Below are 55,929 nucleotides of genomic sequence, written 5' to 3'. Positions count from 1 at the left end.
CGAGCCGGTTCGTAGCCAAGGTGAGAGACCGGCAACGAGCGGTCGACCCGGAGGAAGGGGCCTGAGATGAAGCAGTACCTGCTGGCCGTCCAGCTCGACGAGAGCGCGCCGCCGGAGTCCGAAGCAGCCGTGCAGGCCCAGCTGGCCCGCACCGGCAAGGTCACCGACGAGATGAAGGCCGCCGGGGTGTGGGTGTTCGTCGGCGGCCTGCAGCACTCGGACGCTTCCACGGTCGTCCGCACGCCGGGTGGCACGACCACGCTCACCGACGGCCCGTTCGCCGAGACGAAGGAACAGCTCGGCGGGTTCTGGGTGATCGAGGCCGACGACCTCGACCAGGCGCTGATCTGGGCCGAGAAGTGCTCGCTGGCCTGCGAGCAGCCGATCGAAGTGCGTCCGTTCGACGACGGTTCGCGCCGGCGCTGATGGACCTCGACGGCGTCTACCGGGCGGAGTACGGCCGGTGCGTGGCCACGCTGACGCGCCTCCTCGGGGACATCGGGCTCGCCGAGGAAGCGGTGCAGGACGCGTTCGCGGTGGCCGTCACGAAGTGGGACGAAGCGCTGCCGCCGAACCCCGGCGCGTGGATCGTGACCACCGCCCGCAACCGGGCGATCGACCGCCTGCGCCGGGAGTCCACCCGCGAAGCCCGGCACGCGCAGGCGTTGCTGCTGCACCAATCCGACGAGCTGGAGGAGGTGGGACCTGTGCGCGACGACCAGCTCCGCCTGATCTTCACCTGCTGCCATCCCGCCCTCTCGCCGCTCGCGCGGACCGCGCTGACCCTGCGCCTGCTCGGCGGGCTCGAGGTGCCGGAGATCGCGCGCGCCTACCTCGTGCCGGAAGCGACCATCTCGCAGCGGATCGTCCGCGCGAAGAAGAAGATCCGCGACGCCGGCATCCCCTACCGGGTGCCGGACGCCGCCGAGCTCCCCGGCCGGCTGGCCTCGGTGCTCACCGTGCTGTACCTGATCTTCAACGAGGGCTACGCGTCGACGTCCGGGGAGCTGCTGCGGACGGACCTGTGCGCCGACGCCGTCCGCCTGGCGCGGGCGCTCGCCGAGCTGATGCCGGACGAGCCGGAGGTGCTCGGGCTGCTGGCGCTGCTCCTGCTCACCGAAGCCCGGCGGCCCGCCCGCGTGAGCCCCTCGGGTGAGCTGGTGGTGCTCGCGGAGCAGGACCGGTCGCGGTGGAACCGGGAGCTGATCGCCGAGGGGCACGCGCTGGTGCGGCGGTGCCTGCTCCGCAACCGGCCGGGGCCGTACCAGCTGCAGGCGGCGATCAACGCCGTGCACACCGACGGGCCGTCGACCGACTGGACGCAGGTGCTGGCGCTCTACGACCAGCTGCTGGCGCAGAACCCGTCGCCGGTCGTCGCGCTCAACCGCGCGGTCGCCGTCGCCGAGGTGCACGGCCCGGCGCTGGCGCTGGCCACCATCGAACACCTGGACCTGCCGGGCTACCACCTGCTGCCCGCCACCCGGGCCGACTTCCTCACCCGGCTCGGCCGGACCGCCGAAGCGGTCGCCGCCTACGACGAGGCGATCGCCTTGGCCGGCAACGAAACCGAACGCACCTTCCTGGAGGCTCGGCGAGCACGCCTGGCTTCGGCAAATCACTGAAAAGGAGATTTCACCATGACCGCGATCTACACGTTCGACGTCTTCTGCAGCCTCGACGGCTTCGGCGACCACCACGGCGACTGGGGCGGCTACTGGGGCAAGCAGGGCCCCGAGCTGCTCGCGCACCGCCTCGCCCAGTACGAGCAGGAGCAGCGGATCGTCTTCGGCGCCACCACGTTCCGGATGACCGCCGAGATGCTGAGCGCCGTTCCCGAGGACGACCTCGACCCGTGGGTGGCGCGGCTGCACAACCTGCCGGCCACCGTGGTGTCGAACACCCTCGAAGACCCGCTCGGCTGGCCGGACGCGACCATCCTGAGCGGCGACGCCGTCGACGTCGTGGCCCGGCTCAAGAAGGAATCCGACGTGCCGCTGCGCTCGCACGGCAGCCTGGCGATGAACCGCGCGCTGCTGGCCGCCGGCATGGTCGACCGCGTCCAGGTGACGCTCTACCCGGTCATCACCGGCAAGACCGGCGAGGGGCCCATCTTCGCCGGCGCGGAGGACTTCGACCTCGAGCTCCTCGAGACCCGGACGCTCGACGGCAACATCCAGGAGCTTGTCTACCGCCCGACCCTGCACCCCTGAAAGCCGTGAATGGCACATCGAGGGACTTGAAGTCCCTCGATGTGCCATTCACGGACCTGCGGCTCAGTCCTCGTAGGTGAGGTTCTTGCCGTTGGACGGGTCGAACAGCTTGATCTTGTCCGCGTCGTACCAGATCTCGAGGTCCGAGTTCTCCTTCGCGGACGACTCCGCCGACAGGCGGGCCACGATCTGGGACTCCGAACCCGGGACGTCGGCCGAACCGCTGTCCGCGGCCAGCTCGGCGAGTTCGGCGGAGGTCGCCGTCTCGCCTTCGAGCGTGAAGTGGGCGAACTTCTCCGAACCCATCGACTCGAGGACGTCGATGTGCGCGGTGAACGTGCCGCCGCCCGTCTTCTGCCCGGCCTCGACCAGCGCCGCGTCCTCGAAGTGCTCCGGCCGGATGCCGACCAGCACCTCGCGGGGCGCGCCCGCCTTCTCCACCAGCCGCCGGACCCGGTCGGTGAGCGGCGTGGTGCCCAGCGGGCTGTGCAGCTCGTTGTTCTCCAGCGTGGCCGGCACGAAGTTCATCGACGGCGAGCCGATGAACCCCGCGACGAACAGGTTGGCCGGGTTGTCGTAGAGGAACTGCGGCGAGCCGATCTGCTGCACGAAACCGCCGCGCAGCACCACGACCCGGTCGCCCAGGGTCATGGCTTCGGTCTGGTCGTGCGTGACGTACAGCGTCGTCGTGCCGAGCTGCTTCTGGATCTTCGACACCGACGTCCGCATCTGGCCGCGGAGCTTGGCGTCCAGGTTGGACAGTGGCTCGTCCATCAGGAACGCCTTCGGGTTCCGGACGATCGCCCGGCCCATCGCGACGCGCTGCCGCTGGCCACCGGAGAGGTTGGCCGGCTTGCGGTCCAGGTGCGCGTTGAGGTCGAGGATGGACGCGGCTTCCTCCACCTTCGCCCGCACCGTCTTGTCGTCGACCTTCGCCAGCCGCAGCGGGAACGCCATGTTCTCCCGGACGCTCATGTGCGGGTAGAGCGCGTAGGACTGGAACACCATCGCGATGTCCCGGTCCTTCGGAGCCTTCTCGTTGACGCGCTTGCCGTCGATGCGCAGCTCGCCGGAGGAGATGTCCTCCAGGCCCGCCACCATGTTCAGCGTCGTCGACTTCCCGCAGCCGGACGGGCCGACCAGGATGATGAACTCGCCGTCGGCGATGGTGATGTCCACTTCGGACACCGCGAGCGCGCCGTCGGGGTACTTCTTCGACACCTTGTCGAGGACGATTTCAGCCATGACTACCCCTTCACCGCACCGGAGGTCAGCCCCGCCACGATGCGACGCTGGAAGAACAACACGAACACAATGATCGGGATGGTGATGACGACCGCGGCCGCGCTCACCTGTCCCGTCGGGTCCTCGAACTGCGAGGACCCGGTGAAGAACGACAGCGCCGCCGGCACCGTGCGCGACGCCGTGGTCGACGTCAGCGAGATGGCGAACAGGAAGTCGTTCCAGCAGAAGATGAACACCAGGATCGCGGTGGTGAACACACCCGGCGCGGCCAGCGGCGCGATCACCTTCCGGAACGCCTGGGCCGGCGTCGCGCCATCCATCTTCGCCGCTTTTTCCAGCTCCCACGGGATTTCCCGGAAGAACGCCGAAAGCGTGTAGATCGACAGCGGCAGGGCGAACGTGATGTACGGCAGGATCAGGCCGGGCCAGGTGTCGAACAGCCCGAGGTTCCGCTCGATGTTGAACAGCGGAGTCACCAGCGACACCTGCGGGAACATCGCGATCAGCAGCGAAAGCCCGACCAGCAGCTGCTTGCCGGGGAACTCCAGCCGCGCGATCGCGTACGCGGCCATCGTGCCCAGCACCACCGCGATCACCGTCGAGATGATCGCGATGCCGATCGAGTTGACCAGCGCCAGCAGGAACTCCGACGTCTGGAAGATGTCCGCGTAGTTCTGCCAGGTCCACGACTGCGGGATGAACGACCCGTCGGTCAGCGTGTCCTTGGTCTTGAACGACAGCGAGACGACCCAGAGCACCGGCACCAGCGCGAACACCAGCACGAGGATGTCGACCAGGCCCCACCTGACTTTGCGGCCCGTCGTGACGGTTCCCATCACCATCAGCGCTTACCCCCGTCGTCCGAACCCGGTGCGGCCGTGCCGAACACCTTGATGAAGATGAAGGCGATGATCGCCACGGTGATGAAGATCAGCACCGCCATCGTCGACCCGATCCCGAGGTTGAGCCCCTTGACCAGGTTGTCGTAGGTCTGCATCGACACCGACCCGGTGTCCTGCGCACCACCGGTGAGCACGTAGATGTTGTCGAAGATCCGGAACGCGTCGAGCGTGCGGAACAGCAGCGCCACCAGGATCGCCGGCTTCATCACCGGCAGCATCACCTTCGTGAACCGCTGCCACGCGCTCGCGCCGTCCATCGCCGCGGCCTTGAGCAGGTCGTCCGGCACCAGCGCGAGGCCGGCCATCAGCAGCAGCGCCATGAACGGCGTGGTCTTCCACACCTCGGCGCCGATGATGATGAACATCGACGGCCACTGGTCGGTCAGCGGCGCCGCGTCCGCGGCCAGCCAGTTCGCCAGGTAGCCGGTCTTCGGCGTCCACGCGTAGTACCACGAGAACGCCGCGACGACCGTGACGATGCCGTACGGGATCAAGGCGACCGTGCGGACCAGGCCGCGCCCGACGAGCGTCCGGTGCATGACCAGCGCCAGCGCCATGCCGAGCACGAACTCGATCGCCACCGACACCACGGTCAGGAACATCGTGGTGCCGAACGCCGTCCACCAGTACGAGTTGGACAGCACGGCCCCGTAGTTGTCGAAGCCGACGAACTCCTGCTGCGCGGGGAACCGCAGGTCGTACCGCTGCAGCGACAGCCAGATCGAGTAGACGATCGGGTAGCCGGTGACCGCGATCATCACGAAGAACGCGGGCGCGCACAGCCAGAGCCCGAGCTTCCGCTCGGCCTTCTTCCCTTCGGACAGGGCGGGTTTGCCCTTCTTGCGGGACGTCGCCTCCTCGGCGACCGTGGCCCCGGAAGTGTCCGCCGGGCTCGAGTCCTGGACGGTCACGGGATCACTCCCTTCGACTGGAGCGCGTCGTTGAGCTGCTCGCGCAGCTTGTCCGCGGTGGCCTTCGGATCGATTTCGGCCGGCGGTGACAGGACCTTCGACATCACCGTCGACATGTTCTGGTACGCCGGGGTCAGCGGCCGGACGGCGGCGTCCTTCAGCGCGTCCAGGATGGAGTCGCGCATCGGGTACTTGATCGCCATGTTCGGGTTGTCGTCACCCGCCGGCTTCGACGGGTCGAGCGGCGTGTCGTTGTGGTACACCGATTCGATGGTCGGCGGCACACCGTCGTTGATCGCCGAGAACTTCTGGTTCTCCGCACTCCGCAGGCACAACGCCGCTTCGTACGCCTCCGGCTTGTGCTCCGACAACGAGCTGATCGCGAGGTCGTACCCGCCGATGGTGGTCTTGGCCGGCGTACCGGCCTGCGCCTCGGGGTAGACGGCCCACTTCATGTGCTGGACATCCGACGCCTTGTCCTTCGCGTAGGAGGCGTAGACGAACGGCCAGTTCAGTTCGAACGCGGCGTCACCGCGCTGGAACGTCTGCCGGACGTCGTCCTCCTTCGAGTTGGTCAGCGACGGGTCGGTGATCCCCGACGCGGTGATCTGCTTCAGCAGCGCCAGTGCCTTGACCGCGCCGTCGTCCATCACCACGGACTTGCCGTCGTCGGACAGGATGTGGCCGCCCATCGACTCCACGAGCGTGTTGTAGAAGACGACCAGGCCTTCGTACTGCGCGCCGGTGAAGACGATGCTGTACGGCTTGCCCTGCGCCTTCAGCTCCTTCGACTTCTGGATCATCTCGTCCCACGTCTTGGGTGGGGTCGGGGTGATCCGGTCGTCGTACCAGAGCAGCTGGATGTTCGTGTTCTTCGGGGCCGCGTAGAGCTTCCCGTTGTAGGTCGCCGTTTCCAGCGGCCCGTCCAGGACGCCTTCGGAGGCCGCGGCCTTGTTCTGGTCCTTCCACTCCTCGATCCACCCGGCTTCGGCGAACTCCGAAACCCAGGTCACGTCGAGGCCCAGGACGTCCATCGCGGTGTCACCCGCGGCGAGCCGCCTGGCCATCTGCAGCCGCTGGTCGTCCGACCCGCGCTGCAGCTTGTTGTAGACGATTTCGTAGCGACCGCCGGCCGCCTGGTTGCAGTTGTCGACGACTTTCTGGAAGCTGTCTTCGGGCGCGTAGTAGACGTTGATCTTCAGTCCGCCACCCGAACCGCAACCGGCCAGCATGCCGGTCACCAAAGCCCCTGCCCCCAGCAGGACCGCGGTACGGCCGGGCGATCGCCCCCGTTTGCCCGCGCCGATCCTCTTCCCCATAAGGCCTCCTCACCCGCGTGCACGCCGGATACCGCGGTGCCCGGTGGGCACCACAGCGCGATGAGGCGAACCGCGCCAGCACCCCGACGTGCTAGTGCTCGGGCCGCCACGCTGGCAAGGCGGGGCCGCCCGACTGGTGTCGGACAACTTATGCCGGGCGATCACACCCCGCAAGCAGTATCGGTAACGATTCAGCCCACCGCAGACTGAACCGTGATTTTCCCCTGGTATTGGCCGGGTTTTCCAGGGTTTCCCTCAGATGTTGGCCGACGGCGGCTTGAGCGCCAGCTTGGCCAGCAGCTCCCGGGCCCGCTCGGCCGAGCGTGGCTGGCACAGGACGTCGTAGCGGCCGGCGACGAGCTGGCTCGCCGAGGAGAAGTCCCGCCGCCCGCGCGACATGCTGTACCCGATGGCGGCGAACATCAGCCCGGAGAGCACGCCGAGCACGAGCCCGGTGAGCAGCTGCAACGCGAAGCCCTGGTTGACGAACAGCCCGAGCAGCAGCCCGGCGAACAGGCCGAACCAGGCGCCGGAGACGGCCCCGGTGCCGAGCACGCGTCCCCAGCTCAGCTTCCCGATGACGCGTTCGACGAGCATCAGGTCCACGCCGACGATCGTGACGTCGCTGACGGAGAACTCGCTGTCCGCGAGGAAGTCGACGGCCTGCTGCGCCTCGCCGTAGGTCGCGTACGACCCGATCGGCCAGCCGGTCGGCGGGGTCGGCAAGCGTGGCAGGTTCCCGGGTGCCCGGTTCCCGCCGAAGGGACTACTCACCATCATCACCTGCGCACTCGTGGGTCTCGGGCGTCCATCTTGTCAAGAACGCCCGGACCGTGCGAGCCGCTTACCCCGAAAGGCCGGAGCCAGTGGTCGCGCCCGCTCCCGGCGAGGCCCGGGTTCAGCCGCCGGCTCCCGCCGCCACCGGTCCCCACCCCGCTCACCCCCGGCACCTCGCCCGGGCCGCGGGTCGGGCTTCGCGAACGCAGTGAATGACTCATTCCTGGCGCCAGACGCCAGGAATGAGTCATTCACTGCACCGGCAACCGGTCACCATGTCGACAAGTCGCTTCGCACTTTCCCTGATTAAGTTACGTCTGCGGGGCCTCCAGACGTCACTTTCGCCGGGAAAGATGCGTCCGCAGGCCCTCCGGACGCATCTTTCCCGGCGAAAGTGGCGGCCTCAGGAACGGGACTTGTACTCGCGCAGCAGGCCGCGGCTGATGATGGTCTTCTGGATCTCGCTCGTCCCCTCGCCGATCAGCAGGAACGGCGCCTCCCGCATCAGGCGCTCGATCTCGTACTCCTTCGAGTAGCCGTACCCGCCGTGGATCCGGAACGAGTCCTGCGTGACCTCCGCGCAGTACTCCGACGCGATCAGCTTCGCCATCCCGGCTTCGACGTCGTTGCGCTCGCCCGAGTCCTTCAACCGCGCCGCGTTCACCATCATCAGGTGGGCCGCCTCGACCTTCGTCGCCATCTCGGCCAGCTTGAACGCCACCGCCTGGTGCTCCGCGATCGCCTTGCCGAACGTCTTGCGCTGCTGGGCGTACTCCACCGCCAGCTCGAACGCCCGGATCGCGATGCCGCACGCCCGCGCCGCCACGTTCACGCGGCCGACCTCGACACCGTCCATCATGTACGCGAAGCCCTTGCCCGGCGCCTCGCCGAGCACCATGTCCGCGCCGATCTTGTAGCCGTCGAAGACCGCTTCGGTCGTGTCGACGCCCTTGTAGCCCATCTTGTCGATCTTGCCGGGGATGGTGAGACCGGGCGCCACCTCGCCGAAGCCTTCGGGCTTCTCGACGAGGAACGTCGTCAGGTTCTGATGTGCCTTCTCCGCGCCTTCGTCCGTCTTGACGAGCAGCGCGATCAGGTTCGACGAACCGCCGTTCGTCAGCCACATCTTCGAGCCGTCGATGACGTAGCCGTCATCGGTCTTCTTCGCCTTGGTCTTGATCGCGGCGACGTCCGAACCGAGGTCCGGCTCCGACATCGAGAAGGAGCCGCGCACCTCGCCGGTCGCCATCCGCGGGAGGAAGTGCTGCTTCTGCGCTTCCGTGCCGTGGCGGGAGATCATGTGCGCCACGATGAAGTGGGTGTTGATCACGCCGGACACGCTCATCCAGCCTCGCGCGATCTCCTCGACGACGAGCGCGTAGGTCAGCAGCGACTCGCCGAGCCCGCCGTACTCCTCCGGGATGGTGATCCCGAACAGGCCCATCTCCTTCATGCCCTCGACGATGTCCGCCGGGTACGTGTCGGCGTGCTCGAGCTCCTGCGCGTGCGGGATGACCTCCTTGTCCACGAACGAGCGGACGGTCGCGAGGATCTCCGACTGCACGTCGGTCAGGCCGGCGGTCTGGGCGAGACGGGCCATCACGGCTCCCTTTCCAATTGCGACGCCGGCTCCCGGCGCTGGGTTACCGGTGAGTATGACCCGAAAGCCACCACCCTGCTATGAGGGCGCTCACGCTCACCCCGGTCGCGGTAGCCGGATCTCCCGGGGCCGGGCGCCGCCGAACGGCTAACGTGGGCTTCCAGCACGCATCGAGGGGACCCGCCATGACCGACCCGTCCGGGGACAAGGACCGTCCGGCCGATCCGACGGTGTCGTACGACCCGCCGCCCACCGCGGAGCCGGCGCCGTACACACCGGAGAACTACGACCCGCCGGCGGCCGACAGCACGGTCGCCGACACGACGACCGCGAACACCGCGGCCGCCGACACCACGATCGCCGACGCCCCGGCCGCGCCCGCTCCGGAGCAGCCCGGGCACCTGCCGCCCGGCGCGTTCGAGGCTCCCGCCGCGCACATCCCCGGCACGCCGTACGTCCCGCCGGGCCAGCCGCAACCGACGTACGCCTACCAGTACCAGCAGCCGTACGCGCAGCCCTACGGCCAGCCGTACGGCGGCCCGGCGCCCTACGTCCAGCCGCCGTACGTCCCCGTCGCGCGCCGACCGGACAACGCGCTGGCGATCGGCGCGCTGGTGTGCTCGATCCTCGGGTTGTGCTCCGGCATCACCGCGATCGCCGGGCTGGTCATGGGTCACATCGCGCTGAGCAAGACGGACCGCGGCGAAGCGGGCGGCCGCGGCCTGGCCACGGCCGCCGTGATCGTGGGCTACGTCGTGATCGCGCTGTGGATCGGCTTCTTCACCACCCTGATCATCCTGAGCGCGAACGGCCAGCTGAACTAGCGCGGTGTACGTGGCCCTCGACCGGGTTCCGAGCAGGCGGCGCGGCCCTGGACCGCCGGAGTGGCGGCCCGGACGTCTTGAATGACTCATTCATGTCCTCGGACGAGGTGAATGAGTCATTCACGACACCGCGACCACGCCTCGAACCGGTGAACCCCAACGGCCGGCTGAGCTAGTCGGCGGGCAGCACCGCGTCGCCGGGGCTGCGCGGCGACGGCGTCGCGTGGCCGTTCGCCGCCGGCTTGGCCTCCACGGCTTCGGGTTCCTGGAGTTCCGGCCGGGCCTCGGGCGCGGGAGCGGGAGCCGCGGGCTTCGGCGTCTGCGCGTCGAGGAACCGCAGCAGCTCCACCGGGAACGGCAGCACCAGCGTCGAGTTCTTCTCCGACGACACCTGCACGACGGTCTCGAGCAGCCGCAGCTGCAACGCCGCCGGGGTGTCGGCCATCTGCGCGGCGGCCTGCGAAAGCTTGTACGACGCCTGCAGCTCACCGTCGGCCGAGATGACGCGCGCGCGCCGTTCCCGCTCCGCCTCGGCCTGGCGCGACATCGAGCGCTTCATCGCCTCCGGCAGCGCCACGTCCTTGATCTCGACGCGGTCGATGTGGATGCCCCAGTCCAGCGCCGGGCTGTCGATCATCAGCTCCAGGCCTTCGTTGAGGCGTTCGCGGTTGGAGAGCAGGTCGTCGAGGTCGCTCTTGCCGATGATCGAGCGCAGTGACGTCTGCGCGACCTGGCCGACCGCCGCCCGGTAGTCCTGGACGTTGACCGCCGCGATCACCGGGTCGATGACCTTGAAGTAGACGACCGCGTCGACCCGGACGGTGACGTTGTCGCGGGTGATGCCGTCCTGGGCGGGGACCGGCATGGTCACGATCTGCATGTTGACCTTCTGCATCCGGTCCACGAACGGCACCAGCAGCGTCAGGCCGGGTTCCGAGACCCGGGCCCGCACCCGGCCGAACCGGAAGACCAGCCCTCGCTCGTACTGCCTGACGACGCGCACACCGGCCGCGAGCCAGGCTCCGCCCGCGACGACTACGGCGCTGAGGATCTCCACCACCATGGCTGCTCCCGGGGTTGCGTTTTCCCCTGAAAACCCAGCGTACGCCCGTGCCGACCAGGACGAAACGCGCTGGACGAGGCCACCAGACTGGGGTGGTGACCGATCTCCGCGTCCCGCCGCTGTTCGCCGGCCGGGCACCCCGGGTGCTGGGCCCGGAGGCCGCTGGCTGGGTGGCCGCCCTGCCGGACCTCGCCGCCGCGTACGCCCGCGAGTGGGGCCTGACGTTCGAGGGCGAGGCGATGCACGGCTACGTCGGCGTCGTGCAGCCCGCGCGGCTCGCCGACGGCACGCCGGTGGTGCTGAAACTCGGCTGGCGCGACGAAGAATCCGCCGACGAGCCGCTCGCCCTGGCCGCCTGGGCCGGCCGGGGTGCGGTGCTGCTGCTGGAGTCCGCGCCCGCGGACGGCGTCCTGCTGCTGGAGCGGCTCGACGCCGCGCGCACGCTCGACGACCTCCCGCTGCGCGAAGCCGTCCCGCTCCTGGGCGAGCTGGCTCGGCGCCTCGCCGTGCCCGCTCCGCCGGAGCTGGCCAGGAGCGTGCGCGCCGAAGCCGAACGCCTCGCCGTCGAGCTGCCCCGCCGGTGGGCCGAGCTCGGCGAGCCGTTCGACCGGCGGCTCGTCGACGACGCCGTCGCGGTCTGCCGCGAACTCGGGCCGTCCGCGGGCGGGCTGCTGGTGAACGAGGACCTGCACTTCCAGAACGTCCTGGCCGGCACGCGGGAGCCGTGGCTGGTCATCGACCCGAAGCCGCTGTCCGGCGACCTCGAGTGGGGCGTCATCCCGCTGTTCTGGAACCGCTTCACCGAGTCCACACTGGACGAACGGTTCGCGCTGATCGTCGCCTCCCACGAGCTCGACGCCGGTCGCGCCCGCGCGTGGACGCTCGTGCGAGCGGTGCAGAACTGGATCTGGATGCTCGAAGACCTCGAAGCGTTCGAAGCGGACAGCGACGACCCGGCTTTCATCACTGTGCCGGAAATCGCTACGTGGGCAGCCAGCCGATAGTGTCAGCGGCATGGCCGCGGTCAACAGGGTTTTCGCAGCTCAGCTGTCCGGGTTGCCGGTGTTCGGACCGGACGGCGAGTCCATCGGCCGGGTCCGCGACCTGGTCGCCGGCCTGCGGCTGGACGCGCAGCCACCCCGCATCCTCGGCCTGGTCGTCGAACTGACGACGCGGCGGCGGGTCTTCGTGCCGATGCTGCGCGTCACCTCGATCGAACCGACCGCCGTGACGCTCGCCACCGGCTCGGTCAACATGCGCCAGTTCAACCAGCGCCCCAACGAGGTCCTGGTGCTCGGCCAGCTGCTCGACGCGCACGCGTCGCTGGCCGGGTCCGGCACGCGGATCACCGTCGTCGACGCCGCGATGGAGCCCACCCGCACCCGCGACTGGGTGCTGGCCAAGCTCGCCATCCGCGAGCGGCGCGTCGGGCTGGGGCGCCGCCGGGCGGCCATGCAGGTGCTGCCCTGGTCGGAGGTGGCCGGGCTGGGGCTGGCCGACCTCGGCGCCCAGCCCCAGGGCGCCGGCCAGCTGCTCATGCTCTTCGACACGATGCGCCCGGCCGACATCGCCGCCACCGTGCGCGACCTGCCGCTCAAGCGCCGCCACGAGGTCGCCGACGCGATGGACGACGAACGCCTCGCCGACGTCATCGAAGAGCTGCCGGACGACGACCAGAAGGAGCTGCTGGCCTACCTGGCCGAGGAGCGCGCGGCCGACGTCCTCGAGGCGATGAACCCCGACGACGCGGCCGACCTGCTGGCCGAGCTGGCCCCGGCCGAGCAGAGCCGGCTGCTGGAGCTGATGGAGCCGGAGGAGTCCGCGCCGGTCCGGCGGCTGCTGGAGTACTCGTCCGACACCGCGGGCGGCCTGATGACCCCGGAGCCGGTGGTGCTCACGCCGGACACGACGATCGCCGAAGCGCTCGCGCACATCCGCAACGCCGAGCTGCCGCCGGCGCTGGCCAGCATGGTGTTCGTGTGCCGGCCGCCGACCGCGACGCCGACCGGGCGCTACGTCGGCGTCGTCCACTTCCAGCGGCTGCTGCGGGAGCCGCCCGCCGAGCTGGTGGCCAGCGCGGTGGACACCGGGCTGCCGCCGCTGAAACCGGGCGCGTCGCTGGCCGAGGTCACGCGCTACTTCGCGGCCTACAACCTGACCTGCGGGCCGGTCATCGACGCGGAGGACCACCTGATCGGCGCGGTGACCGTCGACGACGTCCTCGACCACCTGCTGCCCGAAGACTGGCGCGAGACCGGACTGCACGACACCTTGGAGGAAGACCGTGCCTGAGCTGACTTCGGGACGGCGGCTCGACCAGCCCCGCGGCCAGAACCGGTTCAGGCTGAACATCGACCCGGACACCTTCGGCCGGCTGTCCGAACGGCTGGCGCGGTTCCTCGGCACCGGGAAGTACCTGTTCTGGCAGACGCTGCTGGTCATCGTCTGGGTCGTGCTGAACATCACGGCGGTTTCGCTGCAGTGGGACCCCTACCCGTTCATCCTGCTCAACCTGGCGTTTTCGACACAGGCGGCGTATGCGGCGCCGCTGATCCTGCTCGCGCAGAACCGGCAGGACGACCGCGACCGCGTCTCGCTGGAGGAGGACCGGAACCGGGCCCTGCAGACGAAAGCCGACACCGAGTACCTGGCGCGGGAGCTGGCGGCGCTGCGGCTGGCGGTCGGCGAGGTGGCGACGCGCGACTACCTGCGCAGTGAGCTGGACCGGCTCCGGGAGGACCTCGACGTCCAGCCGCGGAAGGCCAAACCGAACCGCACTCCTACCGGCTCGTAACATGGACGGGGTGACCAGCACTCAGCAGCTCCCCAGCGTCGATGACGTCCGCAGCGCGCTGAAGAGCGTGCAAGATCCCGAGATCCACAAACCCATCACGGACCTGGGGATGGTGAAGGACGTCGTCGTCGGCGAAGACGGTGTCGTCACCGTCGGGATCTACCTGACGGTGGCCGGCTGCCCCCTGAAGGCGACGCTGACCAACGACACGAAGGAAGCCGTCGCGAAGCTCCCCGGAGTCGCCGACGTGCGCGTCGAGCTGGACGTCATGAGTGACGAACAGCGCTCCGAGCTGCGGAAGTCGCTGCGTGGGGACGCCGCGGAGCCGGTCATCCCGTTCGCGCAGCCGGGCTCGATGACGCGGGTGTACTGCGTCGCGTCCGGCAAGGGCGGCGTCGGCAAGTCGTCGGTCACGGTGAACCTGGCCGCGGCGATGGCCGAGCGGGGTTTGTCGGTCGGCGTCGTGGACGCGGACATCTACGGCCACTCGATCCCCCGCATGCTGGGCACGCGCGAGAAGCCGACCAAGGTCGACACGATGATCATGCCGCCGCAGGCGCACGGCGTGAAGGTGATCTCGATCGGCATGTTCACCCCGGGCAACACGCCGGTGGTGTGGCGCGGGCCGATGCTGCACCGCGCGCTGCAGCAGTTCCTGGCCGACGTCTTCTGGGGCGACCTGGACATCCTGCTGCTGGACCTGCCGCCGGGCACCGGCGACATCGCGATCTCGGTGGCCCAGCTGATCCCGAACGCGGAGATCCTGGTCGTCACGACGCCGCAGCAGGCCGCGGCGGAGGTGGCCGAGCGGGCCGGCGCGATCGCGCTGCAGACGCGTCAGCGCGTCGCCGGGGTCATCGAGAACATGTCGTGGCTGGAGCAGGAAGACGGCTCCCGCCTGGAGATCTTCGGCTCGGGCGGCGGGCAGACGGTGGCCGAGTCGCTGACGAAGTCGATCGGCTCCGAGGTGCCGCTGCTGGGCCAGGTGCCGCTGGACCCGCGCCTGCGCGAGCAGGGCGACGCGGGGACGCCGCTGGTGCTGACCGCACCGGACGCGCCGGCGGCCGTGGTGTTGAAGGAGATGGCGAAGAAGCTGACGGTCCGGGCGCGCGGCCTGGCCGGGATGATGCTGAACGTCACCCCGGCCGGCCGCTGAGCTTTCTTAGGAGCAGCGCCAGACGTACGCGGTCGAGTGCTGCTTCGCGGCGTCGTAGCGGAAGCCGCCCGCGGTGCCGTCGTCGCCGATGACGACGGGCAGGTCGGCCTTGAGGTCACCGAACTTCGAGACGAAGGTGCCCTGGTTCCAGACGCCGTAGCCGGTGCCCGCCGCGTCGTCGCCGCCGTTCGCCTCGTCGAGCCGGCCGAGGATCAGGCCGGCGGCGTTGATCGTGAAGCCCGGGTTGCCGTTGGAGAGGTTGTAGCTGGACTTCGGCAGGACGTGGGCCGCGTGCTGCTGGTCCCAGTAGACGCCGACCTTCTTGCCGTTGTAGACGCCGTAGCCGACGACGCGGCCGTTCTTGATGGCCTCGGGCCAGGCGAACTCGAGGCCCGGCAGGGTACCCAGACGGGTCAGCGTGCCGTCGCGCCAGATGTCCCCGCTGTTGAGCACGATCGAGCCGTCCGTGTCGACGCCGGCGATGCCCGACGGCAGGCCGGTCAGCAGCGTCACGGTCTCCGGCGAGCCGGCGGGCCAGCGGACCGGGACCTGGCCCGTGCCGTTCTGCTTGCGCACGACGCCGATGACGTCGCCGGAGTCGGTGATGCCGAGAGCGGACGACTTCGTGTAGCCCGCGGGCAGCTGGCTCGAGGTCGGGAAGGGCAGCTGCACCAGAGTGCCGCCGGAGCTCTTGAAGGCCTTCTCGAAGTCGAAGCCGGCTCCGAAGATCGCGTAGCGCGCGGTCCCGGCGACGGCACCCGACCGGTTCTCCGCCGTCACGGCGGCGCCGTAGGTCCCGGCCGTGCCGAGGTCGGTGAAGGCCCCGCCGGTCCAGGAAGCGGCGCGCCGGGTTTCGCCGAACTCGTCGGTCGGGAGCGTCCAGCCGGCGAAGTTCCCCTTGTCATCGGTCGCCGTCACCCTCGCGCTCACGGAGGTACCGGCGCCCAGGGCGGTGGGCTTCCAGGTGCACGCGGCTTCGGTGGCGGCGGAGGCTGTCTGCCCCGATCCCAGCAGGCCCAGCGCGAGCAGCGCGCAGCTCAGCGATCTGAGTTTCATGTTGTCTCCCCTTCGTGTGCGGGCGGCGGACAGCCGCCCCCACTCGAACGTAGGAGTGAAACGATCATGTGGTCGTGGGGCATGAAGGGGACTAGGGAAATCCCCGGAGACGGCGCGCGAACGGGTGTTTCACCCGTTTCTCTCCCCCATCGCCGGCAGCTGTGCGCGGGTATCCGCGGGTCTGCGCGGCTATCTCGCGGGTGCCCGCAGCTGTCCTCGACGCGGCAGAAAGCAGCCCCCGCCCTCTCCGGGGGTCCGGCCCCGCACCCAGTTTATCGGGGGTGGCAGACGGAAACGCGAAAATGACCGAGCAGCGGCCGACTTGTCCACATCACGGCCGGGCTGGGGACAACCGTCGGCGCTACGTGGCGTCCGGGTCGATCGGCGGGCGCTCCCCCGGCTTGAGCGGCTCCGGCTGCTTGGTCTGGCCGGCCAAATAGCCGTTCGAGCCGTTGGTCCCGTTCGTCCCGTTGGAGCCGCTCAGGTTCGGGCTGCCGTTGGTGATGCCCTTCAGGCCGAGCGGGTCCGCGTCGCCGTCGAACAGGTGCTGCGTCACCACGCGTTTCGGGTCGAAGTTGCGCAGCCCGCGCAGGTCTTCGAGCGGCTTGCGGAGCTGGTCGAACTCCGGGCCCATCTCCTCGCGGAGCTGTTCGCGCGCACCGGTCGCGAAGTCGCGGACCTTCTTCACGCTCTTCGCCATCCACGACGCCGCTTCGGGAAGCCGTTCCGGGCCGAGGATGAAAAGACCGGCGATGATGAGGACGAGGATTTCCCCCCATCCGACACTGTCGAACACCGTCTACCTCCGCTCGGAAACTACCCGCTCAGGGTACCCGTCCCGGCCCGCGCTCCGGCAGGCCGAACGCGGGAACTCAGTCGGAAGCCAGGGTTACGTCGACGACGAAGCTCGCGCCGTCGCGGACCAGTTGCACCGGGACGACCTCGCCGACGTCGTGGGCCCGCACCGCGACCGTCATCTCGGCGGAGTCCCGCACCAGGCGGCCGCCGATCTTCGTGATGACGTCGCCCTCCTTGATGCCGGCGTTCGCGGCCGGGCCGCCGGGCGCGACGTTCTTCACCTGGGCGCCCATGGTGGACGAGCCGGCGACGGTCGACGAGGCGTTGATGCCGATGTCGGCGTGCTGGACCTTGCCGTCCTTGATCAGTGCCTTCGCGATCTTGACCGCGTAGTCGCTGGGGATGGCGAAGCCGATGCCGATGCTGCCGCCGTCCGCGCCGGAGGAGCGGATCGAGGAGTTGATGCCGACGAGCGCGCCGGTGGCGTCGACGAGCGCGCCACCGGAGTTGCCGTGGTTGATGGCGGCGTCGGTCTGGATGGCTTCGTACGTGACCGGCGGGGCGCCACTGTCGCCGCCCGCGGTGATCGGCCGGTTGAGGGCGCTGACGATGCCGGCGGTCACGGAGTTCTGCAGCGCGAGCGGCGAGCCGATGGCCATCACGGTGTCGCCGACCTGCAGGTCCGAGGACTTGCCGATCTGCAGCACGGTCGGGTTGGTGACGTTGACCTTGACGACGGCGAGGTCGGTCTTCTGGTCGGAGCCGACGAGCTTGGCTTCGGTGCGGGTGCCGTCGATGAAGATGGCGGTGATCTTGACGCCCGGGTCGGCGCTCGCGGAGGAGATCACGTGCTCGTTGGTGAGGATGTAGCCCTGCGGGTCGATCATGACGCCGGAGCCCTGCTCACCGGAGTCGGCACCGGGCTTGAAGACCTCGAGCGAGACGACGGCGGGCGCGACGCGCTTGGCGATTTCCGCGACCGAGCCGGCCGGGCGTTCCTTGGCGGCCTCGGCTTCCGAGATGGTGGCGGAGCCGGTGAGCTCGCTGCCGGTGTCGGCGACCCACCAGCCGACGAGCCCGCCGACGGCGCCGACGAGCAGCGCGACCACGCCGAGGAAGGCGAGCGCCTTCGGCTGCACGCGCCGTCCGAAGAGCACCTCGGGCAGGCTGAGCAGGGCGCCGGGTGGGCGTTTGGCGGGCTTTTCCTCGTCTTCGGCGGGCACCGCGGGCCCGGCGAGAACGGCCCCGGCGCCCGGGTCACGCCAGGGATCGCTGGTGCTGTTCCACAGGGGCGGCTCTTGTTCTTTCGGTTCACCGGTGGCTTCCCGCGGCCGTTCGAGCAGCACACCTTCGGCCCCGGGCGGCCGCCGGAAGGCCTCGGCGAGCGACTCGGGAGCGGGCGGCGCGAGCCGGACACCGTTGGACTTCTGGGGGGAGTAGAGCTGGTCGAACGCGCCATCGACCCCGCTGGGCCGCCCGAAGACGGCGGCCTGAGCCGGATCGACGGCCGGCCGCGCGAGCGGCCGCGGACCCAGCCGGTCGGCATCACGCGCGCCGGGCTGCTCGGGATTCACGTTCGGCTCGGTCATCATTCCCCGGTGCAGAAGATCAGGTGGCTGGGCGTGACGATACCCAAGCCCAGTGCTCCGAGTCTGCCGGTACGCCAGTGAAATGGCTGTTGCTTGGGTGGGTTGTCCCCAGGGGTCGGGCAATGTGGACAAACGGCGGCTTCAGCGGCTGATCAGGCGTTTCCGTCGGAGGGCGGCGATAGACTGGACTCGGGGTCGCCCCCCTGGGAAGGGTGGGGGCTGCTTTCCGGGCTGGGACTGGGGCTGAGCAGGGGCGGCTGGCCCGAGGCTGTGGAGGCGTCTGCTGGGGGCCGACGCAGGGGCTGGTTGCGGCGCTGAGATGCCGTGAATGACTCATTCACGGCGTCCGATGACATGAATGAGTCATTCAAGACGTTGGGGACCCGGGTTCCGGCAAGGCCGCGGTCAGCCGCCCGACTCCTGCTGCCGCCGCGGAACGGATCCACGCGCACGCAGTCCGAACGTCGCGAATGACTCATTCGCGGCGTCGGAGGTCCCGAATGACTCATTCGCGACACCGGACCCCGGCCCGAGCGCACCAGCCAACCGATCAGTCCGAGGGTCTGGCGGTGCTCAGAATTGCCGCCACACCCTCCGAGAGGGCGTGGTCGCACGGTTGGAGCGTCGTTCACACAGCGCCCCAGCCGCGCCAGCCCGACTCGCCGGACCCAGGCCGGGACCGAGTCCCGACGCGACCACCCGCCCCGGACATGACGAAGGCCGCCACGAGGAATCCCTCAATGGCGGCCTTCGCGGGAAGCAAGTCTCAGCGGATACCCGCCGGCACCGCTGCCGGCGTCGTGCTCACCGGGGTCGACGCGGGCACCACCTGCTGCGGCACCGCCATCTGAGCTGGCAGCAAATTCGCCTGCTGCGGCGCGACCCCTCCGGTCTCCGGGCTGCCGTCGCCACTGTCCGCGGTCGTCCCCACCAGCGCCAGCGCGCTCAGCACCAGCCCAGAAACAACCACACCCGCGCCCTGGGCAGCGCGGCGCTTGAGACGGCCGCCGCCGAGGACGTTCGGGGACTGGCCCAGCGGCGCCGTCGATCCCAACGGCGCGACACCACCCAGGACCCCCGTGTCCCGCAGTCCCGCCACCCGGTCCGGGCGCTGGACCGCGACCAGTTGGCCGTCGGCCGTGATGGCCAGGTTGTCCGGCGCGCTCGGGAGGTCCGTGTGCTCCGGGATCGACTGCAGGCTCGCCAGGAACCCCGCCGACATCGACGGCGCACCCGCGCGGCGGATCGCGTCGACCGCCTGGCGCTGGGCGCGTACTTCGGCGGCGCACGCCGCGCAACGGGTGATGTGCGACGCCGCGCGGTCGCGGGCGCCGTGTGAGAGCTCCCCGTCGACGAACGCGACCACGGCGTCCGGCAGCAGGTGCGATTCGGGGAGTCCCCAGCCTCGGGGTGCGGTCATACCGACACCTTCGCAGACTCCGCAGCGTGAGCGCGCCGACGCTCGAGCGACGCACGCAGCGCCTGCCGACCACGGTGGATGCGGCTGCGGACGGTGCCGAGCTTGACACCGAGCGTCGCGCCGATCTCCTCGTACGACAGCCCTTCGACGTCACACAGCACCACGGCCGCGCGGAACTCCGGGGGCAGCTCGTCGAGCGCCGCCTGCAGGTCCGGGTCCAGGTGGGTGTCGGAGAAGACCTGCTCGGGGCTCGGGTCGTCGCCCACGATGCGGTCGGTGTCCTCCGGCAGGCCTTCCATCCGCACTCGCGAGCGGCGGCGGGCCATGTCGAGGAACAGGTTGGTGGTGATGCGGTGCAGCCAGCCCTCGAACGTGCCGGGCTTGTAGGACGCCAGCGACCGGAAGACCCGGATGAAGGTCTCCTGGGTGAGGTCCTCGGCGTCGTGGGTGTTGCCGGTCAGGCGGTAGGCGAGCCGGTAGACCCGGTCGCTGTGCTCGCGGACGACCTCGTCCCAGGACGGCGGCGTCCAGGCCGCTTCGTCCAGGGACACGGGCTGAGCCGCGTCGGCGTCGTTATCGGCAACGGCGTTCTGCATCGCGGGAGCAGGCACCTCCATCTGTGTTTCTCCTGTCTGCTCCACCCAACGCGGGCTGTCGCCGCGGTGTTCCACCGCGGCCTCGGATTTCAGTCTCTCCGGACTCCTTATGGTTCTAGTGAGACTGGACTGAGAGCAGGCTGAGAACTTCTTCCGGGGTGCTTACCAGGGAGCCTGCGCGGATTTATCGACAACCAACGCTAACCTCCGTGCGTGAACACGCCCACCCCTGCGGCCGCACCGGCCGACTCCGGGTTCGTCGACGGGTACCTGCCCGACGACGAGGTGCTGTCTTCGGCGCGCGCACGGGCCGATGACCTGGGCTGCAGCTCGCTGAGCGCGGGTGCGGGGGCGACCCTGCGCTTCCTGGCCGCGACGCTGCGCGCGAAGGCCGTCGTCGAGGTCGGCACGGGCGCCGGGGTGAGCGGCCTGAGCCTGCTGCGCGGCATGGCACCCGACGGCATCCTGACCTCGATCGACGTCGAGCCGGAGTACCAGCGGGCAGCGCGCCTGACGTTCCGCGAGGCCGGCTTCGCCCCGGGCCGCACGCGGCTGATCGTGGGGCGCGCCCTCGACGTCCTCCAGCGGCTCACGCCGGGCGGTTACGACCTGGTGTTCGTCGACTCCGCGCACATCGAGTACCCCGGCTGCTACGAGCTGGGCGTGTCCTTGCTGCGGCGCGGCGGGATCATCGCGTTCCACAACGTGCTGGTCGGCGGGCGGGTGATCGACCCGTCCCACCGGGACCCGGAGACGCTGGCGCTGCGCGAAGTGGCGCGGGCGTTCCGTGAGGACGAACGCCTGGTCCCGGCGCTGCTTCCGGTGGGTGGCGGACTGCTGGTCGCAGCCGCGATCTGAGCACCTGTCCACAGGCACGCCGGGTTGTGGACAACTCGCCCTTCGCGGTGGGTTGTGTCGGGAGCCGCCGGTAGACTGGAGCGGGGACGCCCCCCAGGGATGGGCGGGGGCTGCTCTCCGGGCTGAGGCCGGCGAAGTCGCGAGTTCAGCCACCTGGCTTCCGCCGCTGCCATACAACGGGTCCCCGCCCACTCGTCCGCGCCCCGCAGTCCGGACGTCGCGAATGACTCATTCGGGACGCCAGAAGCCCCCAATGACTCATTCGCGACACCGAACCCCGGCGAAGCCGGGTTCGGTGTCGCCTCCGTCTCAGCAGGCGCCGCGCCAGTGGCCTGTGCCGGGGCAGCCGGGCTGGGTGACTTTGCCGGAGCCCCGCCAGCGATGGGCGGGGGCTGCTCTCCGAGGCCGGGGCCGGTGAATCAGCCCGACTTGGCTGTGCCGGCGGACGGCCTCTCAACCCGCGTTGACCAGGTCTCGCCGAGCCTCCCGCGCCGGTGCGGTACCCACCCCGACCGCGGCCGCCGCCAGGAGCAGCCACACCGCGACCACTGCGATCAGCCACGGCCAGCCCGCGTGCCCGTAGACCCAGGCGCCCGCCGCGCCGCCGATGCTGCTGCCCAGGTAGTACGTCGCCGTGTACATGCTGCCCACCTGGCCGCGTGCGTTCTCGGGGGCGTCGGCCGCCGCCCAGCCGTTCGCGACTGCGTGCGCCGCGAAGAACGCGCAGGTCAGGACCAGGAAACCGGCGATGACCAGCGGCAGGGAGTCCGGCAGGGTCAGCGCCGCGCCGACCGCCGTCAGCAGGAGCGCGCCGATCAGCGCGCGGCGCCGGCCGACGCGGGCCACCAGCCTTCCGGCAGCCGCGGACGACACCGAGCCGGTCGCGTAGGCGAGGAAGACCAGCGACGCGATCGCCGGCGACAGGTTCAGCGGGTCGCCGGTCAGGCGGAACCCGGCCGCGTTGTAGAGCGCGACGAACGAGCCCATCGCGAGCAGCGCGACGGCGTACTGGGCGAGCAGCACCGGCTTGCTCAACGCCGTGACCAGCCCGCGGCCGACGGACCGAAGGTGGGCGTCGCCGCGCGGGCGCGTCCCCGGCGGCAGCGTCACGACCGTGATCGCCGAGCAGATCGCGCCCACGCCCGCGACGACGAACAGCGCGCCGCGCCAGCCGAGCGGCCCGGCGGTGAACCCGCTGGCCAGCCGGCCGAGCATGCCGCCGAGCGTGTTGCCCGCGATCATCGCGCCGACCGCGGCGGCGACCCCCGCGCGGCCGAGGCGTTCGGCCAGGTAAGCGGCCGCGACACCCGGGAAGCCCGCGATAGCGACGCCCTGGAGGGCGCGAAGGACGAGCAGCGCCGGGTACGTCGGCATCAACGGCAGCAGCAGCCCGAAGACGACGGACGCGATCACCGACGTCAGGATCACCGGACGCCGGCCGATCACCTCGGACAGCGCGGCGATCGGGAGGACGGCGATCGCCAGCGCGCCGGTCGCGACGCTGACCGCGAGGGCCGCGCCGCCGGGGTCGAGGTGGTACTGCGCGGCGAGCTGCGGCAGCACCGGCTGCGGCGCGTAGAGCAGGGCGAAGGAGGAGATCCCGGCCGCGGCGACGGCGGTCTTGACTCGGCGCGTGGAAGTCACCACATGAAAGTAAGCAGAGCTAATCAATACTTCCAATGCGCAGATCGGGCACAATCGATGCGGTGACGTATGACTCGCTGTCGGCGCAGGTGGCGCCGCACCTGCCGTTGCTCGTCGCGCTGCGCGAGACGAGGAACGTCACACGCGCGGCCGAGCTGCTGGGCGTCCCGCAGCCGACGGTGAGCCGCCGGCTCGCGGCTCTGGCCGACGCGCTGGGAGCGCCGCTGACGGTCCCGGACGGCCGCGGCATCCGCCTCACGCGTGCGGCGGAGCTGCTGGCCGAGGCGGCCGAGCGCGGTTTGGCGGCGGTGGACACGGGCGTCCGGCTGGCGCGCGAGGAGGTGGCGCCGGAGTCGGGACACGTCGTGCTGGGGTTCCTGCACCTGCTCGGGCGGTCGCTGGTGCCTTCACTGCTGCGCGGCCACCGGGCGCGGTACCCGGGAGTGCGGTTCACGCTGGTCCAGGGCTCGCGCCAGGAGATGATCGACCGGCTGGTGGACGGCGAGCTGGACCTGGCCTTGCTGGCACCGCTGCCCGCGGCGCCGTCGCTGGTCACGGCGGGGTTGGTGGACGAGGAGATCCTGCTGTCGGTTCCGGCGGGCCATCGTCTGGCGGGCCGGCAGTCGGTGCGGATGACGGAACTGGCCCGCGAGGAGTTCGTGCTGCTGGAGCAGGGATACGGCGTCCGAACGCTGACCGACGAACTGTGCGCGGCGGCGGGGTTCACGCCGCGGATCGCGTTCGAGGGGCAGGAGTCGGACACCGTGCGAGGGCTGGTGGCGGCGGGCCTGGGGGTGGCGCTGCTGCCGCGGTTCGGCCCGGGCAGCCCGGCCGGAGTGGCGGAGGTGCCGTTGGAGCCACGCCCCTACCGGACGATCGGGCTGGCGTGGCGGGCGGACGAGCCGATGACCCCGGCGGTCACCGGCTTCCGCGACCACGTGCTGACGACGGCGGCGAAGCAATGAGACCACCAGACAGCCCCCACCCGTCCCTGGGGGGCGTCCCCGCTCCAGTCTATCGGCCCCCAGCGACAGAACCGGCCGCGAACAGCCGGTTGTCCACAACCCCACCGGCCTGTGGACAAAGGTCAGAGCGAGGCCCCAGCTGCACCAAAGTCAGAGCGAAGCCGCCAGCTCCACCAAAGTCCGGGCCGCGAACCCCGTCGCACCAGGCACCACGTCGTCGTAGTTCTTCTCCGAGCGCGCCGGTCCGGCGATGTCCAGGTGCGCCCACGGCAACCCCTCGGTGAACTCCCGCAAGAACAACGCCGCCGTGATGCCGCCCGGGCCCGCCGGGGTCTGGCGGACGTCGCCGAACTCGCCGCGGACGTTCTCCGCGTAGTCCTCCACCAGCGGCATGCGCCACCACGCCTCGCCCACGCGCTCGCCCGCCGAACGAACCAGCGAAGCCAGCGAGTCCTCCGATGCGAACAGCCCGCCCGTGCGCAGACCGAGCGACACCTTCATCGCGCCGGTCAACGTCGCCGCGTCCACCACGTAGTCCGGGGAGAAACGGCGGATGCCGTACGCCAGCGCGTCGGCCAGCACCATGCGGCCCTCCGCGTCCGTGTTGCCCACCTCGGTCGTCTTGCCGCCGTAGTGGCGGACGATGTCGCCCGGCCGGTACGCCGATCCCGACACGTGGTTCTCCGCCGCCGGCACCAGCGCCGTCACGCGCACCGGCAGCTCCAGCTCCGCGATGCCGCGGATCGCCGCGATCACCGCCGCGCCGCCCGCCATGTCCGTGCGCATCACGTGCATGCCGTCGGCCGGCTTGATCGACAGGCCGCCCGTGTCGAACGTGATGCCCTTGCCCACCAGCAGCAGGTGCTTCGCCGCCCCCGCCGGCTTGTACGTCATTTCGATCAGCCGCGGCGGCCGCGACGATCCGCCGCCGACCGCCAGGACGCCACCGAAGCCCTGCGCCGCCAGCCACTTCTCGTCCCGGATCGCCACCTCGACGCGCGGGCCGGCCACCCGGGCCGCCGTGTCCGCGAGCCAGGCCGGGGTCTTGATGTTGGACGGCGTGTTCGCGAGGTCGCGCGTCAGCGCCGTCGACGCCGCCAGCACCGCGGCCCGCGAGACGTGCGCGGTGAACGACTCGTCGGCCACCAGCCGCACCGTCCGGACAGTCGGCGACGGGTCCTCACCCGTCACCTTGAACCGGTAACCGCCCAGCAGCAGCCCCAGCGCCAGCTCGGTCACGTGCTCGCCGGAAGCCTCCTCCAGCAGCACCAGCTGCACGGCGCGGAACGCCTTGCCCCCGTGGCCGACGTCGTCCGCCAGCGCCGCGTTCACCGCGCGGACCAGCGCCGCGCCCGCCTTCCGGTACTGCTTCGGCTCGCCGTCGCCCAGCCCGGCGATCCAGCGGGCTTCGCCGTCAGGGACCGTCTGCACGTCGCCCGCCTTGCCGGTGATCCGGACGCCGCCGATCTCCAGCGGCTCGGACTCGACGTCGTCGGCGGGTGCCGTCACCAGCCGGGCCACCGGGGCGCCGCGGCGGAGGTCGCCCGCCACCTCGATGTCGAGCAGACTGGTCGGAACGGGGGGTAGCGGATTACGCACAGTGAGCAACCTTCAGGCGCAGAGGAACCGCGACCCCGGCCTCCGAAGGGAGACCGGGGTGCGACGGAAGGACGGTTCGAGGGGTCGGCTCAGCCGGTGACCTCCGCCAAAGCGGCGCCGAGGTCCTTCGCTTCTTCCGCGGAGAGTTCGACGACGAGTCGCCCACCACCCTCGAGCGGTACGCGCATCACGAGGCCCCGCCCCTCCTTAGTCACTTCGAGGGGACCATCTCCGGTCCGGGGCTTCATGGCCGCCATAGCGTGCTCCCTCCGTCTCAACCGGCGCGCCCGGGTCGCGCTCGCGTGAAAGCCAGCCGGGTCTGGTGTCCATTGTCCCTCATCAGCGGCCGGGCGCATCAGCGGACCGATCTTTTGCCGCCGTATCGGTGCTGGTATGCGGCCCGCGAGGGGTGTGAGACTGTCGGACGACCGATGTTTCCGCGCAAGGAGAAGACGTGACCACATCCGACGTCCTGCTGACCGCCGACGCCGACGGGGTGCGCACCCTCACCCTCAACCGGCCGCAGGCGTACAACTCGCTGACCGTCGAGCTGAAGGAAGCACTGCTCGCGGCGCTGCGCGAGGCGGCGGACGACGACGCCGTCCGCGCGGTCGTGCTGACCGGTTCCGGCAAGGCGTTCTGCGCCGGCCAGGATTTGAAGGAGCACGTGGGACTGCTCCAGGCGGGTGACCCCGCCCCGCTACACACCGTCAAGGAGCACTACAACCCGATCGTCCAGGCGATCGTGTCGATGGAGAAGCCGGTGATCGCGGCGATCAACGGCACCGCCGCCGGCGCCGGGGCCGCCTTCGCCTACGCCAGTGACCTGCGGATCGCCGCCGAGTCGTCGTCGTTCCTGATGGCGTTCGCCAACGTTGGGCTCGGCCCGGACTCGGGTGCGTCGTGGACGCTGCAGCGGCTGGTCGGCTACGGCCGGGCCGCCGAGCTGATGCTGCTGGCCCGGACCGTCGACGCGGCCGAGGCGCTGCGGCTCGGCCTGGTCGGCGAGGTCGTGCCGGACGAGGAGCTGCCGGCCCGCGCCCAGAAGATCGCGGCGAAGCTGGCGAACGGGCCGACCGTCGCCTACGCGAAGATCAAGAGCGTGCTCAACCTGGCGGCGCAGTCGACGTTCGACGAGGCGCTCGCCGCCGAGGACGCCGCCCAGACCGCGCTCGGCGCGACCGCCGACCACAGCGAGGCCGTCGAAGCCTTCGTCGGCAAGCGCAAGCCGAACTTCCAGGGCAAGTAGCGAGGTGCTGCTTCCGGGTCAGGCGGCCCGGAAGCAGCCTTCGACGTGGTCGTCGACCATGCCGGTCGCCTGCATCAGCGCATAGCACGTGGTCGGGCCGAGGAACACGAAGCCGCGCTTCTTCAGCTCCTTGGCCATCGCCTTGGACTCGTCAGTGATGGCCGGGACGTCGGCCATCGTCTTCGGCCGGACATGAACAGAAGGCGCGAAGGACCACAGCAGGTCATCCAAGGGCGTGTCCAGGGAAGCGATCGCCTGCGCGTTCTTGATCGCGGCCAGGATCTTCGCCCGGTTCCGCACGATCGACGCGTCCTGCATCAGCCGCTCGACGTCGGCGTCGCCGAACTTCGCCACCTTCGCCGGCTTGAACCGCTTGAACGCCTTCCGGAAGCCCTCCCGCTTGCGCAGGATCGTGATCCACGAAAGCCCCGACTGGAACGACTCGAGGCACAGCCGCTCGTACAGCTCGTCCTGCCCGTGGAGCGGCACGCCCCATTCGGTGTCGTGGTACTCGATGTAGTCCGGGGCCGAGTTGCCCCAGCTGCACCGCGGGACGCCGTCGGTGCCGATCAGCTCACTCATTCCCACCCACCGAATAGTCCTCCGCGAACTTCGCGAACCGCCGCAGCGACTGGCGCACCCCCAGCGCGAACGCCGGCCGCACCACCGGCCAGCCGAGCCGCCCCAGCGGCCCGAACGGCAGCCGCAGGTGCTCGGCCCAGACGAACGTCGAGCGCTGCGCGCCCTTCGGCACCACCTGGAACACGCCGGTCCCCTGCACGAAGCTGCCGAGGTGCCGGACCCCGCACCGCACCGGCGGCTCCCAGCTGGTGATCTCCATGGTGTCGGTGAAGCCGATGCCGGCCACCCCGGTGAACGCCGCCAGCCGCGACCCGACGCTGCGGCCGTTGCCCTCGACGACCTCGACCTCGGTGCCGAGCATCCACTCGCCCTGGCGCGTCCAGTCCGTCAGCGCGAGCCAGGTCGTCCCGGCCGACGCGTGGACGTCGACCGAAAGGATCAGGTCCGTCACGGGGCGCTCTCCGGCGCGGTCTCCCGCTCCCGTTCACGCTGCTCCAGCTCGGCGACCCGGCCGCGCAGCTCGTCCAGCTCGACGCCGAGGCGCCGCATCACCCAGTCCACTTCGGACATCTTGTAGCCGCGCAGGACCAGCTGGAAGCGGACCTCCTGCAGGTCCTCGCCGGTGATGTCCTCGGCGGGCAGCCGCGTCGGCGAGCTGCCCGGCGGCAGCGGGGCGAGCTCCTCACCCCGGCCGAACACGACCGCGGCGAGCAGGAACACCACGGCGGCCACCAGCAGCATGACTACGAGGTAGATCAGCGCGGTCGTCACGCGACGATCGTGGCATACCCACCCCACGAACGTCTCGCGAGCACGACGAGCCGCAGCGAAAGCAGCACCCAGGCGACCATCAGCAGCGCGCACGGGACGCTCAGGAACAGCCTCGACGCGTCCACGAACCCGGTCGTGCTGATGAGCAACCCGACCGACGCGAGGTTGACGCCGACCGCGAGCGCGATGAGGACGCCGCAGAACCGGGCGAGCCCGGTGCCGTCGAGCCGCCGGCTCAGCCAGCGGATGCCGAGCAGCGCGAGCACGCCGATCACCGGCACGACGAACACGGCGCCGTGGGTGACGTGCGTGACGACCTTGTACCACTCCGGCGTCGGTGTGGAGATCTTCGTCCACTCGCCGAAGGTGATGATCCGGGCATAGTCCCAGGCGATCTGCATCGCCGGGACGCCGATGACGAGCTTCCACAGCGTGCGGACGCCGCTGAGCATGCCGAGCTCGGCCTGGTAGTCGCGGGCGACGACGGCGGCCGGGCCGAAGTCGGCGACCGCGCGGCGCTCGGCGTCCTCGTCGCTCCAGCCGGCCGCGCGGTAGGCGTCGGCGGCGTCGTGCAGACCGTCGCGGGCCTCCCCCAGGAGGTCGGCCTTGAACCGGCCGCAGCCGTGCAGCCGCCGGTCGAGGTCCCCCAGGTACTCGTCGATCATGCGCCCAGCACTCCCCCGATGATCGTGGTGAACTCCCGCCACTCGGTGCGTTCGGCGGCCAGGGCCTGCTCGCCGGAGCGGGTGAGGTGGTAGGTGCGGCGCTTGCGGCCGGAGACGACGTCCCATTCGCTGGTCAGCCAGCCGGCGCGCTCGAGCCGGCGCAGCGCCGGGTAGACGGTGCCGGTGGGCAGGTCGAGCGCGCCGTCGCTGCGCAGCTGGAGCGCCTCGATGATCGCGTAGCCGTGCAGTTTCCGGCCGTCGAGCACGGCCAGCAGCAGCGCGTCGAGGTGCCCGCGCAGGGTGTCCGCCTTCATGAGTACGCAGTCTACACGTCGACTGGCTACATGTAGACAGGCTATGTGTAGCCTGTCTACATGAACGCTCTTCCCATCGCGAGACTCCAGTTCGCGACGACGACATCGCTGCACTTCCTGTTCGTGCTGCTCACCCTGGGGCTGGTCACGCTGGTGGCCGTGATGCAGACGCGCTGGACGCTCGGCGGCAAGCCCGAACTGCTCCGGATGACGCGCTTCTGGGGCCGGCTGTACGTCATCAACTACGCGCTGGGCATCGTCACCGGCATCGTGATGGAGTTCCAGTTCGGCCTGACCTGGACCGGGCTTTCCGCTTTCGCGGGCGACGTCTTCGGCGCGCCGCTGGCCATCGAGACGCTGGTCGCGTTCTTCCTCGAGTCGACCTTCCTCGGCCTGTGGATCTTCGGCTTCGGGCGGCTGCCGAAGTGGCTGCACCTGACGCTGATCTGGCTGGTCACGCTGACCGCGTACGCGTCGGCGCTGTTCATCATGCTGGCCAACTCGTTCCTGCAGAACCCGGTCGGCAGCCGGCTCGAAGGCGGGACCCTGCACCTCGACGACTTCGGCGCGCTGTTCTCGAACCCGGCGCTGGTCGCGTCGCTGCCGCACGTGCTCGGCGCCGCGCTGGTGACCGGCGGGTTCTTCGTGGTGGGCGTCAGCGCGTGGCATTTCCTCAAGCGCACCACGGAGATCGAGTTCTTCCGCCGCTCGATGCGCATCGGCGTCCTCACGGCGCTCGCCGGCTCGATCTTCGTGGTCAACCAGGGCTTCGCGCAGTTCGGCGAGCTGAAGATGTACCAGCCCGACAAGCTCGACGAAAGCGTCGTCGGGATGCCGCTGGGCGCCATGATCGGGCTCGGGTTCCTCATGTTCGCCTGCGCGATCCTCGGCACGCTGCTGCTGGTCCGGAACTGGATCACGCGAGCCCGGTTCCTGCACTACCTGATGGTCGCGGCGATCCCGGTGCCCTTCATCGCGGCGATCATGGGCTGGCTGGTGCGCGAGCTCGGCCGCCAGCCGTGGCTGGTCTGGGGGAAGCTGCGCACCGCGGACGCGATCGCGGACGTCCCCGCCGGCCAGATCCTGTTCTCCTTCATCGCCTTCTCCCTGCTGTTCGCCGCGCTCGCGGTCGCCGACTGGGTGCTCATGGCGCGTGTCGCCAAGCGCGGCCCGGAGCCGGTCGGTGGCCCCGGTGTGCCCGCCGAGCTGCCCGTCCTGAGCGGAGTCTGACCGATGGTGACCTTCTTCTGGTGCCTGCTGGGCCTGCTGACCTGCGGCTACTTCGCGCTGGCCGGCTACGACTACGGCGTCGGCATGCTCTTGCCCGCGTTCGACGCCGACGAGCGGCGGCGACGGCAGACGCTCGGCGCGCTCGGGCCGTTCTTCCTGGCCAACGAGGTGTGGCTGGTGGCCGCGGTCGGCGTGCTGTTCGGCGCGTTCCCGCACCTGGAGGGCAAGGTGTTCGCCGGGGCGTACGTCCTGGTCGTGACGCTGCTGCTCGGCCTGGTGACGTTCACGGCGTCGATGCAGCTGCGCAGCCGCCGCCCGGACGCGCGACGCGGCGCCTGGACGGCGGGCATCGTCGGCGGCGCGCTGGTGACGGCGTTGTCGTGGGGCCTGTTCCTCGGCAACCTGGTGCTCGGCCTGCCGCCGACGGCCGACGTGCTCGCGTTCTTCGATCCGTACGCGGCGCTGTGGGGACTCGGGTTCGTCGCGCTGTTCTGCCTGCAGGGCGCGGCGTTCCTGGCCGTGCGCGCGCCGGCGGAGCTGACCGGCCGCGCGGTGCGGCTGGCGCGGGCCTTCTCGGGGCCGGTGTTCGCCTTCCTCGTGATCGCCACGGTGTGGGGGTTCTTCGCGCTGGACGGCGTCACGGCGCTCGGTGCCGGCGTAGTCGTGCTGGCGTTTCTGGCCTTGGCCGTTTCGCGGCTGGGGCTGGCCACGCGGCGGTACCGCCTGGCGCTCGTCGCGTCGATGGTGCTCGCGGCGTTCCCTGCGCTGCTCGTGGGCACGCTGCGGTTCCCGACGGTCCTCGCGTCCTCGGCGTACACGCTGACCGTCGAGGAGGCGGCGACGTCGTCCGGCACGTTCGAGGTGCTGGCCTGGTTCGCCGTGCCGGCGGTGCTGGTGCTCCTGGCGGTGCAGTGGCTGACGTGGCGCGTGCACCGGCTTCCCGTCGACCAGCGCTCGCTGCTGCACTTCTGAGGGGGATCGGTGCCTGCTCTGCCCGGACTCCGGCGGTACCTGGTCGTACTGGCCGCGCTCGGAATGTGCTCCGCTTTTTTCGTGCTGGTCCAAGCCGAAGGGCTGGCCACGCTGCTCACCGGCGGCGGGATTTCGCTCTTCCTGGTGGTGGCCCTGCCCGGCCGGGCGGTGCTGACGTGGAGCCACGGCGTCCTCAGTGGACGGTTCGCGGCCACGGTCCGCGCCGGCCTGCGCCGGCGGCTGCTCGAGTCCGCTTCCGACCGCGCCGGGGTCGTCGCCACGCAGATCACGCGCGGTGTCGACGCGACGGACAGCTACCTGACCGGGTACCTGCCGTCGCTGGTCGTCTCGGTGGTGGTGCCGATCGCGGTGATCGTGCGGCTGTGCACGGCGGACGTCGTCTCGTCGCTGGTGGTGACGGCGACGCTGCCGCTGATCCCGGTGTTCGCGATCCTGGTCGGAAAGCACACTTCCGCACGGACTCAGTGGGACCTGCTCAAGAAGCTGGGCGGGCACTTCCTCGACGTCGTCCGCGGGTTGGAGACGTTGAAGGTGTTCGGGCGGGCGTCCGCGCAGGCTTCGACTGTTCGTTCGATGGCTTCCGCCCATGCCGATGCGACGTTGAAGACTTTGCGCGTGGCTTTCCTGTCTTCTCTGGTGCTGGAACTGGTTGCGACTCTTTCGGTGGCTTTGGTGGCGGTGCCGATCGGATTCCGGTTGCTCGCGGGTTCTCTCGATGCCCGGACGGCGATGCTGATCTTGGTGCTGGCGCCGGAGGCTTACCTGCCTTTGCGTTCTGCCGGGGCGAAGTTCCACGCTGCCGCGGAGGGGTTGACGGCTTTGCGTGAAGCTCTCGCGGTGCCGGTGGTTCCTGCGTTGTCCGGGGCTCGTTGTCGTCGCCGGGGTGCGCCTTCGGTGGTTTTCTCGCGAGTCTCGGTTTCGTACTCCGGCGTTCCTGCTTTGTCCGATGTGGACTTGACGTTGCCCGCTGGTTCGCGGGTGGCCTTGGTCGGGCCCAGCGGGTCGGGGAAGAGCACGCTGCTGGCTGTGCTGCTGGGGTTCGTTTCGCCTTCCTCGGGGCGGGTTTTGATCGATGGGGTGGACTTGCGTTCGTTGTCCCCCTCGGACTGGCTGGCCGACGTGGCGTGGGTGCCGCAGCGGCCGACACTGTTCCGGGGGTCTTTGGAATCGAACGTCTCGCTGGGTGATTCTGTCTCCTTTTCGGCGGCGGCCAGAGCGGCTGCGCTGGATTCGGTGGCGGCGGGGTTGCCGGGCGGGTTCTCCACGCCGGTGGGCGAGCTGGGCGAGGTGTTGTCGGCCGGCCAGCGGCAGCGGGTGGGGTTGGCGCGTGCGTTGGCGCGCACTTCGGCGGGGTTGGTGCTGCTGGACGAACCGACGGCCCGGCTGGACTCCCGGACGGAGGCGACGGTGCTGTCGGCCACGCGGCGGCTGCTGCCTGGGCGAACGGCGGTGCTGGTCGCCCATCGGCCGGCGATGGTCGAGTTGGCGGAGCGGGTGGTCGAGCTACGGGGTGGCCGGATCCGCACGGAGGTGACGGCATGAACTTCTGGGCCGTATCGAAGAAAGATGCCTTCCGGCTCCTCCGCGCAGCCCTCCTCGGCGCCGGAGCCGAACTCGCCGCCCTCGCTCTCATGGCCACCGCCGCCTGGCTGCTTCTCCGCGCCGCCGAACGACCCCCTCTCGAAGCGCTCACCGTCGCCGTCGTCGCCGTCCGGACCCTCGCCCTCCTTCGCGGTGGCCTCCGGTACGCCGAACGGCTCGCCGGGCACGAAGTCGTCCTCCGGTGGCTCGGTGCCCTTCGCGCCCGCGTCTACCAAGCCCTCGTCCCCGGGACCCGGTACTCCGGTGGGGACCTCGTCACGCGGCTCGTGTCCGATGTGGACGCTTTGCAGGACGCCGTCCTGCGGTGGCTGCTGCCCGCCGGGGTCGCCGCGCTCGTCGGGAGTGCCGCCGTGTCCGTCACCGCCACGGCGTCCGCGGAAGCCGCTCTCGCGCTTGCCGCTGGGCTGCTCGTCGCCGGGGTTCTGCTGCCCTGGCTGGTCGTCCGGCTCACCGCAAGGGCAGCCCGAGACGACGCACCGAAGCGGGCCGAACTCGCCGAACGGGCCGTCGAACTCGTCACCGGGCACCGGGAGCTCGTCGCCGCCGGCGCCCTGGGCGAAACCCGCGCGCGGGCCACCGACGTCGTCGAGCAGCTCGCGGAAAGCGAACAGCGCACGTCGGGCAAGACCGCCCTGCTCACCGCCGGCGGCACGCTCGCCCAGCTCGCCACCACCGCCGCCGTCGCGCTGCTCTGCCACGCCTCCGTGCCCTGGACCGCCGCACTCACCCTGGCCGCCATGACCACCTTCGAAGTCGTCCTCCCGCTCGTCGGCGCCGCGCGGCGCGTCCCCGAAATCCGCGCTTCGGCCGTCCGGGTCAAGGCCGTGCTCACCGAACCCGCCGGACCGCGAGGCACCCGGCCCGTACACGAAGGACACTTCACGCTCCGCAAAGCGGGAGTCAGGTACCCCGGCCGAGCGCCCGCGTTGAAGGACGTCGACCTCGACCTCCCGCCCGGCAAGCGCGTCGGGATCCTCGGGCCCAGCGGCGCCGGCAAGACGACCCTGCTCCGGCTCCTCCTCGGCCTCGAAACCCCCACCGACGGCCAGGTGCTCCTCGACGGCCACCCGCTCGCCGAGTACGCCGGCCTGCCGCAATTCGTCTCCGGCGCCCTCGCCGACGCCCACGTCTTCCACGCGACTGTCCGCGAGAACCTCCTGCTCGCGAAGCCCCAAGCAACCGACGAAGAGCTACGAGAAGTCTGCGCGACCGCCGACCTCGACCTCGACCTGGACCGCGACACCGGCCCCGACGGCGACGCGCTCTCCGGCGGTCAACGCCAGCGGCTGATCCTCGCCCGAGCCGTCCTCGCGGCACCGAAGGTCCTCGTGCTCGACGAGCCGGTCGAAGGCCTCGACCCCGCGCACGGCGACGCCGTCCTCGCCCCGGTCGTCGCCCGAGCGCCAGGCACCGTCGTCCTCGTCACCCACCGGCCCGAGCACCTGGCCGGCTTCGACGAGGTCCTCACCCTCGAGGACGGGCGAGCACTTCCCGCATCGGCGGCCGGTCCGCGACCCGGACGTCGGTGATGTCCGGCAGCCACTCCTCGTCCACCTGCACGAACTGCGTGAACGGCGCGTCCGCGGCCGGGACCCCGCAGCGCGCCAGCGCCGTGCCCAGGATCTGGCGGGACATCGCGCCCAGCTGCAGCAGCGAGCGGTTCCGGTGCTTGCGGACGCCCAGGTTGACCTGCGCGAGCCCGTCGAGGCCGTAGCGCGCTTCGGCGTCGAGCAGCAGCCCGATCTCGACGCCATACCCGGCGGCGAACGGCACCGACTCCAGGAATTCGCGCGTGCCCGCGTACTCGCCGCCGAGGGGCTGGACCAGCCCGCCGAGCGACGGGCGCAGCGCCGAGAGCACCGGCCGGGCCAGCAGCTCGGTGACGCGGCCGCCGCCGGTGCTCTCCAGCCGCAGCGGGCGGCGGTAGAACCCCTTGACCAGGTGGACGCCGCTTTCGGCGACCAGCGGGCCGAGCAGCGACGGCACGAACGCCGGGTCCGGGTCGACGAGGTCGGAGTCGAGGAAGACGACGAGGTCCCCGCTCGTCGCGGCCAGCGAGCGCCACAGCACCTCGCCCTTGCCGGGCACCGGCGGCAGCTCCGGCAGGACGTCCTCGCGGCGGACCACCCGGGCGCCGGCGGCCTCGGCCGTTTCGACGGTGGCGTCCGTGGAACCCGAGTCCATGACGACGAGCTCGTCCACGACGGTCCCGAGCAGTGGCCGCACCGACGCGACGACGGCACCCACGGTCCGCTCTTCGTCCAGTGCCGGTAGCACGACCGAAACCGTTCGGTCACCCTTCGCGGTCACGATGTCTTCGGGCGTCCACCCGGGCTCCTGCCACGTACGCCGCTCGAACCAACTCACGGGTAACGATCGTGCCATGCTGGGGGTCACCGCACCGAGGAGGAGGACCACTTGATCGCGCTGCTTGTCCGGTTCGTGCTGGGGCCGCTGGCCAGGGCGGTGTACCGGCCCGAGGTGCACGGCGTGGAGAACGTGCCCACGACGGGCCCGGTGCTCCTGGCGGCCAACCACCGCGCCGCGCTCGACACCGGCGTGATCACGTTCGCGACGCCGCGGCAGGTCAAGTTCCTCGGCAAGGCGGAGTACTTCACCGGCAAGGGCGTCAAGGGCAAGCTGATGGCCGGGTTCGTCGGCGGGCTCGGCTACATCCCGGTCGAGCGCGGCAACGCCCAGGCCGGGCTGGCGGCCCTGGAGGCGGCGCGCAAGGTGCTCGACGCGGGCGGCGTCTTCGCGATCTACCCCGAGGGCACGCGGTCCCTGGACGGCCGGCTGCACCGCGGCCACACCGGCGTCGCGGCGCTGGCCCTGGCGACCGGCGCGAAGGTGGTGCCGGTCGCGCTGAAGGGCACCGAGCAGCTCCAGCCCGCGGGCAAGCGCATCCCGCGGCCGGCGAAGATCTCCATCACGTTCGGCAAGCCCCTCGACTTTTCGCGCTACGAGGGCCAGGACTACTCGCCGGCGATCCGCCGGTCGGTCACCGACGAGGTCATGTACCAGATCCTGGAGATCTCGGGCCAGGAGTACGTGGACACCTACCACAAGCGACCCAGCGAAGGCGTCGCCTGAAGCCGGGTCCCCTCCCGCGTCAGATGCCCGGCGGCTCCTTGGCCCACTTCGGCGGAGCCGGCGGTTCGTACGTCTCGAACCGGTCCAGCAGCGCCGCCGCGTCCGCGTCCACCATCAGGAGCTCGCGGTACTCCGGCTTGACGAACCCCTCGGTCACCATGTGGTCGGCGAACGTCACCAGCGGTCCGTAGTACCCGTCGACGTCGACCAGGCCGATCGGCTTGCCGTGCAGGCCGAGCTGGGCCCACGTCCAGACCTCGAACAGCTCCTCCAGCGTGCCCGCGCCGCCCGGCAACGCCAGGAAGCCGTCGGACAGCGCCGCCATCTTGGCCTTGCGCTCGTGCATGTCCGCCACGACGTGCAGCTCCGACAGCCCCGCGTGCGAGATCTCGACCGACGAGAGCGCCTCGGGGATCACGCCGATCACCTCGCCGCCCGCGGCCAGCGCCGCGTCGGCGACCACGCCCATCGTGCCGACGCTCGCGCCGCCGTAGACCAGGCCGATGCCGCGCTGGGCCAGCAGCTTGCCCAGGGCCGCCGCCTGCTCGGCGTAGCGCGGCGAGAACCCCATCGACGAACCGCAGAACACACAGATCCGGCTCATCAGTGCGTGTCCTCCCAAGCCTGGTACGACTCCTGCACCACGCGGACGGCGTCGTCGATGTCGTCGGTGACGTGCAGCAGGTCCAGGTCGTGCGGGCTGACCTTGCCCTCGGCCTGCACGGTCTTCGCGATCCAGTCGTAGAGGCCGCCCCAGTACTCGCTGCCGAACAGCACCACCGGGAACTTCGTGACCTTCTTGGTCTGCACCAGCGTCAGCGCCTCGAACAGCTCGTCGAGCGTGCCGAAACCGCCGGGCAGGCAGATGAAGGCCTGCGAATACTTGATGAACATCGTCTTGCGGGCGAAGAAGTAGCGGAAGTTGACGCCGAGATCGACCCACGGGTTCAGGCCCTGCTCGAACGGCAGCTCGATGCCGAGCCCGACGGAGAAGCCGCCGGCCTCGGCCGCGCCGCGGTTGACCGCCTCCATCGCGCCCGGGCCGCCACCGGTCATCACGGCGAACCCGGCGTTGGCCAGCGCGCCGCCGATCTTGCGGCCGAGCTCGTACTCCGGGTGGTCGCGCTTGGTGCGCGCCGAGCCGAACACGGTGACCGCGCGCGGGACCTCGGCGAGCGCGCCGAAGCCCTCGACGAACTCGGCCTGGATCCGCAGCACGCGCCACGGGTCGGTGTGCACCCAGTCGGTGGGCCCGCGCGAGTCGAGCAGCCGCTGGTCGGTCGTGCTGCCCTGGTCACGGCGGTCGCCGCGCAGCACCACCGGGCCCTTTTGGCGCTCGACCGGGCGCTCGGGGTACTGGCCGTCGGGGAATTCAGACTGTTCGCTCACCCGGCCATGCTACGACCTGCCCGCCAGCGAGAATGCGAGCAGCGCCGTGGAGGTGAAGTCGATGGCGGGCTCGTTACTGGGCCATGAACTCAGGTCGTCCGCGTAACGACTTCCTTGCCCGTCGAAGGATTCATACGGACGGGTGCATTCCTTCGCGCCCGCCGGGAACGGCAGATCCGCGAAGTTGCCCGCGCCGTTCGGGCCGTTGACGACCGCGCCGTACAGCACTTTCGAAGGCCCGGCGAGGTTCGCGGCCTGGTGGTGCGGGCACTGCGGGAACGTCGTGCCGACGCCGACCACGAGCGACACACCCCAGGCGTTCGCGCCGAGGGTGAAGTCACGCTGTCGCGTGCCGAAGGCCGCGTACCGCGTGTCGCCGGTGACGCGCTGGTAGAGCCGCGCGGTGGCCGCGAACCCGAAGCTCTTGCTGGCGGCGTCGAAGTCGGTGACGTCGACCGCGGTCCGGAATGGACTCTTCTTGGCCGACTCCACGCCCGCGTCCAGCTGACGACGGAGGTCGGTGGCCAGCTCGCGGACGCCGAGCGCGGCGCCGGGGACACCCGTGCGCAGCAGGCCGGCGAGGTCGGCGTGGGCGAGCGCGCTGGTGTCGTAGAGGTTCAGCGTGCTCGTGTCGTCGCTGCCGATGTAGGCCTTCGCCCACTTCGCCGCGTCGCGGGCCCAGCCGTTCGCGCGCGGGTCGTTCAACGCCCGCGCCGCCAGCGCGAGCTGCGTGGCGCCCAGCTCCAGGTCGTCCTCCCACGACGACTCCGGGTAGTACGCGTGCGGGAACGCGCTGACGAGCTCACCGACGTCCGCCGTCTTGGCCTGCGCGAACACCGCCGCGGCTTCGCTCAGGTAGTGCCGGGCCAAGCGCGGGTCGCGGTGGGCCTGGATCTGCGCCCCCAGCGCGAACGCGGCGGCGACGCGGCCGGCGAGGTTCGGAGACAGCGGCGCGCCCGCGGGAGCGGCCGGGAACACCGGGCGGTACTTGACGAAGTAGGCGGGGTCGCCGGGCTTGACGTCCAGCGCGTCGTCGTCCTGGGGCTCGCGCCAGACGTCGTGGTCGCCGAGGAAGCCGAACTCCTCGCTGCCGGTGCCGATGCCGACCTGGGCGTAGAGCGTCTTGGTCCGGCCGTCCCACATCTTGTCGAGCCAGTCGAGGCCGAAGCGGACCTCCTTCGCCAGCACCGGATCGGGGTCCTCGCGCAGCACGAAACCCAGTTCGGCCAGCGAATACGCGGTGTTGGACGTGAACTTGACGAAGTCGCCCGCGTCGACCCAGCCGCCTTCGACGTCGACTGGGCCGCCCTGCGGCTGCAGCGGTTCGACGATTTCGTCGCCGCCCTCGCCGGCGAACTTCGGCTCGGCGTAGACGGTGGCCTTCCGGTCCGCGAGGTGCGACGGCTTGCGGTCGAGCCGGCCGGGAACGACGTCGTGGCCGTCGCGCTGGGCCTGGAAGAACTCGGTGGTCGCACGCACGAGCGGGCGGAACAGGCGGCGCGCCGTGTCGATCCGGAACGGCGGCGACGTCGCGCCGGCGGCTTTGACGCGGTAGGTGCCGGGTCGGTCCACAGTGGACAAGTCGAGGTCGAACACCGTGGGGTAGCGGGTGTTCCAGGCGCCGAGGCTCGCGCCGGTGCGACCTTCGCGGACCGTGTGGCCGCGCTCGTCGAGGACGGTGAACTTCCCCGCCGCGCCGCCGAGCAGGTACGCGTGCTTCGCCTCGCCCAGCGCGTAGCCGACTTGGTCGACGCGCACCTCGGCCAGGGTGACCGCCGCCTCGGCCGAGGTCGCGGCGAGGGGCACGGCGAGCGCGGCCGCCGTCGCGAGGGGAAGCAGGCGCATGATCGGCTCCACTTTGTTAGGAAAGTTTCCTATCTAGCGCGAGAACGCTATCCCGGCACGGGCGGGGCGTCAATATGTCCGTTTCCCCGGCGCCGGTGCCGATGACCTACCGTGGGGAGATGACCGAACCGCTCGGCGCGCGGATCCGCCGGCTGCGCGCCGAGCGCGGGTGGACCCAGCGCGAGCTGGCCGAGCCGGGGTACGACCGGGGCTTCCTGGCGAAGGTCGAGACCGGCAGCCGGCCGCCGTCGGAGGAGATGCTGGCCTACCTGGCCGGGCGGCTCGGCCTGAGCGTCGACGACCTGCGGTTCGGCCGTCCGCCCGGCGTCGCCGACGAGCTGCGCGCGTCCCTCGACGAGGGCTACCGCGACCTCGAACAAGGCCGGGTCGCGCCCGCCGAGGAACGCTTCGCCGCCGTCGGGAAGCAGGCCGCGGGCTACCACCTGGACGACGTCGAGTGCTACGCGCGGTTTTGCCTCGCCGAGGTGAAGTGGCAGCTGTTCGACGTCGAAGGCGCGCAGAAGGAGCTGGAGCACGCTTCGGAGCTGAGCGACGCGGCACCGCCGTGGCTGCGGGCGATGATCGTGCACCGCTGGTCGGGCTGCCGGTACCTGAGCGGCGACGCGGGCACGGCGATCGCGCGGGTCGAATCGGCGCTGACCTCCCCCGATCTCGACCCCGACGCCGAGTTGTGCCTGCTCAGCGCGTTGATCCACCCGTTGATGGAGATGGGCGGGCTGCACCGCGCCCAGCGCGCGGCGCTCGATGGCCTTCGCCTGGCCCGGGCGGCCACGCGGCCGGACTTCGTCGCGCGGTTCCACCGGCAGGCGTCGCAGGTGTGGCAGGCGATCGGGCAGCCCGAGCGGGCGGAGCAGGATCTGATCGAGGCGTGCCGCCTGTTCGCGTCGGTGGGGTTCGACCGCGACGCGGCCCGCTGCCGCTGGGCCCGGGGGTATCTGCTGCGCCGGCTCGGCCGGCTGGACGAGGCCCGCGCGGAGCTGACGTCGGCCCGTGACCAGCTGGCGGCGATCGGCGCGGAGGAAGGCGTCGCGGGGGCGACCCTGGAACTGGCCGAGGTCCGGCTGCGCCAGGGGGCGCCCGGCGAGGCGGCTTCGCTGGTGTCGGAGGTCTGGCCGCTGCTGGCCCGCGACGTCGAGTCCCTGGGCGAGGCGACCGGCCTGCTGGGTCAGGTCGCGCAGTCTCGCGGCGACCTCCCCGAGGCGACGCGCCTGCTCCGCGAGGCGGCGGAGATCCAGACCCGGGCGTCCCTGCACGGTGCGGCGATCTCGACGTCCCTGCGCCTCGGCGACGTCCTCCGACAACGTGGTCATCTCGACGAAGCCATCGAGGCTTACCAACGCGGCCTCGACTCCGCCACCGGCACCTGACCCGGAGGGTCGGCGGACCTGCGGGCCTGGTGGTCCGGGTGGGGGAAGTTTCCTACCAAAGTCTGGTGAATTGGTTCAGACCAGTACGCAACCCCCGAGTTTCCTGCGGTTTCGCGCGGAACGCCATGATCTTGAAAGCCGGGCGCTGGGCCATTCGGCCCATTGACCGACCGGCGAGCGGAACCTTTACTCGGACGCGTCCGGCGCAATAACAGTAGTTATTCCGGCGGGCACACTCCTCGCGTCCCCGAAAGGTTTCCCCATGAGATCCCCACGAGGGCTGGCGGCGATCGCCGGCATAGCCCTGACCTTCGCGGTGCCGGCGATCCCGGCCACCGCCACACCTGGCAACCCCTCAGCCCCCGCCGCCACCCCGCCCGAGGCGCTCGCCGCCCGAGCCGCCGACCAGGCCGCCCTCGACGGCGCCGACCGGCTCGCGAAGGGCGCTGGGGAGGCCTTCGTCCGCACCGGAGTCACCCCGGGTGGCGGCGGGCTCTACTACGCCTCCTACCAGCGCACTTACCACGGTCTCCCGGTCGTCGGCGGCGACGCGGTCGTCGTCGCCGACGGGACCGGACGTGTCCGCGGCACCGAAGCCGCGCACACCGCGCCGATCACCGTGAAAACCCAGGCCACGCTCAGCGCCGAGCAGGCCACCAGGATCGCCGAGGCCAAGGTGTCCACAGTAGACAGTGCCACCACACCCCAGCTCGTGGTGCTGGCCGGGGACGCCCCGAAGCTCGCCTACGAGGTCGTCGTGAGCGGTCACGACAAGACCACCCCGACCAAGCTGCACGTCTTCGTCGACAGCGTCACCGGCACCGTCCTCGACACCCGCGACGACGTGCGCGAAGCGGGCACCGGCAACTCCTTCTACGCCGGCACCGTCCCGATCGACACGTCCGGCTCCGGCAGCTCCTACTCGATGACCGACCCGGGCCGCCGCGGCATCGCCTGCGGCCGCGAAGGCGGCTCGATCTTCACGAAGAGCACCAACACCTGGGGCACCGGCTCGGGCACCGACCTCGAAACCGCCTGCGTCGACGCGCTCTACAGCGTCCAGACCGAGTGGAAGATGCTCGGCGAGTGGCTGGGCCGCAACGGCATCGACGGCGCCGGCGGCGGCTTCCGGGCGAGCATCGGCCTCAACGACGTCAACGCCTACTGGGACGGCTCCTCGACCCACTTCGGGCACTCGCAGGACAACCGCCGCCAGGCGACGCCGATGGACGTCGTCGGCCACGAGTTCGGGCACGCCATCTTCCAGACGACCCCGGGCGGCGCCGGCTCCGGCAACGAGAACGGCGGGCTCAACGAGTCCACCGGCGACATCTTCGGCGCGCTGACCGAGTACTACGCCAACAACCCGAAGGACACACCGGACTTCAGCGTCGGCGAAGGCGTCAATCTCGTCGGCCAGGGCCCGATCCGCTACATGGACAACCCGTCGAAGGTCGGCGACCCGAACTGCTACTCGGCGTCGATCCCGAGCACCGAGGTGCACGCCGCCGCGGGCCCGCAGAACCACTGGTTCTACCTCCTTTCCCAGGGCAGCGGCGCCAGCCCGACGTGCAACAACTCGACCGTCACCGGCATCGGCATCCAGAAGGCCGGCAAGATCTTCTACAACGGCCTGCTGAAGAAGACGTCGTCGTGGAACCACCGCGCGGCCCGCAAGGCCACGCTGGAAGCCGCGATCGCGCTCTTCCCGGGCAGCTGCACGGAGTTCAACGCCACCAAGGCCGCCTGGGACGCCGTGAGCGTCGCCGCGGTCAGCGGTGAGCCGACGTGCAGCGGCCAGCCGCCCGCCGGCAACGACTACTCGCTGACGCTGTCGCCGTCGTCCGCGTCCGTCCAACCGGGACAGACCGCGACCACCACGGTGACCACCCGGATCACCTCGGGCAACGCCCAGGCCGTCCAGCTGCAGGCTACCGGCCTGCCCGAAGGCGCCAAGGCGACCTTCAGCCCGGCGAGCGTCCAGTCCGGCGGCACGTCGACGCTGACCGTCACCACCTCGGCGACCACGCCGGAAGGCACCAGCCAGGTGACGGTCACCGGCGACGGCACCGACGCCGACCACACCGCGCAGTTCTCGCTCACCATCGGCACCGGCACCCCGCCGACCGGCTGCGCCGGCCTCGCCGAGTGGGACTCCGCCAAGGCGTACGTCCCCAACGACGTCGTCGGCCACAACGGTCACAAGTGGACGTCGCTGTGGTACTCGACCGGTGCCGAGCCCGGCGCGCCCGGCTCGTGGGCCGTGTGGAGCGACGCCGGCGCCTGCTGATCCCGGCCGTGCGGCGGCGGGCGACTCCCCCGCCGCCGCGCGGCCTACCCTGAACCGGTGGAAAGGCGACCCGAGTGAGCGACAGCGTCGGCGAACGCCTGCGTGAGCTGCGCACCGAGCGCGGGCTCACGCAGCGCGAACTGGCCGGGCCGCAGTACTCCGCGGCGTACGTGTCGTCGGTCGAGACCGGCGCGCGGACGCCGTCCGGCGACGCGCTGCGGTTCTTCGCCCAGCAGCTCGGCATCGACCCCGACGAGCTGCTCGGCGGCAGCTCGCCGCGGGAGCTGCTCGAGCTGGACCTCGAGCTGATCGAGACGGCGGACCGGTTCCTGGCCGGTGACGCCCGCCGCGCGACCCCGCGGATGCAGCGGATCCGGCGCCGCGCCGAACGCCTGGACCGGCCGCGGCAGGCGGGCATCGCGTTGCTGTGGCTGGCCGGGTACTCCACCGGCGACGCCCGCACGAAGTACGTCGCGGAGGCCGAGACGACGTTGTCGGGCGAGCCGCCGCCGGTGCGCGCGATGGTCGTGCCGCTGCGCGCGGCGGTGCTGAGCGACTGGGGCGAGGCGCAGTATTCCCTGCACCTGCTGGAAACCTGCCACGCGGAGCTGCTGCGCGACGGGTACCCGCAGCCGTCGATGCTGCTGACGCTGCGGGCGTGTCTCGCCGAACGGCACCTCCGCCAGGGCGACCTGGAGCGCGCCGCGGAGTACGCCGAGGCGGCGCTGCGGCTCACCCGGGGCGGCCCGGCGGTGCTGGCCGAGCTGACCCGCAGCCACGTCGAGGTGTGCCGCAGCCACCTGGCGGCCGACCGGTTCGCCGACGCGGCCGCGTCGGTCGCCGCGGCCTACGACCTGATGCAGGAACGGGCCCTGCACCCGGCCATGGCGCACTGCCTGCTGGCGAGAGCCCGGGTCCGCGGCCGTGCGGGCGACGTCGAGGGTGCGCTGGCCGACCTCGGCGCGGCGCGGGAAACGGCGTGGCCGGCCGACGTCCCGGCGATCACGGTCGAACTGGCGGCGGAGTACCTGGCGGCGGGCCGGCCGGAGACGGCGGGCGCGTTGCTCGACCAGGTCCGCCCGGCCGTCGTGGCGGGCACGGCGCTGGCGGCGGAGCTCCGGTTGCAGCTCGGGTCGCTGGCTCGCGCCCGCGGAGACGTCCGGGGCGCGGCGGAGTACCTGCGCGCGGCGGTCGATCTCGCCACCGGGCTCGGGGCACGGGCGGTGCTGGCGCGCGCTTTACGGCCGCTGAGCGAGCTCCTGGGCGAGACCGGACGGCCGGAAGAAGCCGCGAACGTGCTGCGGAACGGGTTGCTCGCGCTGGGCGCCGAAGCCGACTGACATCGTTTTCTTAAGCAGTACTAACGATTCCCGATGATCGAGATCTTCCGGCGTTCGGATGGTGTCCGGAACAGTCCCTACGAAAGTCGTTCCGGTGCGGAATGCGTGGCGAATCCCCAGCACCGGCGGGGTTTGTACGAATTGACCGCCGAATCCGGAACGCGGCGTTGGTCCGTTCGGCGCATTGACGCCCCGATCCGCTGATCCTTTACTCGGATGCGTCCGGACGCATACCTCCTGTTAGCACTCCGGACACGTCCCCCTTTCCCCGCACCGCACCCCATCGTCCTGCCTTCGTGGAAGGAAGACTTCGATGACCCATCGTGGGTTCAGAACGGGCTTGGCGGCCGCCGCCGGGCTCGCCATGACACTCGCGCTGCCGGTGGCACCGGCCAGCGCGACCCCAGCGGCCCAGCCCGCCGCCCCGGACGTGGCCGCCGCCCGCGCGGCCGACCAAGCCGCCGCGTCGGGACTGGACGCGCTCAGGCGCGGACCGGCCGAATCGTTCCAGCGCGTCGGGCTGACCGCCGGTGGCGGTGGCCTGTTCTACGGCGCCTACCAGCGGACCTACCAGGGCCTGCGGGTCGTGGGCGGGGACGCGGTCGTCGTCGCCGACGGTGCCGGGCGCGTCCGCGGCACCAGCGCCGCCGAGACCGCGGCCATCACCGTCGGGACGCAGGCCGCGCTCGACGCCGCGAAGGCCGCGGCCACCGCGCGCGCTCAACTGCCCACAGTGGACAGTGTGAGCACGCCGGAGAAGGTCGTGCTGGCCGGGGCGACCCCCAAGCTGGCCTACGAGGTCGTCGTCGCCGGGCGCACCGCCACCGCGCCGAGCAACCTGCACGTCTTCGTCGACGCGGCCACCGGCGCAGTGCTCGACAAGCGGGACGACGTCAAGACTTTCTCCGCCAAGGCAGCGACAGAAGCGCAGCCCGGCACGGTGAACGTCGCGGGCACCGGCAACAGCTACTACGTCGGCAACGTCTCCATCGACACGACGCAGTCCGGCAGCACGTACACGATGCGCGACCCGGGCCGCACCGGCATCAGCTGCGGCCGCGAAGGCGGTTCCGTCTACAGCGGCACCGACAACGCGTGGGGCAACGGCACCGGCACCGACCTCGAAACCGCCTGCGTCGACACGCTCTTCGGCGTGCAGACCGAGTGGAAGATGCTGTCGGAGTGGCTGGGCCGCAACGGCATCAACGGCAGCGGCACCGGGTACCCGGCGTCGGTGGGCCTCAACGACGTCAACGCCTACTGGAACGGCTCGTCGACCCACTTCGGTCACTCGCAGGACAACCAGCGCCAGGCCACGTCGATCGACGTCGTCGCCCACGAGTTCGGGCACGGCATCTTCCAGTTCACCCCGGGCGGTGCCGGCTCCGGCAACGAGAACGGCGGCCTGAACGAGTCGACCGGTGACATCTTCGGCGCGATCACCGAGGCGTACGCCAACAACCCGAAGGACGTTCCGGACTACCAGGTCGGCGAAGGCGTCAACCTGGTCGGCGACGGTCCGATCCGCTACATGTACCAGCCGTCGCTGGTCGGCGACCCGAACTGCTACTCGTCGTCGATCCCCAGCACCGAGGTGCACGCGGCGGCCGGCCCGCAGAACCACTGGTTCTACCTCCTCGCCGAGGGCTCCGCGCCCGGTGGCGGCAAGCCGAACAGCCCGACCTGCAACAGCTCGTCGGTCACCGGCATCGGCATCCAGAAAGCGGCCAAGATCTTCTACAACGGCCTGCTGAAGAAGACCTCGTCGTGGAACCACAAGGCCGCCCGCAAGGCGACCCTCGAAGCCGCGATCGCGCTCTACCCGGGCAGCTGCACCGAGTACAACGCCACCAAGGCCGCGTGGGACGCCGTCTCCGTCACCACCGCGACCGGTGAGCCGACGTCGTGCAGCGGCGGCGGGCCGGACTTCTCCGTCGCGCTGAACCCGGCTTCGGGTTCCGTGCAGCCGGGTGCCTCGGCGACCACCACCGTCAGCACCGCGACCACCTCCGGCGCGGCGCAGTCGATCACGCTGTCCGCCTCGGGCCTGCCCGCCGGTGCGACCGCGACGTTCAGCCCGGCGACCGTCCAGTCGGGCGGCTCCTCGACGCTGACCATCGCGACGACGTCTTCCACCCCGACCGGCAGCTTCCCGATCACCATCACCGCCGACGGGGCCAGCACCGACCACACGGCTTCGTTCTCGCTCACCGTTGGTACCACCGGGTCGTGCGCCCCGGTGACCAACGGAACGCGGCTGACCATCCCGGACTACCCGGGTGCCGCGGTCAGCAGTACCAACACCGTCGCGGGCTGCGCGCGCAGCGCGTCGTCGACGACCAAGGTCGAGGTGCACATCACCCACACCTACAGCGGTGACCTGGTCCTCGACCTGGTCGCGCCGGACGGCACCGCCTACCGGCTGAAGAACTCCAGCAGCAGCTCGACGCCGAACATCAACACCACCTACACCGTGAACGCTTCTTCGGAAGCCGCTAACGGCGCGTGGCAGCTCCGCATCCGCGACGTCGGCCCCGCCGACACCGGCTACCTGTCCTCCTGGACGTTGACCGTGTAGTCCCGCCCCGAAGCCGTGAATGTCGCATTGAGGGACTTGAAGTCTCTCAATGCGACATTCACGGCTCTTCTCCCCAACCCCCATCGAAGGAACTCACCGCCATGAAGTGGAAGACCAGACTCGGAGCCGGGGTCACCGCCCTGGCCGCCGTGATGGGTGTCGTGACCGCCCCCGGAGGCGCCACCGCCACCGCCGCGCCCGTCACCGCGCTCGCCGCACCGGACATCTCGCTGGCCAACATCAAGACCCACCTCAACCAGCTGCAGGCCATCGCCAACAACAACGGCGGCACGCGTTCGCCGCGCGGCGCCGGTTACGCGGCTTCCGTGACCTACGTCGAAAACCTGCTCAAGAACGCGGGGTACACGACGACCCGCCAGACGTGCACCAGCTGCATCGGCCAGTCGCAGAACCTGATCGCGGAGTGGCCGCAGGGTGACGCGAGCCAGGTCATCATGCTGGGCGCGCACCTCGACAGCGTCAGCGCCGGCCCCGGCATCAACGACAACGGCTCCGGTAGCGCGTCGATCCTCGAGACGGCCCTGACGCTGGCCCGCACCAACCCGGCGATGGCCAAGCGCGTCCGGTTCGGCTGGTGGGCCGACGAGGAGTCCGGCCTGGTCGGCTCGAAGTACTACGTCAACAACCTGCCGAGCAGCGAGCGCACGAAGATCAAGACCTACCTCAACTTCGACATGATCGGCTCGAAGAACTGGGGCTACTTCGTCTACGACGACGTCGCTTCGGTCAAGGCGGTCTTCGACGAGTACTTCTCGTCCATCGGCATCCAGACCGAGGGTGACAGCGAGGGCGACGGCCGGTCCGACCACGCGTCGTTCAAGAGCGCGGGCATCCCGGTCGGTGGCCTGGCGACCGGCGCCGGCGACATCAAGAGCTCGGCGCAGGCGCAGAAGTGGGGCGGCACCGCGGGTGCGGCGTTCGACAACTGCTACCACCGCGCGTGCGACACGACGTCGAACATCCCGGACGCGCCGCTGGAGAAGAACTCCGACGCGATCGGGTACGCGCTGTGGAAGCTGGCCGTCGCGACGACGCAGGGCAACGACTTCTCGGTGAACCTGAACCCGACCGCCGGGACCGTCCAACCCGGACAGTCGCTGCAGGTCGCGGTGAGCACCGCGACGACGTCCGGCAGCGCGCAGTCCATCTCGCTGTCGGCTTCGGGCCTGCCCGCGGGTGCGACGGCGTCGTTCAGCCCGGCCACCGTCCAGTCGGGCGATTCCTCGACGCTGACCGTCACGACTTCCGCGTCGACGCCGACCGGCACCTTCCCGATCACCGTGACGGCCGACGGCGCGAGCGTCGACCACACGGCGTCGTTCTCGCTGGGTGTCGGCACTTCGTCGTGCGCGCCGGTGACCAACGGCACGCGGCTGACCATCCCGGACTACCCGGGTGCTGCGGTGAACAGCACGGCGACCGTCGGCGGCTGCGCGCGCAACGCGTCGTCGACGACCAAGGTCGAGGTGCACATCACCCACACCTACCGCGGTGACCTGGTCCTCGACCTCGTCGCCCCGGACGGCACGGCGTACCGGCTGAAGAACTCCAGCAGCGACTCGACGCCGAACCTCGACACCACCTACACCGTCAACGCCTCTTCCGAGGCCGCGAACGGTGCCTGGCAGCTGCGGCTGCGCGACGTCGGCCCGGCCGACACGGGTTACCTGTCCTCCTGGACACTGACCGTCTGACCCACCCCGGGGGCGGCACTTTCCCGTGAAAGTGCCGCCCTCGGTAATTTGTCTAGACCACCCGATCGTAGGTAGTCAGCGCTTTCCCCGGTTCCCTATCGTGGGCGGACACGCCGCGTTCGCCCTCAACGACGATGGGAGCCGGTATGTCCGGTCGTAGAACCCGCTTCTTCGGAACCCTCCTGGCGGCGGTCCTGGCCGTCCCGCTGCTCGTGCCGGCCCCCGCGCAGGGGGCGGTGTCGGCCGACACGTGCGCGGTGAAATCCCGGCCCGCGGGCAAGGTCCTCCAGGGGTACTGGGAAAACTGGGACGGCGCCGCGAACGGTGTCCACCCCGGGATGGGCTGGGTGCCCATCACCGACAGCCGCATGGCACAGCACGGCTACAACGTCATCAACGCCGCCTTCCCGGTGATCCGGTCCGACGGGACCGTGTTGTGGGAGAACGGGATGGACGCCGGCGTCAAGGTGTCGACGCCCGCCGAGATGTGCGCTGCGAAGGCCGCGGGCGCGACGCTCCTGATGTCGATCGGCGGCGCGGCCGCCGGGATAGACCTGTCTTCGTCCGCGGTGGCCGACAAGTTCGTCGCCACGGTCGTGCCGATCCTGAAGCAGTACAACTTCGACGGGATCGACATCGACATCGAGACCGGCCTGACCGGCAGCGGCAACATCAAGACGTTGTCGGCGTCGCAGTCGAACCTGATCCGGATCATCGACGGCGTGCTCGCGCAGATGCCGTCGAACTTCGGGCTGACGATGGCGCCGGAAACCGCTTACGTCACCGGCGGCAGCATCACGTACGGCTCGATCTGGGGCGCGTACCTGCCGATCATCAAGAAGTACGCGGACAACGGCCGGCTGTGGTGGCTGAACATGCAGTACTACAACGGGTCGATGTACGGCTGCTCGGGTGATTCGTACCAGGCCGGGACCGTTCAGGGCTTCACCGTCCAGACCCAGTGCCTGAACCAGGGCCTGGTCGTGCAGGGAACGACGATCCGCGTGCCGTACGACAAGCAGGTCCCGGGTCTGCCGGCCCAGCCGGGCGCGGGCGGCGGGTACATGTCGCCGAGCCTGGTTTCCCAGGCGTGGCGGTCGGTTCCGGGCCTGAAGGGCCTGATGGACTGGTCGATCAACTGGGACGGCTCGAAGGGCTGGACCTTCGGCGACAACGTCAAGTCCCTGCAGGGCCGGTAACGCCGAGGTCCGTGAATGTCGCATTGAGGGACTTGACGTCCCTTCAATGCGACATTCACGGCTTTACGAGTCGCCGGCCGGGATCGGGTCGTTGTACTCGCCGGACGGGCCCGCGTACTCGCGGCCGTTCGGGAACGGCCAGGGGTTCGGGACGCAGCCGTGCAACCCGAGCGTCTGCTGCTCCATCACGGGCGCCGGCCGGCCCGCGCCCGGGCACAGCTCGTGGCCGTGGCCGAGCCGGTGCCCGGTTTCGTGGGTGACCATGTACTGGCGGTAGACGTCGATCGGGGCGCCGTAGTTCGGGACGGCGTTGGCCCAGCGGGCGATGTTGAGCACGACGTTGCTGCCGTTGCGGCAGGAGGTGTAGCCGTCCGGGGAGCCGCCGCACAGCTTGTCGCGGCTGGCCGGGGTGGCCAGGTAGATGGTGAAGTCGGCGTCGTCGTCGGGCCCGACCTGCTGCAGCCGCCACTCGCCGCCGCCGGTCCAGCCGCGGGGGTCGCCGAGGATGCCGCGGATGGCCTTGGCGAACGCGGCCGGCCCGACGCCGTCGATGTCGGTCTCGAGCGCGATCCGGTACCGCATGAGCTTGCCCTTGGTGCCGGCCACCTCGTCGCTGCCGGGGGTGAACATCCACTGGCCGGAGCCGGTCCGCGGGAAGGTGATGGCGACCTCGACGGGCGCGGCCTGGGTGACGGGCGCACGCGCGTCGGGCGGCGGCGGCACGGAAGTGGCCTCCCCGATGGCCATGACCACGGGCCCGGCCGCGGGCGCGGCGACGGGCTGCTGCTCACAGGCCGTCACGGCGCCGATCACCGCCAGGGCGAGCACGGCGACGGCCGCGGCCCGTCTCGCGGTTTTGGGCATGGGTCCTCCCGGACATGCGGCTTCACCAGTGAATACGGCCCGCGTACGGGAAAAGTTGCGGTGACCCCTGGCGACAGTGTGTCACCGCAGCTCAGTGGACCCCAGTGTGACGACGGCCACTACGCCCCAATGTGGCCTTCGGTGCGTCAGACGCACCCAAGGCGGCCTTCGGTGCGTTAGACGCACCCAAGGCCACATTGGGGCGCTGGGGCCACTCAGGACAGGAACTTGCGGAGGATCTCCGTGACCTGGCGGATCTCCGCCGTGTGGACGTTCTCCTGCTTCGTGTGCGCCAGCGTCGGGTCGCCCGGGCCGAAGTTGACCGCCGGCATCCCCAGCGCCGCGAACCGCGCCACGTCCGTCCACCCCAGCTTCGCCGCCGCGCGACCGCCGGCCGCCGACACCAGCTCGGCCGCCGCCGGGGCCGACAAGCCCGGCAGCGCTCCCGGGGAAAGGTCCACAACGGACAGTTCGTAGCCGTCGAACACCTCGCGCAGGTGACGCTCGGCCGCCTCCGGGTCGCGGTCCGGGGCGAAGCGGTGGTTCACCGTCAGCACCGCCGCGTCCGGGACCACGTTGCCCGCCACGCCGCCGCTGATCGACGTCGCCTGGAGGCCTTCGCGGTAGGTGAGCCCGTCGATGTCGACGACCCGCGGCGTGTACTCCGCCAGCCGCCGCAGGGGCCCGGCCAGCGCGTGGATCGCGTTCTCCCCCATCCACGCCCGCGCGGTGTGCGCGCGCTTCCCGGAAAGCCGTAGCTCGACGCGCATCGTGCCCTGGCAGCCCGCCTCGATCACGCCGTTCGACGGCTCGCCGACGATCGCCAGGTCGCCGGCCAGCCACTCCGGCAGCTCGCGCTCGATCCGGCCCAGGCCGTTCTTCGTCGCTTCGACCTCTTCGTTGTCGTAGAAGACGAAGGTGACGTCGTGCTTCGGCTCCGGCAGCGTCGCGGCGAGGTGCAGGAACACCGCGTCGCCGCTCTTCATGTCGACCGTGCCGAGGCCGTGCAGGATCTCGTCGGCGCCGGCGCCTTCGCGCCGCGAAGGCAGGTTGCCGTTTTCCGGCACGGTGTCCAGGTGCCCGGCGAGCACGACCCGCGACGCGCGGCCGAGGTGGGTGCGCGCGAGGACGGCGTCGCCGTTGCGGAGCACTTCGAGGTGCGGCGCGTGCTTCTCGAGCGCTTCCTGCACGAGCGTCGCCAGCTCGGCCTCGCTGCCCGAGACGCTGAAGACGTCCACGAGCGCGGCGGTCAGGTCGACGGGATCGGCGTGCAGGTCGAGGCTCATGCCCGGCACGCTACCGTGGGGGTGTGCGTAGGTTCCCGGTCGCCGTGGGCGGCGCGTTGCTGGTCCTGGTTCTGTCCGGCTGCGGCAACGAGGCGGGCCCGACCCCCAAGCAGGGTGGCGAGCCCGGACCGGACGCGCTCCCGACGAAGCTGGCCGCGCTGACCGCCGACCAGTGCTACGCGAGCCCGCGCACCCAGCTGCCGAAGGGCTGTGAGAAGTACGTCACGGAGGTCGCCAACGTGCCGGGCACGGCCCGCAAGCGCGCCGACGACCGGGACCCGCAGCTGGTCGCCGAAGCCGACAAGCTGGACACGGCCATCAAGGCGTTCCGCGGCGCCGGCTGCACGACCGTGCCCGACCCGGGTGGCCCCTGCACGCAGGCGCTGGTCGACGTCGCCGCTGCTCTGTCGGGCCTGAAGAAGCAGGTCGACGCCCGGCCCACGACGGGTTGATCCGCGTCACCCCCGGTCTTTCGGGGGTCCAGGGGGCTTGCCCCCGGCTGGGGTCTGGGGCTTGGCCCCAGAAGTTACGGACTACGGTGAAGGCCGTGAGCGAGCAGAGCCCGAACCCCGAAACGACCGGCGCCAGCGGCGTCGGGCTGGCCACCGTCGCGACCGACGGGACGGTCCTCGACACCTGGTACCCGCACCCGAAGCTGACCGACGGCGGCACCGCCGGCACCGAGCGCCTGAGCCAGGAAGAGGCCACCGAGCTGCTCGGCGAGGCCGCCGCGGCGCTGCTCGGCCCGGACACCGACCGCGGGGTCGAGGTCGTCGCCGTCCGCACCACGATCGGCAAGCTGGCCGACGCCCCGGCCGACACGCACGACATGTACCTGCGGCTGCACCTGCTCTCGCACCGCCTGGTCCGCCCGCACGGCCAGAACCTCGACGGCATGTTCGGCCTGCTCGCGAACGTCGTGTGGACCAACCACGGCCCGTGCCCGGTCGAGGGCTTCGAGACGACGCGGCTGCGGCTGCGCTCGCGCGGCGCGGTGACCGTGTACAGCGTCGACAAGTTCCCGCGGATGGTCGACTACGTGCTGCCGGCCGGCGTCCGGATCGGCGACGCGGACCGCGTCCGACTCGGCGCGCACCTGGCGTCCGGCACGACCGTGATGCACGAGGGCTTCGTGAACTTCAACGCCGGCACGCTCGGCGCGTCGATGGTCGAGGGCCGCATCTCGGCCGGCGTGGTGGTCGGCGACGGCTCGGACGTCGGCGGCGGCGCGTCGATCATGGGCACGCTCTCGGGCGGTGGCAAGGAGACGATCTCGCTGGGCGAGCGCTGCCTGATCGGCGCGAACGGCGGCGTCGGGATCTCGCTGGGCGACGACACGGTCGTCGAGGCCGGGCTGTACGTGACGGCGGGGACGAAGGTCGTCGTCGACGGCAAGGTCGTCAAGGCCCGCGAGCTCAGCGGCGTCTCGGGCGCGGTCTTCCGCCGCAACTCGGCGACCGGCGCGGTCGAGGTCGTGCCGCGGACGGGGTCCGGCGTCGAGCTGAACTCGATCCTGCACGCCAACTGAGCAGGTCCGTGAATGTCGCATTGAGGGACTTGAAGTCCGTCAATGCGACATTCACGGCGTTGGGTGGGGCCGAGTCCCTCACCTACCATTCGTGAGGTGACCACCGAATCGTTGCCTCGCACCCCGGCCGAACTGGGCTTGCCCGAGCTCCCGGTCGCCGCGGGCCCGGCGGATCCGGCGGTCCACCACGTGCGGGCCAAGCTCGACCGGGAGATCCGCGCGCTGATCGCGTACGAAGCCGGCACGCGCTCGGGCGCCGACCCCGAGGACCTGCACCGGATGCGCGTCGCGCTGCGGCGGATGCGCAGCGTCCTGAAGCTGTCCGGCGCGCTGGTCGGGGACGGCGCCGAGCCGGTGCGCGCGGAGCTCGGCTGGCTCGGCCAGTCGCTCGGCGAGGTGCGGGACTACGACGTCCTGATCGGGCACCTGCGCGAGGTCATCGCCGACTTCGAGGTCCGCGACCAGGCCGCCGGACGCCGGCTGGTGTCCCGGTTCGTCACCGAGCGCGCCGCGGCGAAGCGGCGGCTGACCCGGGCGCTGTCGAGCGCGCGCTACTCGACGTTGCTGCGGGAGGTCAGCCTGCTGACCCGGGACCGTCCGACGGCGGCGGAAGAACGACACGACTTGGTCGCCGGGCTGGCGAAGCCGCACCGCAAGCTCACCAAGGCCGTCCGCGCGCTGCCGGCCGACCCGCCGGACGACGACCTGCACGCCCTGCGCATCCACGGCAAGAAGCTCCGGTACGCCGCCGAGCTGGCCCAGACGTCGGCGAAGAAGAAGCGGGCGAAGCGGATCAAGAAGCTGATCAGGGCGACGCAGGACTTCCAGACGGTGCTCGGCGACCACCAGGACGCGGTGAACGCGGCCGAGCGGATGCGCACGGTGCTGGACACGGCGGACGGCGAGGTCGGCTTCGTCGCCGGCCGCATCGCCGAGCGCGAGCTGGCCCGCCGCGCCGAGGCCCGCGCGACCTGGCGCGCCTCCTGGGCCGCGGTCGACGACGCCGCCCGGGCCCTCCACGCCTGACCACCCAGTCGTCACTTTCCCTGGGAAAGATGCGTCTCCGGCCCCCCACGGCGCATCTTTCCTAGGGAAAGTGCGGCCTCGTGACATCGACCGGACATACCCGTCCGGCCGGGCGAGGTCGCGAATGACTCATTCGGGACCTCCCGCGCCGCGAATGAGTCATCGGCGACGCCGCGAGCTGCCGCCGCCGAAGCCCGAACGCAGTGAATGACTCATTCCTGGCGTCCGGCGCAGTGAATGACTCATTCCTGGCATTTCGGCCGCCCCCACTCCGAGCCGCGGACCGTAACCTGGGCCGATGGCGACGGCACTGACCTTGGGCATCGGCGGTGTGGTCCTGCTCTTCCTGGCCATCATCACCACCCTCGTCCTGGCCGGTCGCCGGGTGCGGCGCGGGCGGAAGCTCGGCCGCTACCCGTACCGCGCCAAGCCGAACGGCACCTACGACAACTCCACGCACAGCGGGATGTCGTGACTAGGCCACCGACCAGACGTACCCGTCCGGCCGGATGACGACCCGCCGGCCGCCCTCGGCCTCGTACGCCGCGTACGCGTGGCCGCCGTCGTCGATCAGGTCGGTGCCCGTCGCGACGCTGCCTGCCGGCAAGATCCGGTACCCCTCCGAAGGACCGTCGCCGAAGGTCAGCGAAGTCGCGTGCGGGCCGCGGAACAGCTCGAACAGCCGGACCCGCTTGCCGTTCGCGTCGAGCAGGGGCGCGTCCGGTGCGCGGTCGCCGGGCTGGAGCGCGCCCGTCCCCGCCGGGGACAGCGGGCCGCCGCGGTAGCTGATGTCCAGCTGCTGGAAGTCCTCGCCGCGCTCGTGTGCGTCCTCGGCGCCGTCGACGTACTTCTGCAGCAGCTCCGTCGAAATCCCGAGCACGCGCGCCGCGTTCGTGCGGCGCTCGGCCTCGTAGCTGTCGAGCAGCTCGGGTGAGCCGTCCGCGAGCTTCCAGCCCAGGTTGTAGCCGTCCTGGACGCCCGTGTTCAGGCCCTGGCCGCCGGTCGGCGGGTGGACGTGCGCCGCGTCGCCGGCCAGGAAGACCCGGCCGTCGCGGAAGCGCGCAGCCAGCCGGACGTTCGGCCGCCACACTGTCGACCAGGCCAGGTCGGACAGCCGGACGGTGCCGCCGCTCAGCGCGTCGAGCCGGGCCTGGACCGCGGGCAGCGCCGTCTCGGCGTCCAGCTCGCCGTCGCCGAGCGGCGCGCCGAACTGGAACCACGGGGTGCCCGGCAGCGGGCTGAACACCATGCCGCTCATCGGGTCTTCCGGCGCCGCGAACCAGTGGCCGTACGCGCGGTCGAGCCCCTCGGCGTGGACGTCGCCGAGCAGCATCCGGATCGACTCGTCGGTGTTGCCCTCGAACGCGATCCCCAGCGTCTTGCGCACGAAGCTCTTGCCGCCGTCGGCGCCGACGAGGTACGCCGCGCGGACGGTCTCGCCCGTGCTCAGCGTGGCCGTGACGCCGTCGGCGTCCTGCTCGAAGCCGGTCAGCGCGGTGTTCAGCTCGACGCGCACGCCGAACTCGGCCAGCCGGTCACGCAGGATGCCCTCGGTGTGCGACTGGCTGAGGAACCAGCCGGTCGGGTACGGCTTCGACGGCGTCGGCTCGACCGGGTCGAACATCATCCGCTCGCCGACCACGTCACCGCCGAGGT

The 55,929-nt window shown here is 70.8% G+C and carries 53 protein-coding genes (1 of these 53 cut by a window edge); 26 read left to right on the top strand and 27 right to left on the bottom strand.

The window, feature by feature from the left end:
* Nucleotides 1–66: 66 nt before the first annotated feature.
* The 3 genes from ACZ4TR_RS41065 to ACZ4TR_RS41055 are packed head-to-tail and all read left to right on the top strand — an operon-like array spanning nucleotide 67 to nucleotide 2,210.
* Entirely contained in the window at nucleotides 67–426 is a 360-nt protein-coding gene (locus ACZ4TR_RS41065; protein ID WP_465293526.1) for a YciI family protein, read from the top strand.
* Nucleotides 426–1,622: an RNA polymerase sigma factor gene (locus ACZ4TR_RS41060; protein ID WP_465293525.1), complete on the top strand. Its 1,197-nt coding sequence runs from the start codon at nucleotides 426–428 to the stop codon at nucleotides 1,620–1,622. The genes ACZ4TR_RS41065 and ACZ4TR_RS41060 overlap by 1 nt, the downstream gene beginning before the upstream one ends.
* 15 nt (nucleotides 1,623–1,637) lie before the next feature.
* Nucleotides 1,638–2,210, top strand: coding sequence for a dihydrofolate reductase family protein (locus tag ACZ4TR_RS41055; protein ID WP_465293524.1), 573 nt, complete (start codon nucleotides 1,638–1,640; stop codon nucleotides 2,208–2,210).
* Nucleotides 2,211–2,273: 63 nt separating this feature from the next.
* Here ACZ4TR_RS41055 and ACZ4TR_RS41050 read toward each other — a convergent pair whose 3' ends face one another.
* The 6 genes from ACZ4TR_RS41050 to ACZ4TR_RS41025 all read right to left on the bottom strand — a co-directional run bounded on the left by ACZ4TR_RS41050 (nucleotide 2,274) and on the right by ACZ4TR_RS41025 (nucleotide 8,964).
* Nucleotides 2,274–3,455 carry an ABC transporter ATP-binding protein gene (locus tag ACZ4TR_RS41050; RefSeq protein ID WP_465293523.1) on the bottom strand — a complete coding sequence of 394 codons (1,182 nt, stop codon included), beginning with the start codon at nucleotides 3,453–3,455 and terminating at the stop codon, nucleotides 2,274–2,276.
* A gap of 2 nt (nucleotides 3,456–3,457) precedes the next feature.
* Complete coding sequence (locus tag ACZ4TR_RS41045) at nucleotides 3,458–4,297, bottom strand: carbohydrate ABC transporter permease (protein WP_364523706.1); 840 nt, start codon at nucleotides 4,295–4,297, stop codon at nucleotides 3,458–3,460.
* The gene (locus ACZ4TR_RS41040; RefSeq protein ID WP_465293522.1) at nucleotides 4,297–5,268 is read right to left on the bottom strand and encodes a carbohydrate ABC transporter permease; all 972 of its coding nucleotides are present in this window, start codon (nucleotides 5,266–5,268) and stop codon (nucleotides 4,297–4,299) included. Before ACZ4TR_RS41040 ends, ACZ4TR_RS41045 begins: the two co-directional genes overlap by 1 nt.
* A complete protein-coding gene (locus ACZ4TR_RS41035; protein ID WP_465293521.1) occupies nucleotides 5,265–6,587 on the bottom strand; it encodes an ABC transporter substrate-binding protein in 1,323 nt (440 codons plus the stop codon). The genes ACZ4TR_RS41040 and ACZ4TR_RS41035 overlap by 4 nt, the downstream gene beginning before the upstream one ends.
* Before the next feature lie 255 nt (nucleotides 6,588–6,842).
* Nucleotides 6,843–7,367 (bottom strand): YflT domain-containing protein, encoded by a 525-nt coding sequence (locus tag ACZ4TR_RS41030; protein ID WP_364523700.1) that lies wholly within the window; start codon nucleotides 7,365–7,367, stop codon nucleotides 6,843–6,845.
* Nucleotides 7,368–7,767: 400 nt separating this feature from the next.
* Nucleotides 7,768–8,964 carry an acyl-CoA dehydrogenase family protein gene (locus tag ACZ4TR_RS41025; RefSeq protein ID WP_364526122.1) on the bottom strand — a complete coding sequence of 399 codons (1,197 nt, stop codon included), beginning with the start codon at nucleotides 8,962–8,964 and terminating at the stop codon, nucleotides 7,768–7,770.
* A 185-nt stretch (nucleotides 8,965–9,149) separates the two neighbouring features.
* Here ACZ4TR_RS41025 and ACZ4TR_RS41020 point away from each other — a divergent pair, with 185 nt between their 5' ends.
* Complete coding sequence (locus ACZ4TR_RS41020) at nucleotides 9,150–9,788, top strand: DUF4190 domain-containing protein (protein WP_465293520.1); 639 nt, start codon at nucleotides 9,150–9,152, stop codon at nucleotides 9,786–9,788.
* 172 nt (nucleotides 9,789–9,960) lie between these two features.
* Here the strand turns inward: ACZ4TR_RS41020 and ACZ4TR_RS41015 are convergent, their stop codons facing one another.
* Entirely contained in the window at nucleotides 9,961–10,851 is an 891-nt protein-coding gene (locus ACZ4TR_RS41015; protein ID WP_364526118.1) for a slipin family protein, read from the bottom strand.
* 92 nt (nucleotides 10,852–10,943) lie between these two features.
* On the opposite strand from ACZ4TR_RS41015, the gene ACZ4TR_RS41010 reads away from it, so the two are divergent.
* From ACZ4TR_RS41010 to ACZ4TR_RS40995, 4 genes are read left to right on the top strand one after another with little or no spacing between them, the layout of a single operon-like run.
* Nucleotides 10,944–11,855, top strand: coding sequence for an aminoglycoside phosphotransferase family protein (locus tag ACZ4TR_RS41010; RefSeq protein ID WP_465293519.1), 912 nt, complete (start codon nucleotides 10,944–10,946; stop codon nucleotides 11,853–11,855).
* A gap of 10 nt (nucleotides 11,856–11,865) precedes the next feature.
* A complete protein-coding gene (locus ACZ4TR_RS41005) occupies nucleotides 11,866–13,143 on the top strand; it encodes a magnesium transporter MgtE N-terminal domain-containing protein (protein ID WP_364526114.1) in 1,278 nt (425 codons plus the stop codon).
* Entirely contained in the window at nucleotides 13,136–13,645 is a 510-nt protein-coding gene (locus ACZ4TR_RS41000; RefSeq protein ID WP_364526112.1) for a DUF1003 domain-containing protein, read from the top strand. Before ACZ4TR_RS41005 ends, ACZ4TR_RS41000 begins: the two co-directional genes overlap by 8 nt.
* Nucleotides 13,646–13,655: 10 nt before the next feature.
* Nucleotides 13,656–14,801: an Mrp/NBP35 family ATP-binding protein gene (locus tag ACZ4TR_RS40995; RefSeq protein WP_465293518.1), complete on the top strand. Its 1,146-nt coding sequence runs from the start codon at nucleotides 13,656–13,658 to the stop codon at nucleotides 14,799–14,801.
* Between the two features lie 6 nt (nucleotides 14,802–14,807).
* On the opposite strand, the gene ACZ4TR_RS40990 is transcribed toward ACZ4TR_RS40995, so the two are convergent.
* From ACZ4TR_RS40990 to sigE, 5 genes are all read right to left on the bottom strand, one after another.
* On the bottom strand, nucleotides 14,808–15,857 hold the full coding sequence (locus ACZ4TR_RS40990) for a hypothetical protein (RefSeq protein WP_465293517.1): 1,050 nt from the start codon (nucleotides 15,855–15,857) through the stop codon (nucleotides 14,808–14,810).
* Nucleotides 15,858–16,218: 361 nt separating this feature from the next.
* Nucleotides 16,219–16,653 carry a Sec-independent protein translocase protein TatB gene (tatB, locus tag ACZ4TR_RS40985; protein WP_465293516.1) on the bottom strand — a complete coding sequence of 145 codons (435 nt, stop codon included), beginning with the start codon at nucleotides 16,651–16,653 and terminating at the stop codon, nucleotides 16,219–16,221.
* Between the two features lie 76 nt (nucleotides 16,654–16,729).
* The gene (locus tag ACZ4TR_RS40980) at nucleotides 16,730–18,247 is read right to left on the bottom strand and encodes a S1C family serine protease (RefSeq protein ID WP_364526104.1); all 1,518 of its coding nucleotides are present in this window, start codon (nucleotides 18,245–18,247) and stop codon (nucleotides 16,730–16,732) included.
* A 763-nt stretch (nucleotides 18,248–19,010) separates the two neighbouring features.
* Nucleotides 19,011–19,664, bottom strand: coding sequence for an anti-sigma factor family protein (locus ACZ4TR_RS40975; protein ID WP_465293515.1), 654 nt, complete (start codon nucleotides 19,662–19,664; stop codon nucleotides 19,011–19,013).
* Nucleotides 19,661–20,260 (bottom strand): RNA polymerase sigma factor SigE, encoded by a 600-nt coding sequence (gene sigE, locus ACZ4TR_RS40970; RefSeq protein ID WP_465293673.1) that lies wholly within the window; start codon nucleotides 20,258–20,260, stop codon nucleotides 19,661–19,663. Before sigE ends, ACZ4TR_RS40975 begins: the two co-directional genes overlap by 4 nt.
* Nucleotides 20,261–20,473: 213 nt before the next feature.
* Between sigE and ACZ4TR_RS40965 the strand changes: the two genes are divergently transcribed.
* The gene (locus tag ACZ4TR_RS40965) at nucleotides 20,474–21,118 is read left to right on the top strand and encodes an O-methyltransferase (RefSeq protein ID WP_364526098.1); all 645 of its coding nucleotides are present in this window, start codon (nucleotides 20,474–20,476) and stop codon (nucleotides 21,116–21,118) included.
* Nucleotides 21,119–21,571: 453 nt separating this feature from the next.
* Here the strand turns inward: ACZ4TR_RS40965 and ACZ4TR_RS40960 are convergent, their stop codons facing one another.
* Nucleotides 21,572–22,762 (bottom strand): MFS transporter, encoded by a 1,191-nt coding sequence (locus ACZ4TR_RS40960; RefSeq protein WP_465293514.1) that lies wholly within the window; start codon nucleotides 22,760–22,762, stop codon nucleotides 21,572–21,574.
* Between the two features lie 35 nt (nucleotides 22,763–22,797).
* Between ACZ4TR_RS40960 and ACZ4TR_RS40955 the strand changes: the two genes are divergently transcribed.
* On the top strand, nucleotides 22,798–23,727 hold the full coding sequence (locus tag ACZ4TR_RS40955) for a LysR family transcriptional regulator (protein WP_465293513.1): 930 nt from the start codon (nucleotides 22,798–22,800) through the stop codon (nucleotides 23,725–23,727).
* A 150-nt stretch (nucleotides 23,728–23,877) separates the two neighbouring features.
* Here ACZ4TR_RS40955 and ACZ4TR_RS40950 read toward each other — a convergent pair whose 3' ends face one another.
* Nucleotides 23,878–25,326, bottom strand: coding sequence for a leucyl aminopeptidase family protein (locus ACZ4TR_RS40950; RefSeq protein WP_465293512.1), 1,449 nt, complete (start codon nucleotides 25,324–25,326; stop codon nucleotides 23,878–23,880).
* An 89-nt stretch (nucleotides 25,327–25,415) separates the two neighbouring features.
* Complete coding sequence (locus ACZ4TR_RS40945) at nucleotides 25,416–25,583, bottom strand: DUF3117 domain-containing protein (RefSeq protein ID WP_013222969.1); 168 nt, start codon at nucleotides 25,581–25,583, stop codon at nucleotides 25,416–25,418.
* A gap of 197 nt (nucleotides 25,584–25,780) precedes the next feature.
* Here ACZ4TR_RS40945 and ACZ4TR_RS40940 point away from each other — a divergent pair, with 197 nt between their 5' ends.
* Nucleotides 25,781–26,575 (top strand): enoyl-CoA hydratase-related protein, encoded by a 795-nt coding sequence (locus ACZ4TR_RS40940; protein ID WP_465293511.1) that lies wholly within the window; start codon nucleotides 25,781–25,783, stop codon nucleotides 26,573–26,575.
* An 18-nt stretch (nucleotides 26,576–26,593) separates the two neighbouring features.
* Here the strand turns inward: ACZ4TR_RS40940 and ACZ4TR_RS40935 are convergent, their stop codons facing one another.
* The 5 genes from ACZ4TR_RS40935 to ACZ4TR_RS40915 are packed head-to-tail and all read right to left on the bottom strand — an operon-like array spanning nucleotide 26,594 to nucleotide 28,907.
* Entirely contained in the window at nucleotides 26,594–27,157 is a 564-nt protein-coding gene (locus ACZ4TR_RS40935) for a DNA-3-methyladenine glycosylase I (RefSeq protein WP_364526088.1), read from the bottom strand.
* The gene (locus tag ACZ4TR_RS40930) at nucleotides 27,150–27,608 is read right to left on the bottom strand and encodes an SRPBCC family protein (RefSeq protein WP_465293510.1); all 459 of its coding nucleotides are present in this window, start codon (nucleotides 27,606–27,608) and stop codon (nucleotides 27,150–27,152) included. The genes ACZ4TR_RS40935 and ACZ4TR_RS40930 overlap by 8 nt, the downstream gene beginning before the upstream one ends.
* A complete protein-coding gene (locus tag ACZ4TR_RS40925; protein ID WP_364526084.1) occupies nucleotides 27,605–27,928 on the bottom strand; it encodes a DivIVA domain-containing protein in 324 nt (107 codons plus the stop codon). Before ACZ4TR_RS40925 ends, ACZ4TR_RS40930 begins: the two co-directional genes overlap by 4 nt.
* Entirely contained in the window at nucleotides 27,925–28,593 is a 669-nt protein-coding gene (locus tag ACZ4TR_RS40920; protein ID WP_465293509.1) for a permease prefix domain 1-containing protein, read from the bottom strand. The genes ACZ4TR_RS40925 and ACZ4TR_RS40920 overlap by 4 nt, the downstream gene beginning before the upstream one ends.
* A complete protein-coding gene (locus tag ACZ4TR_RS40915) occupies nucleotides 28,590–28,907 on the bottom strand; it encodes a helix-turn-helix transcriptional regulator (RefSeq protein ID WP_364526080.1) in 318 nt (105 codons plus the stop codon). The genes ACZ4TR_RS40920 and ACZ4TR_RS40915 overlap by 4 nt, the downstream gene beginning before the upstream one ends.
* Nucleotides 28,908–28,967: 60 nt before the next feature.
* Here ACZ4TR_RS40915 and ACZ4TR_RS40910 point away from each other — a divergent pair, with 60 nt between their 5' ends.
* The 4 genes from ACZ4TR_RS40910 to cydC are packed head-to-tail and all read left to right on the top strand — an operon-like array spanning nucleotide 28,968 to nucleotide 34,261.
* Nucleotides 28,968–30,137 (top strand): cytochrome ubiquinol oxidase subunit I, encoded by a 1,170-nt coding sequence (locus ACZ4TR_RS40910; RefSeq protein ID WP_465293508.1) that lies wholly within the window; start codon nucleotides 28,968–28,970, stop codon nucleotides 30,135–30,137.
* Nucleotides 30,138–30,140: 3 nt separating this feature from the next.
* Nucleotides 30,141–31,109: a cytochrome d ubiquinol oxidase subunit II gene (locus tag ACZ4TR_RS40905; RefSeq protein ID WP_465293507.1), complete on the top strand. Its 969-nt coding sequence runs from the start codon at nucleotides 30,141–30,143 to the stop codon at nucleotides 31,107–31,109.
* A gap of 9 nt (nucleotides 31,110–31,118) precedes the next feature.
* Nucleotides 31,119–32,672 carry a thiol reductant ABC exporter subunit CydD gene (gene cydD / locus ACZ4TR_RS40900; protein ID WP_465293506.1) on the top strand — a complete coding sequence of 518 codons (1,554 nt, stop codon included), beginning with the start codon at nucleotides 31,119–31,121 and terminating at the stop codon, nucleotides 32,670–32,672.
* A complete protein-coding gene (gene cydC / locus ACZ4TR_RS40895) occupies nucleotides 32,669–34,261 on the top strand; it encodes a thiol reductant ABC exporter subunit CydC (RefSeq protein WP_465293505.1) in 1,593 nt (530 codons plus the stop codon). Before cydD ends, cydC begins: the two co-directional genes overlap by 4 nt.
* On the opposite strand, the gene ACZ4TR_RS40890 is transcribed toward cydC, so the two are convergent.
* Nucleotides 34,197–35,099 carry a glucosyl-3-phosphoglycerate synthase gene (locus tag ACZ4TR_RS40890; RefSeq protein ID WP_465293504.1) on the bottom strand — a complete coding sequence of 301 codons (903 nt, stop codon included), beginning with the start codon at nucleotides 35,097–35,099 and terminating at the stop codon, nucleotides 34,197–34,199. The genes cydC and ACZ4TR_RS40890 overlap by 65 nt on opposite strands.
* A gap of 51 nt (nucleotides 35,100–35,150) precedes the next feature.
* Here ACZ4TR_RS40890 and ACZ4TR_RS40885 point away from each other — a divergent pair, with 51 nt between their 5' ends.
* Nucleotides 35,151–35,825, top strand: coding sequence for a lysophospholipid acyltransferase family protein (locus tag ACZ4TR_RS40885; protein WP_465293503.1), 675 nt, complete (start codon nucleotides 35,151–35,153; stop codon nucleotides 35,823–35,825).
* Between the two features lie 19 nt (nucleotides 35,826–35,844).
* Here ACZ4TR_RS40885 and ACZ4TR_RS40880 read toward each other — a convergent pair whose 3' ends face one another.
* From ACZ4TR_RS40880 to ACZ4TR_RS40870, 3 genes are read right to left on the bottom strand one after another with little or no spacing between them, the layout of a single operon-like run.
* Nucleotides 35,845–36,429, bottom strand: a complete 585-nt coding sequence (locus ACZ4TR_RS40880) for an LOG family protein (protein ID WP_465293502.1) — start codon at nucleotides 36,427–36,429, stop codon at nucleotides 35,845–35,847.
* Complete coding sequence (locus tag ACZ4TR_RS40875; protein ID WP_364526064.1) at nucleotides 36,429–37,214, bottom strand: LOG family protein; 786 nt, start codon at nucleotides 37,212–37,214, stop codon at nucleotides 36,429–36,431. The genes ACZ4TR_RS40880 and ACZ4TR_RS40875 overlap by 1 nt, the downstream gene beginning before the upstream one ends.
* A gap of 9 nt (nucleotides 37,215–37,223) precedes the next feature.
* On the bottom strand, nucleotides 37,224–39,059 hold the full coding sequence (locus ACZ4TR_RS40870; RefSeq protein ID WP_465293501.1) for a glycoside hydrolase family 9 protein: 1,836 nt from the start codon (nucleotides 39,057–39,059) through the stop codon (nucleotides 37,224–37,226).
* 101 nt (nucleotides 39,060–39,160) lie between these two features.
* Between ACZ4TR_RS40870 and ACZ4TR_RS40865 the strand changes: the two genes are divergently transcribed.
* From ACZ4TR_RS40865 to ACZ4TR_RS40840, 6 genes are all read left to right on the top strand, one after another.
* Nucleotides 39,161–40,447, top strand: coding sequence for a helix-turn-helix domain-containing protein (locus ACZ4TR_RS40865; protein ID WP_465293671.1), 1,287 nt, complete (start codon nucleotides 39,161–39,163; stop codon nucleotides 40,445–40,447).
* A gap of 262 nt (nucleotides 40,448–40,709) precedes the next feature.
* Entirely contained in the window at nucleotides 40,710–42,737 is a 2,028-nt protein-coding gene (locus tag ACZ4TR_RS40860) for a M4 family metallopeptidase (protein ID WP_465293500.1), read from the top strand.
* Between the two features lie 74 nt (nucleotides 42,738–42,811).
* A complete protein-coding gene (locus tag ACZ4TR_RS40855; protein ID WP_465293499.1) occupies nucleotides 42,812–44,077 on the top strand; it encodes a helix-turn-helix domain-containing protein in 1,266 nt (421 codons plus the stop codon).
* A 313-nt stretch (nucleotides 44,078–44,390) separates the two neighbouring features.
* The gene (locus ACZ4TR_RS40850; protein WP_465293498.1) at nucleotides 44,391–46,655 is read left to right on the top strand and encodes a M4 family metallopeptidase; all 2,265 of its coding nucleotides are present in this window, start codon (nucleotides 44,391–44,393) and stop codon (nucleotides 46,653–46,655) included.
* Nucleotides 46,656–46,756: 101 nt separating this feature from the next.
* Complete coding sequence (locus ACZ4TR_RS40845) at nucleotides 46,757–48,370, top strand: M28 family peptidase (protein WP_465293497.1); 1,614 nt, start codon at nucleotides 46,757–46,759, stop codon at nucleotides 48,368–48,370.
* A gap of 146 nt (nucleotides 48,371–48,516) precedes the next feature.
* A complete protein-coding gene (locus ACZ4TR_RS40840; RefSeq protein WP_465293496.1) occupies nucleotides 48,517–49,569 on the top strand; it encodes a chitinase in 1,053 nt (350 codons plus the stop codon).
* Nucleotides 49,570–49,632: 63 nt separating this feature from the next.
* Here ACZ4TR_RS40840 and ACZ4TR_RS40835 read toward each other — a convergent pair whose 3' ends face one another.
* Both ACZ4TR_RS40835 and dapE read right to left on the bottom strand, forming a co-directional pair.
* Complete coding sequence (locus tag ACZ4TR_RS40835) at nucleotides 49,633–50,433, bottom strand: DUF3152 domain-containing protein (RefSeq protein WP_465293495.1); 801 nt, start codon at nucleotides 50,431–50,433, stop codon at nucleotides 49,633–49,635.
* Between the two features lie 215 nt (nucleotides 50,434–50,648).
* Nucleotides 50,649–51,719: a succinyl-diaminopimelate desuccinylase gene (gene dapE / locus ACZ4TR_RS40830; protein ID WP_465293494.1), complete on the bottom strand. Its 1,071-nt coding sequence runs from the start codon at nucleotides 51,717–51,719 to the stop codon at nucleotides 50,649–50,651.
* Between the two features lie 44 nt (nucleotides 51,720–51,763).
* Between dapE and ACZ4TR_RS40825 the strand changes: the two genes are divergently transcribed.
* From ACZ4TR_RS40825 to ACZ4TR_RS40810, 4 genes are all read left to right on the top strand, one after another.
* Nucleotides 51,764–52,171 (top strand): hypothetical protein, encoded by a 408-nt coding sequence (locus ACZ4TR_RS40825; protein ID WP_465293669.1) that lies wholly within the window; start codon nucleotides 51,764–51,766, stop codon nucleotides 52,169–52,171.
* 95 nt (nucleotides 52,172–52,266) lie between these two features.
* Nucleotides 52,267–53,247: a 2,3,4,5-tetrahydropyridine-2,6-dicarboxylate N-succinyltransferase gene (gene dapD / locus ACZ4TR_RS40820; protein ID WP_364526454.1), complete on the top strand. Its 981-nt coding sequence runs from the start codon at nucleotides 52,267–52,269 to the stop codon at nucleotides 53,245–53,247.
* 96 nt (nucleotides 53,248–53,343) lie between these two features.
* Entirely contained in the window at nucleotides 53,344–54,273 is a 930-nt protein-coding gene (locus ACZ4TR_RS40815; protein ID WP_465293493.1) for a CHAD domain-containing protein, read from the top strand.
* A gap of 298 nt (nucleotides 54,274–54,571) precedes the next feature.
* Complete coding sequence (locus ACZ4TR_RS40810) at nucleotides 54,572–54,748, top strand: hypothetical protein (protein ID WP_364526450.1); 177 nt, start codon at nucleotides 54,572–54,574, stop codon at nucleotides 54,746–54,748.
* Here ACZ4TR_RS40810 and ACZ4TR_RS40805 read toward each other — a convergent pair whose 3' ends face one another.
* On the bottom strand, nucleotides 54,749–55,929 hold the 3' portion of the coding sequence (locus ACZ4TR_RS40805) for an FAD-dependent monooxygenase (RefSeq protein ID WP_465293492.1). 226 nt of this gene lie beyond the right edge of the window; only the last 1,181 of its 1,407 coding nucleotides appear in the window; the start codon falls outside the window, past its right edge; its stop codon occupies nucleotides 54,749–54,751.

The organism is Amycolatopsis sp. NPDC028719 (assembly GCF_055565395.1).
This window is presented reverse-complemented; position numbering and strand designations above follow the sequence as displayed.

Coding starts and splice junctions, on each gene's coding strand:
- ACZ4TR_RS40865 (WP_465293671.1), top strand. CDS start 39,161: ATGACCTACCGTGGGGAGATGACCGAACCGCTCGGCGCGCGGATCCGC.
- ACZ4TR_RS40935 (WP_364526088.1), bottom strand. CDS start 27,157: ATGAGTGAGCTGATCGGCACCGACGGCGTCCCGCGGTGCAGCTGGGGC.
- ACZ4TR_RS40860 (WP_465293500.1), top strand. CDS start 40,710: ATGAGATCCCCACGAGGGCTGGCGGCGATCGCCGGCATAGCCCTGACC.
- ACZ4TR_RS41055 (WP_465293524.1), top strand. CDS start 1,638: ATGACCGCGATCTACACGTTCGACGTCTTCTGCAGCCTCGACGGCTTC.
- ACZ4TR_RS41050 (WP_465293523.1), bottom strand. CDS start 3,455: ATGGCTGAAATCGTCCTCGACAAGGTGTCGAAGAAGTACCCCGACGGC.
- ACZ4TR_RS41020 (WP_465293520.1), top strand. CDS start 9,150: ATGACCGACCCGTCCGGGGACAAGGACCGTCCGGCCGATCCGACGGTG.
- ACZ4TR_RS40945 (WP_013222969.1), bottom strand. CDS start 25,583: ATGGCGGCCATGAAGCCCCGGACCGGAGATGGTCCCCTCGAAGTGACT.
- ACZ4TR_RS41045 (WP_364523706.1), bottom strand. CDS start 4,297: ATGGTGATGGGAACCGTCACGACGGGCCGCAAAGTCAGGTGGGGCCTG.
- ACZ4TR_RS40880 (WP_465293502.1), bottom strand. CDS start 36,429: ATGAGCCGGATCTGTGTGTTCTGCGGTTCGTCGATGGGGTTCTCGCCG.
- ACZ4TR_RS41060 (WP_465293525.1), top strand. CDS start 426: ATGGACCTCGACGGCGTCTACCGGGCGGAGTACGGCCGGTGCGTGGCC.
- ACZ4TR_RS40840 (WP_465293496.1), top strand. CDS start 48,517: ATGTCCGGTCGTAGAACCCGCTTCTTCGGAACCCTCCTGGCGGCGGTC.
- ACZ4TR_RS40845 (WP_465293497.1), top strand. CDS start 46,757: ATGAAGTGGAAGACCAGACTCGGAGCCGGGGTCACCGCCCTGGCCGCC.
- ACZ4TR_RS40810 (WP_364526450.1), top strand. CDS start 54,572: ATGGCGACGGCACTGACCTTGGGCATCGGCGGTGTGGTCCTGCTCTTC.
- ACZ4TR_RS40870 (WP_465293501.1), bottom strand. CDS start 39,059: ATGCGCCTGCTTCCCCTCGCGACGGCGGCCGCGCTCGCCGTGCCCCTC.
- ACZ4TR_RS40910 (WP_465293508.1), top strand. CDS start 28,968: ATGAACGCTCTTCCCATCGCGAGACTCCAGTTCGCGACGACGACATCG.
- ACZ4TR_RS40905 (WP_465293507.1), top strand. CDS start 30,141: ATGGTGACCTTCTTCTGGTGCCTGCTGGGCCTGCTGACCTGCGGCTAC.
- ACZ4TR_RS40990 (WP_465293517.1), bottom strand. CDS start 15,857: ATGAAACTCAGATCGCTGAGCTGCGCGCTGCTCGCGCTGGGCCTGCTG.
- ACZ4TR_RS40920 (WP_465293509.1), bottom strand. CDS start 28,593: ATGATCGACGAGTACCTGGGGGACCTCGACCGGCGGCTGCACGGCTGC.
- ACZ4TR_RS40850 (WP_465293498.1), top strand. CDS start 44,391: ATGACCCATCGTGGGTTCAGAACGGGCTTGGCGGCCGCCGCCGGGCTC.
- ACZ4TR_RS41005 (WP_364526114.1), top strand. CDS start 11,866: ATGGCCGCGGTCAACAGGGTTTTCGCAGCTCAGCTGTCCGGGTTGCCG.
- ACZ4TR_RS41030 (WP_364523700.1), bottom strand. CDS start 7,367: ATGATGGTGAGTAGTCCCTTCGGCGGGAACCGGGCACCCGGGAACCTG.
- dapE (WP_465293494.1), bottom strand. CDS start 51,719: ATGAGCCTCGACCTGCACGCCGATCCCGTCGACCTGACCGCCGCGCTC.
- ACZ4TR_RS41065 (WP_465293526.1), top strand. CDS start 67: ATGAAGCAGTACCTGCTGGCCGTCCAGCTCGACGAGAGCGCGCCGCCG.
- ACZ4TR_RS40980 (WP_364526104.1), bottom strand. CDS start 18,247: ATGATGACCGAGCCGAACGTGAATCCCGAGCAGCCCGGCGCGCGTGAT.
- ACZ4TR_RS41025 (WP_364526122.1), bottom strand. CDS start 8,964: ATGGCCCGTCTCGCCCAGACCGCCGGCCTGACCGACGTGCAGTCGGAG.
- ACZ4TR_RS40915 (WP_364526080.1), bottom strand. CDS start 28,907: ATGAAGGCGGACACCCTGCGCGGGCACCTCGACGCGCTGCTGCTGGCC.
- ACZ4TR_RS40955 (WP_465293513.1), top strand. CDS start 22,798: ATGCGCAGATCGGGCACAATCGATGCGGTGACGTATGACTCGCTGTCG.
- ACZ4TR_RS40975 (WP_465293515.1), bottom strand. CDS start 19,664: ATGACCGCACCCCGAGGCTGGGGACTCCCCGAATCGCACCTGCTGCCG.
- ACZ4TR_RS41015 (WP_364526118.1), bottom strand. CDS start 10,851: ATGGTGGTGGAGATCCTCAGCGCCGTAGTCGTCGCGGGCGGAGCCTGG.
- ACZ4TR_RS41035 (WP_465293521.1), bottom strand. CDS start 6,587: ATGGGGAAGAGGATCGGCGCGGGCAAACGGGGGCGATCGCCCGGCCGT.
- cydC (WP_465293505.1), top strand. CDS start 32,669: ATGAACTTCTGGGCCGTATCGAAGAAAGATGCCTTCCGGCTCCTCCGC.
- sigE (WP_465293673.1), bottom strand. CDS start 20,260: ATGCAGAACGCCGTTGCCGATAACGACGCCGACGCGGCTCAGCCCGTG.
- ACZ4TR_RS40835 (WP_465293495.1), bottom strand. CDS start 50,433: ATGCCCAAAACCGCGAGACGGGCCGCGGCCGTCGCCGTGCTCGCCCTG.